At 53.3% G+C, this 57671-nt stretch carries 54 protein-coding genes, 1 other RNA gene and 1 pseudogene; 22 read left to right on the top strand and 34 right to left on the bottom strand.

Translation table 11 applies throughout. From position 1 onward, the window contains the following. Positions 1–51: 51 nt before the first annotated feature. Complete coding sequence (gene trmJ / locus CTZ24_RS13810) at positions 52–795, bottom strand: tRNA (cytosine(32)/uridine(32)-2'-O)-methyltransferase TrmJ (protein ID WP_208723811.1); 744 nt, start codon at positions 793–795, stop codon at positions 52–54. 118 nt (positions 796–913) lie between these two features. On the opposite strand from trmJ, the gene suhB reads away from it, so the two are divergent. Continuing rightward, entirely contained in the window at positions 914–1717 is an 804-nt protein-coding gene (gene suhB, locus CTZ24_RS13805) for an inositol-1-monophosphatase (RefSeq protein WP_208723810.1), read from the top strand. A 53-nt stretch (positions 1718–1770) separates the two neighbouring features. On the opposite strand, the gene CTZ24_RS13800 is transcribed toward suhB, so the two are convergent. Further along, the gene (locus CTZ24_RS13800) at positions 1771–2751 is read right to left on the bottom strand and encodes a nickel/cobalt transporter (protein ID WP_208723809.1); all 981 of its coding nucleotides are present in this window, start codon (positions 2749–2751) and stop codon (positions 1771–1773) included. After that, a complete protein-coding gene (locus CTZ24_RS13795; protein ID WP_208723808.1) occupies positions 2742–3368 on the bottom strand; it encodes a DUF1007 family protein in 627 nt (208 codons plus the stop codon). The genes CTZ24_RS13800 and CTZ24_RS13795 overlap by 10 nt, the downstream gene beginning before the upstream one ends. 157 nt (positions 3369–3525) lie before the next feature. Between CTZ24_RS13795 and csiE the strand changes: the two genes are divergently transcribed. Then, positions 3526–4794 carry a stationary phase inducible protein CsiE gene (csiE, locus tag CTZ24_RS13790; RefSeq protein ID WP_021184358.1) on the top strand — a complete coding sequence of 423 codons (1269 nt, stop codon included), beginning with the start codon at positions 3526–3528 and terminating at the stop codon, positions 4792–4794. On the opposite strand, the gene CTZ24_RS13785 is transcribed toward csiE, so the two are convergent. The 5 genes from CTZ24_RS13785 to CTZ24_RS13765 form a co-directional block, all read right to left on the bottom strand. Continuing rightward, entirely contained in the window at positions 4791–5927 is a 1137-nt protein-coding gene (locus CTZ24_RS13785; RefSeq protein WP_021184359.1) for a 3-phenylpropionate MFS transporter, read from the bottom strand. The two genes, csiE and CTZ24_RS13785, sit on opposite strands and share 4 nt — an antisense overlap. Positions 5928–6028: 101 nt before the next feature. Further along, positions 6029–6793: an SDR family NAD(P)-dependent oxidoreductase gene (locus tag CTZ24_RS13780; RefSeq protein ID WP_208723807.1), complete on the bottom strand. Its 765-nt coding sequence runs from the start codon at positions 6791–6793 to the stop codon at positions 6029–6031. Continuing rightward, positions 6793–7872, bottom strand: coding sequence for a ketopantoate reductase family protein (locus CTZ24_RS13775; protein ID WP_208723806.1), 1080 nt, complete (start codon positions 7870–7872; stop codon positions 6793–6795). Before CTZ24_RS13775 ends, CTZ24_RS13780 begins: the two co-directional genes overlap by 1 nt. A gap of 31 nt (positions 7873–7903) precedes the next feature. Further along, positions 7904–8599: a creatininase family protein gene (locus tag CTZ24_RS13770; protein ID WP_208723805.1), complete on the bottom strand. Its 696-nt coding sequence runs from the start codon at positions 8597–8599 to the stop codon at positions 7904–7906. Next, positions 8586–9581, bottom strand: a complete 996-nt coding sequence (locus tag CTZ24_RS13765; RefSeq protein WP_021184363.1) for a GntR family transcriptional regulator — start codon at positions 9579–9581, stop codon at positions 8586–8588. Before CTZ24_RS13765 ends, CTZ24_RS13770 begins: the two co-directional genes overlap by 14 nt. A gap of 297 nt (positions 9582–9878) precedes the next feature. Here CTZ24_RS13765 and CTZ24_RS13760 point away from each other — a divergent pair, with 297 nt between their 5' ends. From CTZ24_RS13760 to CTZ24_RS13740, 5 genes are all read left to right on the top strand, one after another. After that, complete coding sequence (locus CTZ24_RS13760; protein ID WP_208723804.1) at positions 9879–11471, top strand: ABC transporter substrate-binding protein; 1593 nt, start codon at positions 9879–9881, stop codon at positions 11469–11471. 90 nt (positions 11472–11561) lie between these two features. Beyond that, on the top strand, positions 11562–12500 hold the full coding sequence (locus CTZ24_RS13755) for an ABC transporter permease (RefSeq protein ID WP_208723803.1): 939 nt from the start codon (positions 11562–11564) through the stop codon (positions 12498–12500). After that, the gene (locus CTZ24_RS13750) at positions 12497–13348 is read left to right on the top strand and encodes an ABC transporter permease (RefSeq protein ID WP_021184366.1); all 852 of its coding nucleotides are present in this window, start codon (positions 12497–12499) and stop codon (positions 13346–13348) included. The genes CTZ24_RS13755 and CTZ24_RS13750 overlap by 4 nt, the downstream gene beginning before the upstream one ends. Before the next feature lie 16 nt (positions 13349–13364). Further along, the gene (locus CTZ24_RS13745; protein ID WP_208723802.1) at positions 13365–14369 is read left to right on the top strand and encodes an ABC transporter ATP-binding protein; all 1005 of its coding nucleotides are present in this window, start codon (positions 13365–13367) and stop codon (positions 14367–14369) included. Next, the gene (locus tag CTZ24_RS13740) at positions 14362–15378 is read left to right on the top strand and encodes an ABC transporter ATP-binding protein (protein WP_208723801.1); all 1017 of its coding nucleotides are present in this window, start codon (positions 14362–14364) and stop codon (positions 15376–15378) included. The genes CTZ24_RS13745 and CTZ24_RS13740 overlap by 8 nt, the downstream gene beginning before the upstream one ends. Before the next feature lie 185 nt (positions 15379–15563). On the opposite strand, the gene glyA is transcribed toward CTZ24_RS13740, so the two are convergent. Next, positions 15564–16817 carry a serine hydroxymethyltransferase gene (gene glyA, locus CTZ24_RS13735; protein WP_013510106.1) on the bottom strand — a complete coding sequence of 418 codons (1254 nt, stop codon included), beginning with the start codon at positions 16815–16817 and terminating at the stop codon, positions 15564–15566. Positions 16818–17155: 338 nt separating this feature from the next. Between glyA and hmpA the strand changes: the two genes are divergently transcribed. Then, positions 17156–18340 (top strand): NO-inducible flavohemoprotein, encoded by a 1185-nt coding sequence (gene hmpA, locus CTZ24_RS13730; protein WP_208723800.1) that lies wholly within the window; start codon positions 17156–17158, stop codon positions 18338–18340. A 61-nt stretch (positions 18341–18401) separates the two neighbouring features. On the opposite strand, the gene glnB is transcribed toward hmpA, so the two are convergent. The 4 genes from glnB to CTZ24_RS13710 form a co-directional block, all read right to left on the bottom strand. Continuing rightward, positions 18402–18740, bottom strand: a complete 339-nt coding sequence (gene glnB / locus CTZ24_RS13725) for a nitrogen regulatory protein P-II (protein WP_007886217.1) — start codon at positions 18738–18740, stop codon at positions 18402–18404. Positions 18741–18818: 78 nt separating this feature from the next. Beyond that, complete coding sequence (gene glrR / locus CTZ24_RS13720) at positions 18819–20150, bottom strand: two-component system response regulator GlrR (RefSeq protein WP_021184370.1); 1332 nt, start codon at positions 20148–20150, stop codon at positions 18819–18821. Next, on the bottom strand, positions 20150–20818 hold the full coding sequence (qseG, locus tag CTZ24_RS13715; protein ID WP_208723799.1) for a two-component system QseEF-associated lipoprotein QseG: 669 nt from the start codon (positions 20816–20818) through the stop codon (positions 20150–20152). The genes glrR and qseG overlap by 1 nt, the downstream gene beginning before the upstream one ends. 3 nt (positions 20819–20821) lie before the next feature. Then, positions 20822–22249: a sensor histidine kinase gene (locus tag CTZ24_RS13710; RefSeq protein ID WP_208723798.1), complete on the bottom strand. Its 1428-nt coding sequence runs from the start codon at positions 22247–22249 to the stop codon at positions 20822–20824. A gap of 133 nt (positions 22250–22382) precedes the next feature. Between CTZ24_RS13710 and CTZ24_RS13705 the strand changes: the two genes are divergently transcribed. After that, positions 22383–22601: a hypothetical protein gene (locus CTZ24_RS13705; protein ID WP_152521885.1), complete on the top strand. Its 219-nt coding sequence runs from the start codon at positions 22383–22385 to the stop codon at positions 22599–22601. Between the two features lie 227 nt (positions 22602–22828). Here the strand turns inward: CTZ24_RS13705 and purL are convergent, their stop codons facing one another. Further along, positions 22829–26719: a phosphoribosylformylglycinamidine synthase gene (gene purL / locus CTZ24_RS13700; RefSeq protein WP_208723797.1), complete on the bottom strand. Its 3891-nt coding sequence runs from the start codon at positions 26717–26719 to the stop codon at positions 22829–22831. Between the two features lie 269 nt (positions 26720–26988). On the opposite strand from purL, the gene mltF reads away from it, so the two are divergent. Continuing rightward, the gene (gene mltF, locus CTZ24_RS13695; protein WP_208723796.1) at positions 26989–28449 is read left to right on the top strand and encodes a membrane-bound lytic murein transglycosylase MltF; all 1461 of its coding nucleotides are present in this window, start codon (positions 26989–26991) and stop codon (positions 28447–28449) included. On the opposite strand, the gene tadA is transcribed toward mltF, so the two are convergent. Both tadA and yfhb read right to left on the bottom strand, forming a co-directional pair. Further along, entirely contained in the window at positions 28446–28943 is a 498-nt protein-coding gene (gene tadA / locus CTZ24_RS13690) for a tRNA adenosine(34) deaminase TadA (protein WP_021184375.1), read from the bottom strand. The two genes, mltF and tadA, sit on opposite strands and share 4 nt — an antisense overlap. A gap of 52 nt (positions 28944–28995) precedes the next feature. Further along, a complete protein-coding gene (yfhb, locus tag CTZ24_RS13685; RefSeq protein ID WP_208723795.1) occupies positions 28996–29634 on the bottom strand; it encodes a phosphatidylglycerophosphatase C in 639 nt (212 codons plus the stop codon). A 201-nt stretch (positions 29635–29835) separates the two neighbouring features. On the opposite strand from yfhb, the gene CTZ24_RS13680 reads away from it, so the two are divergent. Next, a complete protein-coding gene (locus tag CTZ24_RS13680) occupies positions 29836–30675 on the top strand; it encodes a MurR/RpiR family transcriptional regulator (RefSeq protein WP_021184377.1) in 840 nt (279 codons plus the stop codon). A gap of 106 nt (positions 30676–30781) precedes the next feature. Here the strand turns inward: CTZ24_RS13680 and CTZ24_RS13675 are convergent, their stop codons facing one another. After that, positions 30782–31642, bottom strand: a complete 861-nt coding sequence (locus CTZ24_RS13675) for a glycosyltransferase family A protein (RefSeq protein WP_208723794.1) — start codon at positions 31640–31642, stop codon at positions 30782–30784. Positions 31643–31916: 274 nt separating this feature from the next. Between CTZ24_RS13675 and CTZ24_RS13670 the strand changes: the two genes are divergently transcribed. Continuing rightward, on the top strand, positions 31917–32165 hold the full coding sequence (locus CTZ24_RS13670; RefSeq protein WP_208723793.1) for a YfhL family 4Fe-4S dicluster ferredoxin: 249 nt from the start codon (positions 31917–31919) through the stop codon (positions 32163–32165). On the opposite strand, the gene acpS is transcribed toward CTZ24_RS13670, so the two are convergent. The 11 genes from acpS to rpoE form a co-directional block, all read right to left on the bottom strand. Then, on the bottom strand, positions 32162–32542 hold the full coding sequence (acpS, locus tag CTZ24_RS13665; RefSeq protein WP_208723792.1) for a holo-ACP synthase: 381 nt from the start codon (positions 32540–32542) through the stop codon (positions 32162–32164). The genes CTZ24_RS13670 and acpS overlap by 4 nt on opposite strands. Further along, positions 32542–33273 (bottom strand): pyridoxine 5'-phosphate synthase, encoded by a 732-nt coding sequence (gene pdxJ, locus CTZ24_RS13660; RefSeq protein WP_021184381.1) that lies wholly within the window; start codon positions 33271–33273, stop codon positions 32542–32544. Before pdxJ ends, acpS begins: the two co-directional genes overlap by 1 nt. Positions 33274–33332: 59 nt before the next feature. After that, entirely contained in the window at positions 33333–34061 is a 729-nt protein-coding gene (recO, locus tag CTZ24_RS13655) for a DNA repair protein RecO (protein WP_208723791.1), read from the bottom strand. Positions 34062–34064: 3 nt separating this feature from the next. Then, on the bottom strand, positions 34065–34970 hold the full coding sequence (gene era / locus CTZ24_RS13650) for a GTPase Era (protein WP_021184383.1): 906 nt from the start codon (positions 34968–34970) through the stop codon (positions 34065–34067). Between the two features lie 45 nt (positions 34971–35015). Then, entirely contained in the window at positions 35016–35696 is a 681-nt protein-coding gene (gene rnc / locus CTZ24_RS13645) for a ribonuclease III (RefSeq protein ID WP_021184384.1), read from the bottom strand. Positions 35697–35805: 109 nt separating this feature from the next. Continuing rightward, on the bottom strand, positions 35806–36777 hold the full coding sequence (lepB, locus tag CTZ24_RS13640; protein WP_021184385.1) for a signal peptidase I: 972 nt from the start codon (positions 36775–36777) through the stop codon (positions 35806–35808). Between the two features lie 9 nt (positions 36778–36786). Further along, positions 36787–38586, bottom strand: coding sequence for a translation elongation factor 4 (gene lepA / locus CTZ24_RS13635; RefSeq protein ID WP_021184386.1), 1800 nt, complete (start codon positions 38584–38586; stop codon positions 36787–36789). A 217-nt stretch (positions 38587–38803) separates the two neighbouring features. Continuing rightward, positions 38804–39268: a SoxR-reducing system protein RseC gene (gene rseC, locus CTZ24_RS13630; RefSeq protein ID WP_208723790.1), complete on the bottom strand. Its 465-nt coding sequence runs from the start codon at positions 39266–39268 to the stop codon at positions 38804–38806. Then, positions 39265–40221, bottom strand: coding sequence for a sigma-E factor regulatory protein RseB (gene rseB, locus CTZ24_RS13625; protein WP_021184388.1), 957 nt, complete (start codon positions 40219–40221; stop codon positions 39265–39267). The genes rseC and rseB overlap by 4 nt, the downstream gene beginning before the upstream one ends. Next, positions 40221–40877: an anti-sigma-E factor RseA gene (rseA, locus tag CTZ24_RS13620; RefSeq protein WP_208723789.1), complete on the bottom strand. Its 657-nt coding sequence runs from the start codon at positions 40875–40877 to the stop codon at positions 40221–40223. The genes rseB and rseA overlap by 1 nt, the downstream gene beginning before the upstream one ends. Before the next feature lie 27 nt (positions 40878–40904). Beyond that, the gene (gene rpoE / locus CTZ24_RS13615) at positions 40905–41483 is read right to left on the bottom strand and encodes an RNA polymerase sigma factor RpoE (RefSeq protein ID WP_010617748.1); all 579 of its coding nucleotides are present in this window, start codon (positions 41481–41483) and stop codon (positions 40905–40907) included. Positions 41484–41927: 444 nt separating this feature from the next. Here rpoE and nadB point away from each other — a divergent pair, with 444 nt between their 5' ends. Further along, positions 41928–43547, top strand: a complete 1620-nt coding sequence (gene nadB / locus CTZ24_RS13610; protein WP_208723788.1) for an L-aspartate oxidase — start codon at positions 41928–41930, stop codon at positions 43545–43547. On the opposite strand, the gene trmN is transcribed toward nadB, so the two are convergent. Beyond that, positions 43532–44281: a tRNA(1)(Val) (adenine(37)-N(6))-methyltransferase TrmN gene (trmN, locus tag CTZ24_RS13605; RefSeq protein WP_208723787.1), complete on the bottom strand. Its 750-nt coding sequence runs from the start codon at positions 44279–44281 to the stop codon at positions 43532–43534. The two genes, nadB and trmN, sit on opposite strands and share 16 nt — an antisense overlap. A gap of 156 nt (positions 44282–44437) precedes the next feature. Between trmN and srmB the strand changes: the two genes are divergently transcribed. Then, positions 44438–45766, top strand: a complete 1329-nt coding sequence (srmB, locus tag CTZ24_RS13600) for an ATP-dependent RNA helicase SrmB (protein WP_021184393.1) — start codon at positions 44438–44440, stop codon at positions 45764–45766. 207 nt (positions 45767–45973) lie between these two features. On the opposite strand, the gene grcA is transcribed toward srmB, so the two are convergent. Further along, on the bottom strand, positions 45974–46357 hold the full coding sequence (gene grcA / locus CTZ24_RS13595; RefSeq protein ID WP_208723786.1) for an autonomous glycyl radical cofactor GrcA: 384 nt from the start codon (positions 46355–46357) through the stop codon (positions 45974–45976). A 267-nt stretch (positions 46358–46624) separates the two neighbouring features. Here grcA and ung point away from each other — a divergent pair, with 267 nt between their 5' ends. After that, a complete protein-coding gene (gene ung, locus CTZ24_RS13590; protein WP_208723785.1) occupies positions 46625–47302 on the top strand; it encodes a uracil-DNA glycosylase in 678 nt (225 codons plus the stop codon). A gap of 46 nt (positions 47303–47348) precedes the next feature. Here the strand turns inward: ung and grpE are convergent, their stop codons facing one another. Continuing rightward, the gene (grpE, locus tag CTZ24_RS13585) at positions 47349–47927 is read right to left on the bottom strand and encodes a nucleotide exchange factor GrpE (RefSeq protein WP_208723784.1); all 579 of its coding nucleotides are present in this window, start codon (positions 47925–47927) and stop codon (positions 47349–47351) included. 122 nt (positions 47928–48049) lie between these two features. Between grpE and nadK the strand changes: the two genes are divergently transcribed. The 3 genes from nadK (at position 48050) to bamE (ending at position 51213) form a co-directional block, all read left to right on the top strand. Then, the gene (gene nadK, locus CTZ24_RS13580) at positions 48050–48928 is read left to right on the top strand and encodes an NAD(+) kinase (protein ID WP_021184397.1); all 879 of its coding nucleotides are present in this window, start codon (positions 48050–48052) and stop codon (positions 48926–48928) included. A gap of 85 nt (positions 48929–49013) precedes the next feature. After that, the gene (recN, locus tag CTZ24_RS13575) at positions 49014–50675 is read left to right on the top strand and encodes a DNA repair protein RecN (RefSeq protein ID WP_208723783.1); all 1662 of its coding nucleotides are present in this window, start codon (positions 49014–49016) and stop codon (positions 50673–50675) included. Positions 50676–50865: 190 nt separating this feature from the next. Beyond that, positions 50866–51213, top strand: a complete 348-nt coding sequence (gene bamE, locus CTZ24_RS13570) for an outer membrane protein assembly factor BamE (protein ID WP_021184399.1) — start codon at positions 50866–50868, stop codon at positions 51211–51213. Between the two features lie 52 nt (positions 51214–51265). On the opposite strand, the gene CTZ24_RS13565 is transcribed toward bamE, so the two are convergent. Both CTZ24_RS13565 and CTZ24_RS13560 read right to left on the bottom strand, forming a co-directional pair. Then, positions 51266–51556, bottom strand: a complete 291-nt coding sequence (locus CTZ24_RS13565; protein ID WP_021184400.1) for an RnfH family protein — start codon at positions 51554–51556, stop codon at positions 51266–51268. Further along, positions 51549–51983, bottom strand: coding sequence for a type II toxin-antitoxin system RatA family toxin (locus CTZ24_RS13560; protein WP_013510141.1), 435 nt, complete (start codon positions 51981–51983; stop codon positions 51549–51551). The genes CTZ24_RS13565 and CTZ24_RS13560 overlap by 8 nt, the downstream gene beginning before the upstream one ends. Positions 51984–52142: 159 nt before the next feature. Here CTZ24_RS13560 and smpB point away from each other — a divergent pair, with 159 nt between their 5' ends. From smpB to CTZ24_RS13540, 4 genes are all read left to right on the top strand, one after another. Continuing rightward, the gene (smpB, locus tag CTZ24_RS13555) at positions 52143–52625 is read left to right on the top strand and encodes an SsrA-binding protein SmpB (protein ID WP_021184401.1); all 483 of its coding nucleotides are present in this window, start codon (positions 52143–52145) and stop codon (positions 52623–52625) included. A 43-nt stretch (positions 52626–52668) separates the two neighbouring features. After that, positions 52669–53049, top strand: a transfer-messenger RNA (tmRNA) gene (gene ssrA, locus CTZ24_RS13550). Between the two features lie 183 nt (positions 53050–53232). Beyond that, a complete protein-coding gene (locus CTZ24_RS13545) occupies positions 53233–54426 on the top strand; it encodes an integrase domain-containing protein (protein WP_208723782.1) in 1194 nt (397 codons plus the stop codon). Between the two features lie 49 nt (positions 54427–54475). Further along, positions 54476–56473, top strand: coding sequence for an AAA family ATPase (locus CTZ24_RS13540; protein WP_208723781.1), 1998 nt, complete (start codon positions 54476–54478; stop codon positions 56471–56473). On the opposite strand, the pseudogene CTZ24_RS13535 reads toward CTZ24_RS13540, so the two are convergent. Then, positions 56462–57580: pseudogene (locus tag CTZ24_RS13535) on the bottom strand (IS3 family transposase). The gene CTZ24_RS13540 and the pseudogene CTZ24_RS13535 sit on opposite strands and share 12 nt — an antisense overlap. Positions 57581–57671 lie beyond the last annotated feature (91 nt).

Here is a 57671-nt window from a genome sequence, read left to right as displayed (position 1 = left end):
GTCAACTATTTAACCAAGTAATTTGCTCAACTATTTAACCAAGCAATTTACTCAACTATTACCCTCACTACCTTTACGTTTTTCAAACGACGCCAGCATGCCACGCAGAATATTCAGCTCATCGCGTTCCGGGCGCGCGCGGGTGTACAAGCGACGCAGTTTGCTCATCACCTGACCGGGATTGCCTTCACGGATAAAGCCGCTGTTCAGCATCATCTGTTCCATATGCTGATAAAAACGCTCCAGATCATCGACCAGCGGATAAGGGGACTCTTCAAACTGTGGCTGCGGCGTAGCTTTTTCCTGCGCATCCAGCCAGGCCATACGCACCTCGTAAGCGATGATCTGTACCGCCATCGCGAGGTTCAGCGAACTGTATTCCGGGTTCGCCTGAATCGCGACGTGATAGTGGCACTTCTGCAACTCTTCATTGGTCAGGCCAACACGCTCACGGCCAAACACCAGCGCGACCGGTGCCTGCTGCCCCTCTTCGACACTTTTGATACCGCATTCACGCGAATCCAGCATCGGCCACGGCAAAGAACGCGAACGTGCGCTGGTGCCAACCACCAGGCTACAACCCGCAATCGCCTCATCGAGGGTGTCCACGATCTGCGCATTGCCGATCACATCGCTGGCACCTGCGGCGAGAGAGATGGCCTGAGAATCAGGTTTGACCAACGGGTTGACCAGATACAGATTGCTCAAACCCATGGTTTTCATGGCACGGGCTACCGAGCCCATGTTGCCGGTGTGGGAGGTTTCCACCAGTACAATTCGGATATTTTGCAGCATAATAGAAGCAGGTAAGAAAATGATGGCGCGATGCTAACATAAAACAGGACATTTACCGAATGCGCTGCTATACTCCGCGCCGTTTTCCCTGTTCTTTAACATCCAGCGAGAGATACCGATGCATCCGATGCTCAACATCGCCGTGCGCGCTGCGCGCAAGGCCGGAAATTTAATTGCAAAGAATTATGAAACCCCGGACGCTGTCGAAGCCAGCCAGAAAGGCAGCAACGACTTCGTTACTAATGTTGACCGTGACGCAGAACGTCTGATTGTCGAAGTGATTCGCAAGTCATACCCGCAACACACCATCATCACCGAAGAAAGCGGTGAGCTGACGGGTGACGATCAGGACATTCAATGGGTAATCGATCCGCTGGATGGCACCACCAACTTTATCAAACGCCTCCCTCACTTCTCCGTTTCTATCGCTGTGCGCATTAAAGGTCGCACCGAAGTTGCGGTGGTTTACGATCCAATGCGTAATGAACTGTTCACCGCTGTACGCGGTCAGGGCACTCAGTTGAACGGCTACCGTCTGCGCGGCAGCACCGCTCGCGATCTGGATGGCACCATTCTGGCGACCGGCTTCCCGTTCAAACTGAAGCAGCACTCTCAGTCTTATATCAATGTGGTGGGCAAACTGTTTACCCAGTGTGCTGACTTCCGTCGTACCGGTTCTGCGGCACTGGACCTGGCTTACGTGGCTGCGGGTCGTGTAGATGGCTATTTCGAAATTGGTCTGAAACCGTGGGATTTCGCTGCCGGTGAACTGCTGGTACGCGAAGCGGGCGGCCTGGTAACTGACTTTACTGGCGGTCATGGCTACCTGATGTCAGGTAACATCGTTGCCGGTAATCCGCGTGTGGTGAAAGCGCTGCTGTCCACCATGCGTGACGAACTGAGCGAAGCGTTGAAGCGTTAATTGCTTTTCCCGTAACGGCGCGATTTATTGCGCCGTTACGTTATGGTCGATGGTTAAAATGGCCGCAGGCCGCTGCTCATCATCGGCTGGGCGCTTTGCCACAGTAACGCCCCCGCGACCAGTAAGACCACGCTGCCGACTAACGCCAGCAATGGCATCAACACTTTCACCCCTTGCGCTGTCGCACTGGCACTGCCCAGTTTCTCCGCCAGTTTACGCGAACGCTGCACCAACAATCCCATCGCCGATACGGTCACCGCCGTGCCCATCGCCATCGCAATCGCCGAGGCCACTCCCCAGAGATACACATCAATCACTTTGGCAAACAGCAACATCATAATGGCCCCCGAGCAAGGACGTAGCCCCATCGAGAACACCACCAGCGCCTGCGTTTTGCCGCTAACGGCTTGTTCCATCTGTGCTGCACTCGGCAAGTGAGCATGGCCACAGCCGCAGTTGTCATCATGCTGATGGTGAGGGCGGATAGCATGGATCTGCATTTTCGGCACCGGTTTTAACGCCGCCCGCAAGGCGCGGATCGCACGCCATCCAACCCAAATTCCCAATGCCATCACCAGCAGGTAACTGCCCTTCTCCAGCCAGTAGCTACCCAGATGCAGGGTGCGCGATGAGGTTTGTAGCACCACCAGCATCACCGTCACCAGACCGATCGCCACGCCCCCCTGCAACAATGCCGCCAGCAACGTCAGCCTCATACTGGTTTTCAGGCGCGCCGGATGGGTCGCGAGGAAGGTACTGATCACCACTTTACCGTGACCGGGGCCCAGGGCATGCAGCACACCATAAGCCAGACTAAACAGCATCAGGGTCACCCCCGCCTGGTGGGGTTGCTCCGCCACCTGTTGTAGCAGTTGCGTCATCTCGCGATTTAAGACTTTTTGCCACAGCACGCTTTGTAGCAGGATTTGCGGCCAGAATTGCCACACCATGCCAGCCGCCAGCAGCAGCACCAACGCCAGCAACCATAGCGGCCATAAACGGCGGGACCCGGAAGGCAGGGAAATTAATGACATGTCAGCGTTACCGTCTGCGCGAACTGCTGCCCCAGATCCATATCCTCTGGCGGCGCATCGGCTTTATCCAGCGACAACGCGTATTGTTTCAGCGAGTCATCCGGTTTTGGTGTGTGTAAATCCAGCTGGCAGCGCGATTTCAGCGCGTCCGGCAGAGTGAGCGCCAGAGCGTTGTCGTAATACATATCGACAAAGTAGCTCGGATCAAAGGTGAGAATGCGGTACTGCGTGTTACTCAGAGATTGCGGTTCGCCCAGAGGCAAAATGAACTCCAGCACCGCTTTGTTACCGTTGCGCGATAGCTGGTACTCCTTTGGCAGATTGAGGAATTTCACCCGATTTTTCCCCTGCCACACTTCGGTGAAATAGTGCTGACCCAACACATTGGCCATCACCTGCGCCGCCAGTTTTTTCCACACCACGCTGCCCGGCTCGGCTTTACCGGCATCGTACAGCAGATCGGCAGAGGTGATCTCGTCCATGGTCCAGACCATTTTGAAGCCGGTAAGATGGTCATTGTCGGTCAGAAGCTCGGTTTTCATATCAATAAAACTGTGTGGATGTGACCAGGCCATGTGACTGACCAACAGCATCAGGGTAAAAAGCGCAATTTTCATAACGTTATAAAGTAACAATTAAAAGGTTCAGATTCCAGTGGTCCAGAAAAACTGTGACCCGCTTTAAAGCTCTGAATAAAAGTCACGACAAAGTGCAGGGTTACCGCGCGGAGTTGGCTATTCTTAGCTCAAAAATGACCTACTGGAATGACTATTGATGAGTTCTGCAACCTCCTCTGCACCACTCTTCAGCCGTTCCCAACGTCGCTGCCATCTGCTACTGCTGCTGTTTCTGCCCGCTCCCGCGCTGACGCTTGAAAAGCTCTGCCAGTTAAATGGCGTGGACCCTGTTGTCGCCCGACAGGATATCGCGGATGTCAGTGACGAGATACAGCGTTATCATCAACTGGAACTACACCAGATGGTCGATGGTAGCTTTCGCGTACATGGAACGGAGTTGGACAGGCGTTTATGCCTGCTCCATTGGTTGCGACGCGCTCTGCGCCTGTCGCAGGATTTTGTTTGTGAACACTTCGCCCCGGTGCTGCGTCAACGCCTTAAGGTGCTCAAAATCGAAAAAGCGCTGTGGGATGAAACCAACTTACAGGCGCTGATCCAGCATTGTAGCCTGCGACTCAACCGGAACTTTAGTCAGCGCGATCGGTTATTTCTGCAAATCTACATGAAGTATGCCCTGTGCCAGCGGCAGATGGCGCTGTTCAACGATGCGCAGCGTGCCTGGCTGGCCGAAAAGGCAGAGCGCGAGGCCGCCGATGATGTGATTCATCACTGGCAAAAACGTTGCCACCTCGCGCCCGATGCCAGCGAGGCCGACTTCTGGACGCTACTGTTTAGCCTGATTCACGCGCCGGATGGCACGCAGTTGCAGCATCCGCAGGCGCAAATCCTGATGCAGGCCGTGGAAGCGTTAATCATCCGCTTTGAAAAACTGGCGCTGACGCAAATCAGTAATCAGGAAGAGTTGAAGCAGCAACTGTTTACCCATCTGGCGCAAGCGCTGGACCGCAGCCATTTTGCCATCGGTATTGATAACAGCGTGGCGCTGGATGTCGCCCGGCTCTATCCACGCTTGCTGCGCACCACCCGCGCCGCGCTCGATGACTTTGCGGCGCAATTTGCCACGCGTTTCAGTGCGGAAGAAGTGAGCCTGGTGGCGGTGTTGTTCGGTGCCTGGTTGATGCAGGAGAGCGCCTTGCAGGAGAAACAGGTGCTGCTGCTGACTGGCGAGGATGCCAGCCTGGAGCAACTGCTGGAACAGCAAATCCGTGAGCTGACGCTGCTGCCAATTAACATCACCTATCAGGATATGCTGCAATTCAGGCAGGAAGGTGCGCCGCGTGATATTGCGCTGGTGATTACCCCTTATGCGACCTCGCTGCCGCTGTTTTCACCGCCATTGATTCACGCCGAGCTGCCGCTGAGCGAACATCAGCAGCAGCGTATTCGCCAGTTACTCGAGTCTTAAGCAGAACGGGGGCGCAGGAACAAGGCAGGCAACGCCACCAGCGCCATCACCCAAAACAGATGCCCCTGCAAAGGGGTAAACAGCACGCCACAAATCATGGTCATCACCGCAATGCCGCCGCCCATCGCCAGCGCCGAATACAGCGACTGTAAACGGATCACCTCTGCGCCCTTACGCGCCGCAATAAAGCGCATCGCCGCCAGATGGCAAACGGTGAAGCTGCCGCAGTGCAGAATCTGCGCCACAATCAGCAGTGGCAATGCGGTGCTGGCCCCAAGTAACGTCCAGCGTACCAGCGCACACACGCAGGAAAGCAGCAGCAGGTCGCGCGCCGTCCAGCGGCGAAATAGCCGGTTGCTGAGGGCAAAGACCACAATTTCCGCCACCACTCCGAGTGACCAGAGATACCCCACGGTGCTGGCTGAATAGCCAGACTCCTGCCACCAGATAGCACTGAAGCTGTAATAAGCGGCGTGTGCGCCCTGCATCAGGGTGACACACAACATAAAGCGCCAGACGGCATTTTCCCGCAGCAGGTTACGCCAGGCAGACCAGCCACCACTCGCCCCCTGGCGTGCATCGCCCTGCGGTTGCGTTTTGGGTGGCAACATCATGCCGGACAGCATCGCCAGCACCCCGACCGAGAGCAGCACCAGAATCGCCTGCGAGGAGTACTCACTGACCAGCATTCCGGTCAACGCCGAGCTAATCACAAACGCCAGCGATCCCCATAAACGCACCGGCCCATAGGCGAGGCCAATTTGCTGTGTCCAGGTGGCGGCCAGCGCATCACTCAGTGGCACCAGCGGAGAAAAAAACAGGTTAAAGCCAATCATCACCAACAGCAGCCATAGCCACTGGCCACCGAGCCAAAATCCCAGCGCGAACAGGCAGGTCATCAGCGCCAGCAGGCGTAGCGCGCGAATCAAATGGGAAGGGGTTTTCACCTGAGAAGCAATTAACAAGCTGCCGACAAAACGTGCCACCATGCCGCAACCAATCATCAGACCGATTTTTTCCGCATCCAATCCTAAACCTTTGAGCCATACGCTCCAGAAAGGTAAGTAGATGCCGTAACAGAAAAAGTAGGTGAAGTAGCTCAGTCCAAGCCACTTAGCCGATCCGATGGTCATACAAACTCCGCAGGGTAATTATTAACGTTATTATTTTGCGCGGTACTTTGTCAGAGCCGTGGGAAAAAGGAAATAATGAGTTTTAGTTTTTATGTAATGAACTATCGGCCACCATCGACGCTGAGAACTTGCCCGGTGACCCAGTTAGCCCAGTCGGAGGCGAAATACAGCACCGCATGGGCAATATCCTCGGCCACGCCGAGTCGTCGCAGGGCAATATTGTCCACCAGCCGCTGCTGGCCCGCGCTGCCCATTGCCTCCCACTGCTTCTCGGTGGAGGGATTGCTGCGAATAAATCCGGGTGCCACGTTATTGACGGTGATGTTCCACGGCCCCAACTCGTGCGCCAACTGACGTGTCAGGCCAATCTGTCCCGCCTTGGCACTGGCATAGGCCTGGATACCGGTAAGGCTGACGTCCAGCCCGGCCCGGCTGGAGATATTGATGATGCGACCAAATTGCCGCGCCTTCATCCCCGCCACTGCCGCCTGGGACATTAAAAACACCCCATTCAGATTCACATCAACTATCGCCTGCCACTGTGTGAAGGTGACGGTTTCGAGCGGTTGACCTGATTGCCCCACCACCCCGCCCGCGTTGTTGACCAGCGTATCGACCTGAAGCCGGTGCGACGCCAGCGTGCAAAACAGCGCGTTAACTGCCTCGGGTGAGCTGATGTCGACGGTAAACGCCAGCGTCCCCTCGCCGCATAACGCTGCCGTCTCCTCAACCTGCGCCTGCTGGATGTCACAGGCGATGACCTGTGCCCCGCGTGCGGCGAAGGCCAGACAAATCGCGCGGCCAAATCCCTGCGCGGCGCCGGTCACCAGCACCGTGCGCCGGGAATAATCAAAAGGGTCTTGCATCAGGATGCTCCCGTTTCGTTACTTTCCAGCAAGGCCAGGGTTGCCTGAGTTTGCGGCAGCATCCCCTGCTCCACTTCGTGAATCAGTTGCACCAGACGCGAGGTTAATGGCATCGGTACATTAACGCTCAGACCAATCGCGATAGCCGGAGCGATCTGCGCGTCAATCTCGGTCTGGCGTTTGCGCACCGCCAAATCACGCCAGATACCTGAGTGAGATTTCGCTGAACGGCGGTTATGCGCCACCATATCGTCAAAGGATTGTCGGGTGTGGTCAGGGCTGGCATCAGGCAGAAACGCCGCAGGATCAAAGCCATCAAACCCTTGCAAAACGATTTGCTGCGCATGGGCCACGCTGCCGATTTCCTGTGCCAGCCGTGTCAACACGGGTCGGAAACGTGGCATCGCAAGGACATCGGCAATGCTGTCATTGGTTAATGCCGTGGCGAACAACAGCGCACCGTAGATCATCTTCGCCCACAGAAATCCCCAAATGTTTGGTGTGAGGATCGCCGCAGCGTCCACGTTCAGCAGCAGCCTGTAGAGCATTTCAGTCCGTGGGCGGGTGATGCCGTCTAACTCACCAATTACCACTGCGCCGCGACCACCGTGGTGGATCACGCCGGGTTCCAGGAAGTCTGCGCCAAAATTCAGGAAAGCGCCGACGGTACGATCAACGCCGATGCTATCGGCGATAACCCGCTCGTTGAGGCCGTTTTGTAGCGATACCACAAAACCTTCGGGCGCGAGGTGCGGTGCAATTTGTTGGATAGCGCCAGCGGTATGGTGAGATTTTACCGCCAGCAGCACGCAGCGATAGTGACCGGTAAGTTGCTCAGGCAAAAATGCCTGCGCCCGCACCACTTTTTCACCGAGGGGACCGGTAATGCGCATCCCCTGAAGATTAATCGCGGCAACATGCTCTGCCACATTATCGACAAAAATCACCGTCTGACCGGCAGCGATAAACGCAGCACCGATCACGCCACCAATCGCCCCCGCCCCCCAAATAACCAGAGGATCCTGGGATTGCGGTACTGCGGGGGAAATTGCGGTTTCTGGCTGAGTGACAACTGACATCCGTACCTCCGGGCAAGTCGCGCATCACCGGCTAGAGCGCGTCAATAATCTCGCGAATTTCCGCCAGTGCGGTTTGCCAGATAGCGAGCATCTCCTCATCGGCGCGCTGATAATAGCCGCCGTAGTTGCCGTCACCGAGATACGCTTTGGCACGCGTTGGGTCCAGTTTCCGCAGCGCCACCAAATCCACCATCGGTTTTTGCTGCTGCGGCTGGGTCACGCCCGGCAAACGCGTCCAGGGGAAGTTTTCCATCCAGGAGGCGTGTGACGCGACCGGATCGATAGACATCACTTTTTCCCAGGTTTTCGACGCATTCCACCAGTTATGCAACTGAACCGTCACCCCCGGATTGGTCACCATCCATTCACTGATGATGTTCTGCGCCGGTGCGTTACCACCGTGCCCGTTGATAAACAAAATGCGGCGAAACCCCTGCCGTTTCAGGTTATTAAGTATGTCATTCAACATGCACACATAGGTTTGCATGCTCAGACTGATGGTGCCGGGATAGTCGCTAAACGCCGGCGTCATACCGAACGGCATCACCGGGAAGACAGGGATGCCGTAAGGCTCTGCGGCCTCTGCGGCGACTCTCTCAGCCAAAATTGAATCCACTGACAGGCTGAGTAGCGCGTGCTGCTCAGTACTGCCGAGCGGCACAATCACCCGGTCGTCGGTGGTGAGATAGTGGGCTAACTGCTGCCAGTTCATTTCACTGATTTTCATTACGGTCCCCGGTGTTGGACGCGTGTAAAATATCCTGTTGCAGCAACGGCACAACCACCCGTTGAATCTCTCCTGCATCAGGAACATGGCGGTACTCAAAAGAACGTTGGTGCTCTCCCAACCGGGCGGTGAGTTCCTGAACGCCGGTGGCATACACCAGGGCATCGGTCTCTTTTAATAATTCACCCAGACGAGGATCATCGCTTTGCACCACGGTGACCTGGGTTACATGAGGCGCAAAGCGCGCCACGCCAGACGTCATCAACGCGGTAAATTCCGGGAAAATCGACACCACCAGCGTGCGCGTCAGTGGATCGAGCGAAGCCAACGCACGGCGAGTAGCTTCGGACGGAATAAAACTGATATTCAGCAACGGCAGCCCCGGAATCAGTTGGCTGACCTCACGCCGACGATGGGCAAAGGTCAGCAACAGATCGGCACTGGCAACACGTTGACGGAGTAACAGGTCGTTTTTTATATCGGTGAGCGTGGTCGCTTCTACCTGCGCGATTTCACCCAGCGTTTCGCCGATGCAGTGTGCATAATCCCGCGCCGCATCGATAAAGTTGCCAATAAAAAATACCGTCTTCTTCCTGAGCTGGCGTTGTCGTTCCGCAAACCGACTGCTGACCAACGCCCCCAGTTCTGCCGCGTTTAAACCGAGCAACATTCCGCTGTTGATAAATGCATCAAGATGCTGATGCAACTCGTCAAGGGCGAGTTCTGACGATCCCACCGCAAGCGCCGCATCGGCGATAAAGGTACCGGCGCCTGGCTTGCTGTACACCAACTCGGCCGCTTTGAGTTCGCGATATACCTGCGCCACGGTCATCGGCGCAACGCCTACCTGTTCGGCCATGTCGCGCACCGAGGGTAGCTGTTCGCCAGGTTTCAACGCGCCAAACGTAATGGCGTATTCAATTATCCCGCGCAACTGCGCTCCCAACGGGATTGAAGAGTCACGATCGAGGTGGAATTCCATAACCTGCCTGGTCAGTGTACTAGACTGTTAATACAATTATGCTGTTTTTTACATCAATTCAAGTCATCAGGCAAAAAAATCATGACGAAATAACTTACTGTTATAACCAATTCTTATTTTTTGCATTTTTTTTGCGCTGATTATTGACAGTTTGTGAGCAATACATCAATTATCGTACCAGTTAACTAGAACACAATCATTACCGCCATTTTTGCCGGCTCCGCTCTCCGCAGTTTTCGGGGGGCATTTGAGGGCCTGACAAACATTTTTCTGACTTACAAACAGAGGGGCAAGGTCATGAAAGTTATGCCTAAATTAACGTTAATCGCCTTACTGGCAGCGGGTGCATTCAGTACCCTGGCGGCTCAGGCGGCGGAGGTAGTACAGCGCGGCGGTACCCTGATCTATGGTCGCTACGCTGACAGTAATTTCCTCGAACCTATCCTGAACGAAAGCAATAACGATATCTGGATTCTCTCTAACCTCTACGACACCCTGCTGCTGCCGACTAACGATGGCAAAGGCATTCGACCGGGCCTGGCTACCGCGTGGAAGCTGTCGGAGGACGGTAAAAGCCTGACCCTGACTCTGCGTCCTGACACCAAATTTTCTGATGGTTCACCGATCACCGCTGAAGACGTGAAATGGTCACTGGAGCGAGCAGCCAAACCGGGTAATGGCGTGTGGCAATTTCTGGTGAGCGCCATCGCTAACGTCACCATCAGCGATCCGCACACTGTGGTGATCCATCTGTCGCATACCGATCCCGCCATTCTCACCGCGCTGACAGTGTTCAACACCGCGATCATGCCGGAGAAATTGTTCGAAGCGGAACCCGGCGCGACTGACCACGACAAAGCCGCGGCATTTGCCGAGCATCCGGTGGGTTCCGGTCCGTTTATCCTCAAGTCATGGCAACATAACTCCACCATGACGCTGGTACGCAACCCGTACTATTGGGAGAAAGGCGCTGACGGCAAAGCGCTGCCCTACCTCGACAGCATCAAGTTCGAAATCATCCCCGACGATGCGACACGCATCCTGAAGCTGCAATCCGGTGAACTGGACGGTGCCGAGTTTATCCCTTACTCACGCGTTAAAGAGTTGCAGGGAAATCCGGCAATAAATATGGCGTTGTTCCCCTCCACCCGCGTGGAAGTCGCCAGCGTGAACGCGCGCCCGGAGATAGATGGCAAGCCGAACCCACTGGCGAATCCCAAAGTACGTGAAGCGCTGAACTACGCCACCGACAAAGAAGGCATCATCCAACTGGTGACCTTTGGACTCGGCAAACCGATGACCTCGTTTATGTCGACCTCCACGCCACTCAACTCGGGCACCAAGCCGTTGTGGCCCGTGGATGTTGAGAAAGCGCAGGCGCTGATGAAAGAAGCCGGTTACCCGGATGGCTTTAGCACCAGCATGAATATTCTGGCGGGTAATGAAGACAGCCTGAGCATCGCGACCGGCCTGCAACAGATGTGGGCGCAGATTGGCGTCAAGCTGACCATTAACCAGATGGATAACGCCACGCTGAACGCCAACTATCGTAAGGGGAATTTCAGCACCCGTATTGGCCCGTGGACCGATGACATCGCTGACCCCAACGAGATCACCTCCTACTACGCGTATTCGAAGAATATTCAGGCACTGCATTCCGGCTGGAAGAGTGATGAATTAGACACGCTGTTTGAAGCTTCGCAGCAGGAAACTAATCCAGCGAAACGTGCCGAAGAATACAAACGCATCCAGGATATCTACAACAGCACCGGCCCCACCATCCCGCTGTATGAAAGCTCCTATCCGGTGGCGCTGAAGAAAAATGTCGAAGGATTTGTCCAGATCCCGTTGGGGAATAACATCTTCACTGAAACCTGGCTGAAGAAATAATTCGCCTTTATTACATCGAGTGAAATCCAGGCATCTGGCGCTGTACCCGCGTGGGCTACAGCGCCTGTACGCTGGATTTGGGAGCACGCGTTGACCGAACTGAATTATATTTTCAAACGCATTCTGCTGATTATTCCGACGCTGCTGGTGATTTTGGTGGTCACCTTCACCATCGTGCGTCTGCTGCCTGGCGATCCTGCCAGCGCGATGATTGGCGACCGCGCAACGGACGCCGACGTCACGCGTATCAATAGAGAGCTGGGATTAAGTCAACCGCTGCCGGTACAGTTCGTCTTCTTTGTACGCCAGGTCGCCAGCGGTAACCTTGGCAACTCCTATGCCATGCACGCCCCGGTGACCACGGTCATTGCCGAGCGTTTGCCCGTGACCTTGCTGTTGACCGGCATGGCCGCGCTGTTTGCGCTGCTTATGGCCATTCCGCTGGCCTTTATCTCTGCCCTCAAACGCAACAGCGCCACCGATATCACCATTCGCGGCGCGTCACAGGTGACGTTGTCGATGCCCTCGTTTTATATCGGATTGGTGCTGCTGACGGTATTCGCCGCCCAGTTGCACTGGTTCCCGGTCGGTGGCTACGGCGATAGCTGGGGACAACGCCTCTGGCATCTGTTTCTTCCGGCAATGACGCTGGCGGTCAGCATCACTTCGGTACTGATTGGTAGCCTGCGCAACTCGATCATCGCGGTACTGGACGCGGAATATGTCACCTTTGCGCGTGCCAAAGGTCTTAGCAATCGCGTGGTGTTGCTGCGGCATGTGTTACGCAATTCGCTGATCCCGATGCTCAGCCTGTTTGCGCTGAATATCGGCACCACCATTGGCAGCGCGGTGATCACCGAAACTGTCTTCGCCGTGCCCGGCATTGCGCGCCTGATGGTTGATAGCATTTTCAGCCGCGACTACCCGATGATTCAGGGGCTGGTCATCGTGCTGTCGGTGCTGGTGTCGTTGATTTTCCTGCTGACCGATATCGTGCAGGTCATGATTGATCCGAGGAGAGCGCGATGAGTGAATTGATTGCCCGACGCTCCCTCACGCGTCATTGGCGAAAGCATCTGCCGTGGCCGTCGCTGCTGGGTTGCGCCATTCTCGCTCTCAGCCTGCTGATGGCGTTCTTTCCGCATCTGGTTGCCACCGCCGATCCGCTGAAATTTGATTACCGCGCGATCCTGAAGGGGCCGAGCCTGCAACATATTTTTGGTACCGATAACTTTGGCCGCGATATCTTTTCACGCGTGGTCTTCGCGTACCGTATCGACCTGCAAATCGCGTTTTTCACCACGCTGTTTCCGATGGTGTTTGGCACCCTGGTCGGACTGTTGGTGGGTTATTTCGGCGGCGTTGCCGAAATGCTGTTTCAGCGCATCGTGGATGCGGTGGTCACCTTCCCGCTGCTGGTTTTGGTGATCGCCATTGTCGCGATTCTGGGTCCGGGCCTGAACAGCATGTATATCGCCGTTGGCATTATTTATTGGGTGTTTTACGCCAAACTTATCGCCGGTGAAGTCAGTATCCAGAAACGCCTTGAATACGTCGCCGCAGGCAAAGTGATGGGCTACAGCACGCCAAGGATTATCTTCCGCCATGTGCTACCAAACGTGATCACCACCACGCTGGTGTACTGGATGACGGATATGGCACTGGCTATTCTGCTCGGTTCCAGCCTCGGTTATCTTGGCCTCGGTGCGCAGCCACCGACAGCCGAATGGGGGGTATTGATCGCCTCCGGCAAGAATTTCATGGACACCGCCTGGTGGATAACCATCTTCCCCGGTATCGCCATCGTGCTGACCGGGCTGGGATTTAGCCTGTTTGGTGACCTGCTATCGGACTGGCTGCGCCCCGGCAGCCGTTAAAAAATGAGAGCGAATTATGCCCGGTAAAACATCCCCTTTGCTGGAGGTGAATCAACTCAATACCCTGATTCATACTTCTCGCGGTAGTCTGCGGGCCATTCAGGAGGTGAGCTTTAACCTTCTGCCGGGGGAAATTCTCGGGTTAGTGGGTGAATCCGGTTCCGGCAAAAGCGTTACGCTGCGCTCGCTGCTGCGTCTGATGCCAACCAGCGCGGAGGTTTCCGGCTCCGTCAAATGGCAGGGACGTGAAATCTCAACCATGAAAGCTGCCGAGCTGCGCAACATTCGTGGGGGGGAGATTGCCATGATTTTCCAGGAACCGATGATTGCCTTGAACCCGGTGCTCACCGTCTGGCGGCAGATTGAGGAAAGCCTGCGCGCGCACACCGATTTAAAGCGCAGGCAGCGGCGTCAGCGGGCCATTGCGCTTTTGACGCAGGTTGGGATCCCTGCCCCGGAACTCCGGCTTGACGATTATCCGCACCAGTTTTCCGGTGGGATGCGCCAGCGCGTAATGATCGCCATCGCGCTGGCAGGGAATCCACGTCTGCTGCTGGCCGATGAACCGACCACCGCACTGGATGTCACCATTCAGGAGCAAATCCTCAACCTATTGTTTAATCTGCGCGATCAGCTCGATATGGGGATTATTTTTGTCACCCACGACCTTGGCGTAGTCGCCCAGCTATGCGATCGCGTGGCGGTGATGTACGCGGGACGGATCGTCGAAACCGCTCCGGTAGAGGAGATCTTCCGTCAGCCCCGCCATCCATATACTCAGGGGTTGATCGCCTCCGTGCCGCAAAATGGTGGTGAACGCCAACCGCTGCTGTCGATTGAGGGCACGCCCCCTTCCCTGCTCGATCTGCCAGCGGGATGCAGCTTCAGCCCACGTTGTCGTTATAAAACTGACGTTTGTCTCAGGCAACTGCCTGCGTCTGAGGTGATAAATCCACATCATCAGGTTGCCTGTCATCATCACGCGAACCTGAGGTTGCCGGAAGGGGTTGGAAATGAGTGAAGTGATCGCGCAGCGAGCGCTACCGATTGTCAGCGTCGAGGAAGCGATTGTGCACTTTCCGGTGGCACAGTCGATCTTCGAAAAAATTCAGGGCAAGCCACGTAAGTTTGTCCAGGCACTAAACGGTGTCCGGCTGGATCTGCTGCCGGGAGAAACGCTCGGCGTGGTGGGTGAGTCGGGCTGCGGCAAGTCAACGCTGGCAAGAACAATGGTCGGACTGCTGCAAACCAATGAAGGTAAAATCTACTTCAATGGTAAAGACATCGCCACGCTGCGCGGCAAAGCGCGGCGTAGTTTTAACCGTCAGGTGCAGATGATTTTTCAGGATCCCTACAGTTCGCTGAACCCGCGCATGACTGTAGGGCAGGTACTGACCGAGGCGCTGTCGGTACACAACATGTGTCCCAAAGAGCAGATTCCCGCCCGCATTCGTGAATTGATGACGCTGGTTCGTCTTCCGCTCGACGCTATCGACAAACTGCCACATGAATTTTCCGGTGGGCAACGTCAACGCATTGGTATCAGCCGCGCGCTGGCTGTGGAGCCGCAGGTGTTGATCGCCGATGAGCTGGTGTCGGCGCTGGATGTTTCGGTGCAGGCGCAGGTGGTTAACCTGCTGCTGGATTTGCAGCAAAAACTCAATCTGACGGTGTTATTCGTCGCCCATGATCTGCGGCTGGTCAGGCATATTTCTCACCGGGTGGCGGTGATGTATCTCGGTGAGGTGGTGGAAGTCGCCGATACGGAAACGCTTTTCAATACGCCGTTGCATCCTTACACCCAGGCCCTGCTGCGTGCCGCACCGAGCATGGATCCCTGCAATCGCGGTAAAAACGTTAGTCTGATGGGTGAACTACCCAGCCCACTTTCCCCACCATCGGGCTGTCGCTTTCATACCCGCTGTCCTTATGTTACTGAACGCTGTCGCATAGAACGCCCCGTGCTGGCGACCAAAGCGGAGGGGCAGCGCGTGGCCTGCCATCTGGCACCGGTTGAATCCGGGGCATAAGAAAGTTCACAGTCGATGGAAGCCAGCGTAGTTGTATTCATTTGTAGCGGCGAGATTTATCGCGCTGTCTTCTGTGATGTTAACCTGCGCGATAAATCGCGCCGCGACCACTGATGTTATTCACAAGGCATAAAAAAAAGGATGGCTTAACGCCATCCTTTCTATCGCTTCGAACTCAGGCCTTATCAGGCATAAACCGGCAGACGTGCGCAGATATCCAGCACTTTCTGTTTGGTACGTTCGATGGTGGCTTCGTCGTTGATGTTGTCCAGCACGTCAGCAATCCAGCCAGCCAGTTCACGCACTTCCGCTTCTTTAAAGCCACGACGGGTTACCGCTGGGGTACCGATACGGATACCAGAGGTCACAAACGGGCTTTTCGGATCGTTCGGCACGCTGTTTTTGTTGACGGTGATGTTGGCACGGCCAAGCGCGGCATCCGCTTCTTTACCGGTCAGGTTTTTGCTCACCAGGTCAATCAGGAACAGGTGGTTGTAGGTGCCACCAGAAACGATGTTGTAACCGCGCTCCAGCAGCACTTCCACCATCGCTTTGGCGTTTTTGGCTACTTGCTGCTGGTAAGTTTTGAACTCAGGCTCCATCGCTTCTTTGAACGCAACCGCTTTACCGGCGATAACGTGCATCAGCGGGCCACCCTGACCACCCGGGAACACCGCGGAGTTCAGTTTTTTGTACAGCTCTTCGTCACCGTTTTTCGCCAGGATCAGGCCGCCACGCGGACCCGCCAGGGTTTTATGGGTAGTTGAGGTTACGATGTGTGCATGCGGAACCGGGTTCGGATAGACGTCAGCAGCGATCAGGCCAGCAACGTGAGCCATGTCCACGAACAGCCAGGCGTCCACGCTGTCGGCGATTTCACGCATTTTTGCCCAGTCAACCACGCCAGAGTATGCCGAGAAACCGCCAACGATCATTTTCGGCTTATGGGTTTTCGCCAGTTCAGCCAGTTCGTTGTAGTCGATTTTACCGGTTTCATCGATGCCGTATGGCACCACGTTATACAGTTTACCGGACAGGTTAACCGGAGAACCGTGAGTCAGGTGACCACCGTGCGCCAGGTTCATACCCAGAATGGTATCGCCCGGTTGCAGCAACGCGGTGTACACCGCAAAGTTAGCTTGAGAACCGGAGTGCGGCTGTACGTTAGCGTAATCTGCGCCAAACAGCGCTTTGGCGCGATCGATAGCCAGCTGTTCAACGATATCTACGTATTCACATCCGCCGTAGTAGCGTTTGCCCGGATACCCTTCCGCGTATTTATTGGTGAGCTGTGAACCTTGCGCCTGCATAACGCGTGGGCTGGTGTAGTTTTCAGAAGCAATCAGTTCAATGTGCTCTTCCTGACGCACTTTCTCTTGCTCCATCGCCTGCCACAACTCGGCATCATAATCGGCAATGTTCATATCACGCTTTAACATCCGCATCTCCTGACTCAGCTAACTTTTTTAACGGCAGTTTAAGCCCCGCTAAGGGGCGAAGGCCAACAGTGTAAACCGTTTTGGCAGGTGACGGTAGCCGCAATCCTTTCTTTTTACGCAAACGATTGGCAAGGCGCTGGAACGGGTTTTTTACGCATTTTTGCAACCCTGTGAATCACGATATTTCCTCAGCATGAAGCGGAAAAAATTTCAGGTTTGCGAGGCGGATTCCAGAGCAGGCGAAAGATCCCGCAACGATCAGGGGGATTTACAACCCCTGCGCCTGGATTATAAGATGCATTTAAAATACATCTTTTAAATTGCCATGAGGATTCACCATGCTCGACGCGCAAACCATCGCTACCGTTAAATCGACCCTGCCCGCCATTGCCCAATTAGGCCCCCAGCTCACCGGCCATTTCTATCAGCGAATGCTGACGCAGCACCCGGAACTCAAAGACGTGTTCAACATGAACAACCAGCGCAGCGGTAATCAGCGTGAAGCGCTGTTCAATGCCATCTGCGCTTACGGCGCCAATCTGGAGAACCTTGCGGTGTTGTTGCCCGCGGTCGAAAAAATCGCCCAGAAACATGTCAGCCTGAATATTCAGCCGGAGCAGTACGCTATCGTGGGTGAGAATCTGCTGGCGACCATTCAGGAACTGCTGAACCCCGGCGAGGAAGTCTTACAGGCCTGGGGTAAAGCCTATGGGGTATTGGCTGAGGTGTTTATCCAGCGTGAAGAAACCCTTTATCGCACGTCAGAGGCGAAAATCGGCGGCTGGCGTGGCGCGCGTGATTTCCGCATCCGCGCCATTCAGCAGCAAAGCAGCGTGATTAAAAGTTTCGAACTGGCCCCCGTCGATGGCGAGGCAGTGGCAGATTTCTTGCCTGGTCAGTATCTGGCGATCAGTCTGCGCCCGGACAGCACAGGAAATCTGCAACACCGCCAGTACTCCTTGACGCATCAACCAAATGGTCAGTGCTACCGCATTGCGGTGAAACGTGAAGATCTGGGCACGGTGTCCGGCTGGCTGCACGATCGGGCAAAAGTCGGTGATGTGGTGCAGTGCGCGGCACCGGCGGGTGATTTCTTCCTGCAAGTGACACCGACCACACCCGTCACGCTGATCTCGGCGGGTGTCGGTCAAACGCCAATGTTGGCAATGCTCGCCACGTTGGCTGCACAGACGCATCCGGCGGCAGTTAACTGGCTGCATGCGGCGGAAGATGGCAAACAACATGCGTTTGTTGAAGAAGTCAAAGCGTTGGGCAGCCGCCTGCCGCATTTTGCCAGCCATATCTGGTATCGCCAGCCCGCTGCCGAAGAGACGGGGCGTTACGATGCGGCGGGATTGATGGATTTAGGCTCCGCTTCTGCCGCTCTGGGCGAGGCAGACCGTCAGTTCTGGCTGTGTGGCCCGCTGGCGTTTATGCAGTTTGTCGCTCGCCAGTTGCTGGATGCCGGCATCGATGCGGATCGTATTCATTACGAGGTATTTGGCCCGCATAAGGTTTTGTAAATCCTGCAATAAAAAAGCCCGCAACGCGGAACGTTGCGGGCTTTTCAGCAATTCGAGGGGCTTAGATCGCCTCTTCATCCTCTTCGCCGGTACGGATACGCACCACACGCGCAACATCAAAGACAAAGATTTTACCGTCGCCGATCTTGCCGGTCTGCGCGGTTTTCATGATGGTTTCAACGCAGGTATCAACGATATCGTCGCCCACCACCATTTCGATTTTTACTTTCGGCAGAAAGTCGACCATATACTCAGCACCGCGATACAGCTCGGTGTGACCTTTCTGACGACCAAAACCTTTCACTTCGCTGACCGTCATCCCGGTGATGCCAACTTCGGCTAACGCCTCACGTACATCATCGAGTTTGAATGGTTTGATAATTGCATCGATCTTTTTCATGACAGATCCTTTTTTCACTCCCTCCGTGGCCGGACGGGTAACAGATAGTATAAGTGTTTCTGCCGCAGCCGCAGCAAGCTACTCTTTAAAATCGCTGGCGTCCAGTTCATGGCGCGACAGCAGCTTATAGAATTCAGTGCGGTTGCGTCCAGCCAGACGCGCCGCATTGGTCACATTTCCTTTGGTCATTTGTAGCAGCTTGCGCAGATAATTCAGCTCAAACTGGTTACGCGCTTCGACAAAGGTCGGCAGTGCCGTATTTTCACCCGCCAGCGCCTGCTCCACCAGCGCATCGCCAATCACCGGCGAGGTACTCAACGCCACGCATTGCTCGATCACGTTCACCAACTGACGCACATTGCCAGGCCAGCTGGCACCCACCAGGCGTTTCATGGCATCCACCGAGAAACTGCGCACAAAAGGTTTATGGCGATCGGCAGCCTGGCGCAGCAGATGATTCGCCAGCAGCGGAATATCCTCGGCACGTTCGTGCAACGCCGGGATCTTCAGATTCACCACGTTGAGGCGATAGTAAAGATCTTCGCGGAAACTCTTCTTTTCCATCGCTTTGGGCAGATCACGATGGGTGGCGGAAATGATCCGCACATTGATACTGACATCATTGTTGCTACCGAGCGGGCGCACTTTACGTTCCTGCAACACGCGCAGCAGCTTAACCTGCAATGCCTGCGGCATATCACCAATTTCATCAAGGAACAGCGTACCGCCTTCCGCCGCCTGAAATAAGCCTTCACGCGCGCTCACCGCCCCGGTAAATGCGCCTTTGGCGTGGCCAAATAGCTCCGATTCCAGCAATTGTTCCGGCAATGCCCCGCAGTTGATGGCGATAAAGGGTTTGCTGGCACGCGGGCTGGCGGCATGAATCGCCTGCGCCAGCACCTCTTTACCCGTACCGCTCTGGCCGTTGATCAAAATGCTGACGTCAGATTGCGCCACCATATGTGCCTGCTCCAACAGTCGCAACATCAACGGGTTACGTGTCACGATCGCTTCCCGCCAACTGTCATCGCTGGCCGGGGCGCGTTGTGCCAGCGCCTCATCAATGGCTTTATACAGCGCGTCACGATCCACCGGTTTGGTGAGGAAACTGAATACCCCCTGCTGGGTGGCTGAGACGGCTTCCGGGATCGATCCATGCGCGGTCAGGATGATGACGGGCAACCCCGCATGACGCTTCTGAATTTCGCCAAACAGCGCCAGACCATCCATCTCATCCATCCGCAGATCGCTAATAACCAGATCGACCTTCTCTTTTTGCAGATGGCGTAACGCCTCCGGGCCGGAGGCCGCAGTCGCTACCTGATAGCCTTCACTGCTCAAACGCATTCCCAACAGCTTGAGTAAACCAGGATCGTCATCCACCAGCAATAATCGTGCGGCCTGTTTCATTAGGGCTGCTCCTCATTGGTACTGCTGCTGTGTGCACTGTCGCTGCTGTCGGGTGTCTTACGCGAGGACAACTGGCGCTCGATATCAGTCAGACGCTCCAGCTTGTGTTGCGTGTCATCCAGCGATTTACGCAGCGTGCGTTGCTGCTGACGCAGGCTATCCAGTTCAGCGTCGCTGCTCTGTTGCAGACGCGTATAGCGGCCTCGCGCCTCGCTCAGTTCAAGCTGCGCGGCCTGATTGCTGCGCCACAATTGAATCAGTGGACGAACGGCAGCAGGAAACGCGGTGCTATAGCTATCCAGCGTCTCCACATAATCACGGCGCTCCTGAGGCGTCACGTTGCCATTCGCCAGCAATACGCCCTGCTTAAAGGCGCGTGACCAACTTTGCACCGGCCAGCGGCGCGCCTCCGCTCGGGCTTCCGCCGGGGAGAGTCGCTCAGCACAATCAATCGCCCGTTGCCAATACAAAGGGTTATTCATCGCGGCAAGATAATCGATTTGCCAGATGTTGCCACAATCGGTTGCCAGATAGTCCGGCAGCCGCACCTGCGGCTCCGGCAGCGTTGCATCTTCACGCAGGGCGCTGTTGTTGGTCGGTGCATGGCAGCCCGCCAGGCCAAAGACCATCAAGCCAGCTGCGAGTAAGTTACTGAGGGATAATTTCATTGATCAGGCATTCCCGGCGGTGGTAGTCAAAATAATACGAAAACAGACATCCGCATCCTTGCGCGTCACCAATTGCAAATCACCCTGCATCCTGCGCAGGCAATCTTTAGCAATGCTTAAGCCCAGCCCGCTGCCTTTAACCGGCCCTTTGCGCTGCTGGCTGCCCTGATAAAAAGGCTCGAAAATCATCGCCTGCTCCTCAGCCGGAATGGGTGTGCCGGTGTTTGCCACCTCAATCCACACCTCATCGCCCTTCTGTTGGCTGTGCAGCCAGATGTTACCGGATTCGCTACCGTAGTTCACGGCGTTCGAATACAGGTTATCGATCACCCGTTGCAACAGGGTGGTTTCCGCCAGGCAATGGTTCACCTGCAAATCAACGTGGGTATTCATCTGCCGGGCATGGGCGGGCAATGAATGTGCCTTCACCACGGTATCGATGATGCTATCCAGCGCCACCGTTTCCAGCGCCATTGGGCCATCCGCCAGTTTGCGGTTGTAGTCCAGCAATTGCTCAATCAGGCGTTGCAGATGACGACTGCTGGTATCGAGGATCGCCACCACTTCCTGCTGCTCACTGTTCAATGGACCGGCCACCTGATCGGCCAGCAGCTCCGTACCCTCACGCAGGCTGGCAAGCGGTGTTTTCAGCTCATGTGACAGGTGGCGTAGAAACTCATGCCGCTGCGTCTCCAGCCAGCTAAGGCGTTCGCTTAACCATACGATCCGTTGGCCGAGGGAGCGGATTTCTCGCGGGCCACCAAAGCTGACACTGTCGCCCAGCGCTTTCCCTTCGCCCAGCCGGTTGATCATACGTTCGACGCGCTTGACCGGACCAATAATCATCCCGGTAAACAGCAGCACCAATGCCAGACTGATCAGAAACAATATCAGTGCCTGCCAGCCAAAAAACTGACCGCGATCGGCAATTTCTCGCTGCAATTGCAGACCACGGGAAAAGACCACTTCGCGTGTGGCCTGGACCATCTGCGCATTAGTATCGGAGAAACGTTCCAACGCCGCCGCAGCGGGGGCTGCCGGATTGCCATTAGTGCATTGCAGCGTTTCCAGCTGTGGCAGTGTCGCGGATAAGACCCTGAACGCGGGTAACTCCGGCAGGCTGGCCGCGTGGCTACTCAGCATCTGGTCGTAGCGCACCCGCTGCGACTGGTACAAATGGGCCAGGGTCTCGTCACCCAGCACACAATATTGCCGATAGCTGCGTTCGAGTTCGATGGCCGTACGTGCCATCGCTTCGCTTCGGCGCACATCGGTAAAGGTGTTGCGATTGGTATCCGCCGCCTGATTACTCAGCGCCGAAAGGCTTTCCCATGCCTGCCAGGCCAGCACCAACAAGGGCAGCAGCACCAGCAGGAACGCCATCAACACCAGTTGACGCAACGATCGGGGAAACAGACGCCATCTCTTCACAACAGATTTCCTTAAAATTTGACTGAGGAATGCTAGCGGAGTCTGACAGCGGAAGAAAGTACAGATAAGAAAACGGCAGGCGCGATGCCTGCCGTTAAGCGCGACGCCGAATGCCTCGCGCAGGAATAAGGTGGTGCCTAACTCAACGTTACGTCCGATGCTTGATAACGTTGCAAAGCAAGCGATTATCGGTTGGGTGGACGGCAGGCACCGTTTGGTGCGTCATTCAGTTTTTATGAGCTCAACCGCAATGCGGGGCAATCATAAGCAGGAGAATGAGCAACGCAAAGATTATAGCAAGTATCGTGCCAAAAATAAAATAGTGTTTATTATCAGACAAATGCCCGAGTGAATGTTCGACTGGCGGGAAATTTTTACCGTCCGGTCCGGTAAAGTGTCGCTAATTAGCAACGGGTTTCAGGGGCAAAAATTACCACTAATAATATCAATGAGTTAAATGTCACCTTTTGACGACATGATAACCGTAGCGGTGTCGCCATTTTCCGACATTCAATAAAAAAGGGCGCCCTGATGGACGCCCCTGATGCGCGATAAATTGCGCTGCTACAAGCGGTGCGGTTAACCCAACTGCTTACGTGCGTTGCGGAAAATACGCATCCACGGGCTGTCCTCGCCCCACTCTGCCGGGTGCCAGGAATTGCTCACGGTACGGAATACGCGCTCCGGATGCGGCATCATAATGGTGACGCGACCGCTTTCGTTGGTCACGGCGGTGATACCGTTCGGCGAGCCATTCGGGTTGGCCGGATAGGTTTCCGTCACCTTACCGAAGTTGTCGACGAAGCGCAGCGCCACCAGACCTTTGCTTTCCAGCGCGGCCAGATGGGCACCATCACGCACTTCAACAAAACCTTCACCGTGCGACACGGCGATCGGCATACGCGAACCGGCCATACCATCCAGCAGCAGCGACGGGCTGGCAGCAACTTCCACCAGGCTGAAGCGCGCTTCAAAACGTTCTGACTGGTTACGTACAAAGCGTGGCCACAGTTCGCTGCCCGGCACCAGCTCGCGCAGGTTGGACATCATCTGGCAACCGTTACACACGCCCAGCGCCAGCGTCTGTGGACGATGGAAGAAGTTTTCAAACTCATCGCGCACGCGGCTGTTGAACAGAATCGATTTCGCCCAGCCTTCACCGGCACCCAGTACGTCACCGTAGGAGAAGCCGCCACAAGCCACCAGCGCGTGAAACTCTTCCAGACCGCGACGGCCCGCCAGCAGATCGCTCATATGGACGTCAACGGCGGTGAAACCAGCACGATGGAACGCGGCTGCCATTTCAACGTGCGAGTTCACACCCTGCTCACGCAGCACGGCGACGCGTGGGCGTGCACCGGTGGCGATCATCGGTGCTGCCACATCTTCTTCTGGTTTGAAGGTCAGATGGACGTTCAGGCCCGGATCGTTGTCGTTTTTCTTCGCGTCGTGTTCCTGATCGGCACAGGCGGGGTTATCACGCAGGCGTTGCATCTGCCAGGTAGTTTCTGCCCACCAGGTACGCAGCGTGGTACGGCTTTCGCTGTACACCGCGTGCTCACCAGAACGGATAACAAAGCGATCGCCCGGCAGCGCCTGACCAATCACATGTACGTTGGCCGCCAGACCGTGGTCAGCGAAGGTCTTCAGCACTGCATCGCGATCGGCTGCATTGATCTGAACCACCGCACCCAACTCTTCGGTAAACAGCGCGGCCAGCGCATCGCTGCCCAGTGCGGCGATATCCGCCTCAACACCGCAGTGGCCGGTAAACGCCATCTCAGCCAGCGTCACCAGCAGACCGCCGTCGGAACGGTCATGGTAGGCCAGCAGTTTCTGCTGTGCCACCAGCGCCTGAATGGCGTTGAAGAAGCCAGCCAGTTGCTGTGCATCGCGCACGTCGGCCGGTTTGTCGCCCAGTTGACGATAAACCTGTGACAGCGCAGTCGCGCCCAGGGTGTTGGCACCGTTGCCGAGGTCCACCAGTAACAGCAGGTTGTCTTTGTCTGCCTGTAGCTGCGGGGTGACAGTACGACGCACGTCTTCAACGCGGGCAAACGCGGTGATCACCAGCGACAGCGGTGAAGTCATTTCGCGTTGTTCATTGCCTTGCTGCCAGCGAGTTTTCATCGACATGGAGTCTTTACCCACCGGGATGGTGATACCCAGCGCCGGGCAAAGTTCTTCACCCACCGCTTTCACCGCTTCATACAGACCGGCATCTTCACCCGGATGACCAGCAGCCGACATCCAGTTCGCAGAGAGCTTAACGCGCTTCAGCGAACCGATTGCCGTGGCCGCCAGGTTAGTCAGCGCTTCACCCACCGCCAGACGGCCCGAAGCTGCGAAGTCGAGCAACGCCACTGGCGCGCGTTCGCCCAGGGCGAAAGCTTCACCGTAGTAACTGTCGAGGCTGGCCGTCGTCACTGCACAGTTAGCAACCGGGATCTGCCACGGACCAACCATCTGGTCACGCGCCACCATACCGGTCACGGTACGGTCGCCAATGGTGACAAGGAAGGTTTTCTCGGCCACGGTCGGCAGGTGCAGCACGCGGTTTACCGCATCGGCAATCGTGATGCCGTCACGCTGCAACGCTTCGCCTTGTGCCTGCTGACGGACTACGTCACGCGTCATCTTCGGCGTTTTACCCAGCAGCACGTCGAGCGGCATGTCGATCGGTTTGTTATCGAAATGGCTGTCGGCGAGGCTCAGATGCTGTTCTTCAGTGGCTTCACCAATCACCGCGTAAGGTGCGCGCTCGCGTTTGCACAGTTCATCAAACAGCGGCAATTTGTCCGGCGCAACCGCCAGCACATAACGTTCCTGCGATTCGTTACACCACACTTCCAGCGGGCTCATGCCTGGCTCATCGCTCAGCACATCACACAGATTGAAGCGTCCACCACGGCCACCGTCGCTCACCAGCTCTGGCATGGCGTTAGACAGACCGCCCGCGCCAACGTCGTGGATAAACAGAATCGGGTTAGCTTCACCCAACTGCCAGCAGCGGTCGATCACTTCCTGGCAGCGACGTTCCATTTCCGGGTTGTCACGCTGAACGGAAGCGAAGTCGAGGTCGGCATCAGACTGGCCAGAAGCCATCGACGATGCCGCACCACCACCCAGACCGATGTTCATCGCCGGGCCACCCAATACAATCAGCTTGGCACCAACAACGATCTCGCCTTTCTGGACATGGTCGGCACGGATATTACCAATACCGCCCGCCAGCATGATGGGCTTGTGGTAGCCACGCAGCTCTTCACCGTTGTGGCTGTTAACGCGTTCTTCATACGTACGGAAGTAGCCGTTCAGAGCCGGACGACCGAATTCGTTGTTAAATGCTGCGCCACCCAACGGGCCTTCGGTCATGATATCCAGCGCGGTGACGATACGGTCTGGTTTACCGAAATCTTCTTCCCACGGCTGTTCAAAGCCCGGAATACGCAGGTTGGAAACGGAGAAGCCCACCAGGCCCGCTTTTGGCTTCGCGCCACGACCGGTTGCACCTTCGTCACGGATTTCGCCACCGGAACCGGTCGCGGCACCCGGCCACGGCGAAATCGCCGTCGGGTGGTTATGGGTTTCTACTTTCATCAGGATATGGGCTTCTTCCTGATGGAAGTTGTATTCACCTTTTTCAGCATCGGCGTAGTAGCGGCCGACTTCAGAACCTTCCATCACCGCTGCGTTGTCTTTATAAGCAGACAGCACATGATCCGGGGTTTGTTCGAAGGTGTTTTTGATCATTTTAAACAGCGACTTCGGCTGTTTTTCACCGTCGATAATCCAGTCGGCGTTGAAAATTTTGTGACGGCAATGCTCTGAGTTCGCCTGCGCGAACATATAGAGTTCAATGTCGTTCGGGTTGCGGCCCAGTTTAGTGAAGGCATCCAGCAGATAGTCGATTTCGTCATCGGCCAGTGCCAGCCCCAGCGTCGTGTTGGCCTGCTCCAGCGCCTGACGACCACCACCCAGCACATCCACGCTTTTCAGCGGTTGCGGTTCATGGTGCACAAACAGCTGCTGCGCATCGTTGAGATCGCCATACACCGTCTCCATCATGCGGTCATGCAGCAGGCTGGCGAGGGTTTGCCACTGTGCTTCGGTCAGTTCAGGTGCCTGTACGTAGAACGCCATACCGCGCTCCAGACGGAGCACCTGCGGCAGATCGCAGTTGTGCGCGATATCGGTCGCTTTGGAAGACCAGGGTGAAATGGTGCCTGGACGCGGCGTCACCAGCAACAGACGCCCTTGTGGCGCATGCTCGGCGAGAGACGGACCGTATTTCAGCAGACGTTGCAGGCGGGCTTTTTCATCCGCACTCAGCGGCGCGCTGACATCGGCAAAATGGACGTACTCGGCGTAAATATCACTCACCGGCAGATGAGCGTCCTGAAAGCGGGTCAGCAGTTTGTTTACACGAAATGCCGACAGGGCGGGCGAACCACGCAGAATTTCCATCATTAAAGATCTCTCGTCTTCGAAGCGCCGGGCGACGCTTCATTGGGCGCAACAGGGAAAACGGGGCGTATTATAGAGAAACGGCACCGGTTACGAAACCGTTTGCGCAGAATTTATGAGTCTTAGTATTTGCCTGAAAATTGCGCAAATCTTGCTATATAAGTTGCTCCGACTCACTTTGTTGCGCAAAATGCCCTTCGCTCTGGGAGTTCAAAGAAGATCAATACTGCCTATTAAAGACAGAGGCCTTAGAGCCAGCGAGAGACAACTATTTGAAACGCCTGAAATTAAACTATCTGTTCATCGGTCTGATCACCGTGCTGCTTGCGCTGGCACTGTGGCCTTCGATCCCCTGGTACGGGGGTGGTAAAGACGCGATATCGCAGATCAAATCACGGGGAGTGCTGCGCATCAGTACCGTTAACTCCCCGCTGACATACTACACCGTCAATAATGCACCAGCCGGTATGGACTACGAGCTGGCGAAACGCTTCGCCGATTATCTGGGCGTCAAACTTGAGGTAACGGTACGTCCGAACCTCGGTGACCTGTTTGACGATCTCGATGATGGTAAAGCGGATTTGCTGGCGGCGGGCCTGATCTACAACAACGATCGCATCGCCCGTTATCAGACCGGACCGAGTTACTATTCGGTATCGCAACAGCTGGTGTACCGCATTGATAAGCCGAGACCTAAAAATTTCGGTGACCTGAAAGGCCGGCTGGTTGTGCAGTCCGGATCGGCGTACCTGTCAACTTTGCGTTCCGCTAAAGCTGACCATTATCCCGATCTCGATTGGTCAATTGCTGCCGATCAGGGGCAAAAAGCGCTGCTGGAAGCCGTGGCGGATGGCAAGCTGGATTACACCGTGGGGGATTCTGTCACGATCGGCCTGCTGCAACGCATCCATCCCCAGCTGGCGGTCGCCTTTGATATCACCGACGAAGAACCGGTCACCTGGTATCTGCCACGCGATGAGCAGGATGACAGCCTGAACGCGGCGATGCTCGACTTCTATAGCCAGATGGGTGAAGAAGGCACGATGGCGCGACTGGAAGAGAAGTACCTCGGTCACGTCGGCACCTTTGATTATGTCGATACCCGCACCTTCCTGCGTGCCATCGACAACACGTTGCCGGATATTAAGCCGTTATTTGAAAAGTATGCTTCCAGCATCGACTGGCGCTTACTGGCAGCTATCTCTTATCAGGAGTCGCACTGGAATCCGCAGGCAACCTCGCCTACCGGCGTACGCGGTATGATGATGCTGACGCGCAATACCGCCGATAGCCTCGACGTTGCCGATCGGCTTGACCCCGAGCAAAGCATTCGTGGCGGCAGCGAATATCTGCAACGAATGATTGAAAAGGTCCCCACGACCATCCCGGACGATGAACGTATCTGGTTTGCGCTGGCTGCCTATAACATGGGTTACGCTCATATGCTGGATGCACGTAAGCTGACCGCCAAACAAGGCGGCAACCCGGACAGTTGGGCTGACGTGAAGTTGCGTTTACCGATGCTGAGCCAGAAACGTTACTACGCCCAGACCACCTACGGCTATGCGCGCGGCCATGAGGCGTACAATTACGTCGAGAATATCCGTAAGTATCAGATAAGCCTTGAGGGTTACTTACAGGAACAGGAGAAGCGGCTGGCACAACAATCCGCTATGGAAGCAGAACTGGGGGCCGGTTACCCGGCAGTCGAACCCAAAATTGCGATGAATTAACCGGCGTCGCGCTGCGCCTGGCGCAGTGCTTTCTTTTGCTCGCGGCGCATGCGGAAAAAGTCACTCAGCATCGCTGCGCACTCCTCCGCCAACACACCAGAATCGATCTGAATCTGGTGGTTCATCCCGGGATGACCAATCACATCCAGCAGTGAACCCGCAGCACCGGTTTTTTCATCTTTTGCGCCATAGACCAGCCGGGTAATCCGGCTGTGTACCATCGCCCCGGCACACATTACGCAGGGTTCAAGCGTGACGTATAAGGTAGTATCCAGCAGGCGATAGTTTTCCAGCACTTTGCCGCCCTGACGTAGCGCCATGATTTCCGCATGTGCCGTAGGATCATGCTGACCAATAGGTCGGTTCCAGCCTTCACCAATCACCGTATCGCCCTGCACCAGAACCGCGCCAACCGGCACTTCACCCTGCTCCCACGCCAGCCGTGCGAGACGCAACGCGTGACGCATCCAGTATTCATCTGTCTGTGGGTTCACCGGGCAGCTCCTGCGGGTTGTAAAGGCGGCGCATTATAACGGAAACGATGGGTTATTCCAGTTGTTGCAGGTTACCCTGCGGGGTGACACGCCAGCGGTGCTGACAAAAGAACAACAGCGGGTTGTCCTGTTTGCTGTCGCTGTAGCCACTGTATAACTGGAGAGGTGTACCGATTTTCTCCTCCAGCTGCGCCACTTTTTCATGCCCCAGACAACGCATCGCCAGCACCCGTCCACCACGGCCTGGTTTCATCTGACTGGCAATCAGCTGCACACGCGGCAGAAATGACGAATCGAAATAGACCTGCTCCACCAGCGATTGGGGGGAGCCGGTGATTAACCAGACATCCGCATCATCGCTACTGAGATAATCAGTCAGGCGTTGCTGTACCACCGGAAATGCGGTGACGCGCTGACGAAACCAATCGGCAAACTCGGCTTCGCGCTGCAACAGACGCTTTTCACTGTGGCCAAAGGTGATCGCCCATAATAACAAGCTCATCGGCCAACGTGCGGCACGGCCTTTCCACAGCAATCCTGCGCCGATCACCGGCAACAATGGCAGCACCAGCAAAAGATTCAGCGGCTGATGTCTCAGCAGATAACGCATAAACGTACCGAACATATCCTGCTGATGTAGCGTGCCGTCGAGATCAAAAAACACCACGCGTCGTTGCGTACCCTTTGTCAACCTACTCTCCTGGTATTCTGCCGCATGTGCCTTACAGTGTAGCCAGCATCCGCGGTCGGGGGTGAAAAGTGTCATTTTTAATTCCAATGACTACAATGCCAGCTGAATAGTTTATTCTCTTGGTCGGTAGTCTGTCATGCGACATTCCTGGTCGCCGGGATCAGACTAAAAACGCCTTACGTTCTGAATTAAGGATCGGACATGAGTTCATTGCTGCGGATTCGTCAGCTTTATCCGCGCCTGGCGCTTAACGAGCGTCGTTTGGCGGATTTTTTATTGTCGCAGCCAGATCGCGCACGGCATCTGAGTTCGCAAAAACTGGCGGAAGAATCCGGCGTCAGCCAGTCCAGCGTGGTCAAGTTTGCCCAGAAACTGGGCTATAAAGGTTTTCCGGCATTAAAGCTGGCCCTGAGTGAGTCGCTGGCCGATCGTGATGCCATCACCGTGCACAACCATATTCTCAGCGATGACCCACTGAAAGTGGTGGGTGAAAAACTGTTGGCGGAGAAAATCTCGGCGATACGCGCCACGCTGGATATTAACAGTGAAGAGATGCTGCTTCAGACATTGCAGTTGCTGAAAAATGCCAATCGCATTCTGCTGGTGGGAATTGGTGCATCCGGTTTGGTCGCCAAAGATTTTTCGTGGAAGTTGATGAAAATTGGCATCAACGCGGTGGCCGAGCAGGATATGCATGCGTTGCTTGCCAGTGTGCAGGCGATGACTGCCGGGGATGTGTTGCTCGCCATCTCGTACACCGGTGAACGGCGCGAAATCAACCTGGCAGCGCAGGAAGCGGCCCAGACCGGCGCGGATGTGCTGGCATTTACCGGCTTTACCCCCAATACCTTGCAGCAGTGCGCTACCCATTGTCTGTATACCGTTGCGGAGGAACAAAGTACGCGTAGTGCGGCAATTTCCTCAACCAGCGCCCAACTCGCCCTGACCGACCTGTTGTTTATGGCGTTGGTGCAGAACGACCCGGAACGCGCCTCCAGCCATATTCGTCATAGCGAAGAATTGGTGAAAAAACTGGTGTAAACCGTGCCGGATATGTAGCGGCGCAATTTATCGCGCTTTTGATTCTGACGTTGTGGTCAGAAAGCGCGATAAATCGCGCCGCTACGAGTAAGGTGCTCGATTATTTCTATCGCGCTGCGTACGCGCATAACCAACGCCACCACCATAAGGGACGCCAATATTTTCTTATTTTTGGTGCCGTGATTGACTGTCGGCAATGGCTTTTCACTTTAACCCAGTTAAAATTAAGAAACAGCCGACTGTGACCAAATTCCTTGCCGAAAGTGTCACACTCCTGCTTCTTGCGTAAATCGATGGGCGTATTAACCGATAAATCGCGTTCTAAACTGTGGTAGGTTTTTGCTCTATCCAGAGAGCGTTCATAACACCAAATATCCTTTGGCATATAACGTTGTTGCGAACCCTGATATTTCTGGTATTTCACAAATCGATAATCTTCTGCGCCATAGTGACCACAATATTCTTCATCATAACCATAAAAGCGTAAGAAGCGGGCGCGGCTCATAAAAAAAAGATTGGCATGGCCTTTATAGTAAGTCCCATCTGCACGCTTGCGACACAGTTTGTAGAAACGTCGTCCCGGGTTTGCCATGTTCGCCAGAGAAGTCAGAGTGGCTGCCGGAAAAGCGTGGTCGAGATCCGATAATAAGATTTTATCAGATTTGGCATAGGCCACCCCCAGATTACGCGCCCCACCCTGATTCCATTTAATATCAGTCGTAATACGCAACCAGGTGAAATTAATATTCAGCTCAGGAATATCGTAGGCAATTGGTGAGCCGTCATCTACAATAATAAACTCAACCCGATCCAATAACCCATCTGGATAGGTCTCATACTCTTTCAACAGCGATAAGACGGAATCGATAGATTCCTGATTGCAATAAAAGTGAGTTATATAACTTAAATCAATATGGGACTTATCACCAGCGTGACGCTGCCTGATTAATTCAGTCGAGGCATCCATTTTCAATCCATCTAACTCATCCTTGATGCCACAGATGCTAACTCAAAACACCCATTATGCTTTCATTAGTAAACATGAAAAAACATTGAGATTATTCGCCTGATAAAAACTTACCGTAAAATTCATCACATTATCACTGAAATTAAATAGATGTCAGCGTTTTGCGCTAGCGCAAAACTGATGAAGAAAAAACGGACTTCAGATTGGGGCAAAGATTAAATTATGGTAAGGTGCGCGGCTTATTACTACCGATTAACCAGAAATTCAACAGATCATGGCTTTACTGATTACCCAGCGTTGTATCAACTGTGACATGTGCGAACCGGAGTGCCCTAACCAGGCCATCAGCCTCGGGGATGCCATTTACCAGATCGATAGCGACCGCTGCACCGAATGTGTCGGTCATTATGATGTACCAACGTGCCTGAGCGTGTGCCCCATTGATAACACCATCATTCCCGATCCACAGCACCCCGAAAGCCGCGAGGCGCTGTGGGAGAAATTTGTGGAGCTACACCACTAATTCTCGATAATCACCGTGGCACAGGCGTAATGGCGCTCATCCGCCAGCGTGACGTGCACATGCTGCACCCCGAGTTGACAGGCAATGTCAGCGGCATGCTGGAAAAAACGCAGCCCCGGTTTGCCCATCGCATCGTTATAAACCTCAAACTGATTGAACGCCAGACCACCACGGATGCCGGTGCCAAACGCTTTGGCTGCGGCTTCTTTCACCGCAAAACGCTTCGCCAGAAAACGCACTGGCTGCTGATGCGTTTGATATTGCTGCCACTCGGCTTCGCTCAGCACACGACGCGCCAGTCGGTCGCCGGAACGTTCAATCACCCCGGCAATGCGCTCGATTTCAACAATATCGGTGCCCAGTCCGAGAATAGCCATTAACGACGCGCTTCCCGCATCAGTAACTTCATCTCTTTGACCGCCTCAGCCAGACCACTCATCACCGCGCGACCAATAATGGCATGACCGATATTCAGTTCATGCATTTCCGGCAGCGCCGCAATCGGCAGCACGTTATGGTAGGTCAGACCGTGCCCGGCATTCACTTTCAGGCCGAGACTGGCTGCAAAGGTGGCTGCTTTACGAATACGCTCCAGCTCCGCATCGCGTGCCAGACCTTCGGGTGCTTCCGCATACGCACCGGTGTGAATTTCAATGTAAGGTGCACCGCTCGCCACGGCGGCTTCGATTTGGCGGTGATCGGCATCGATAAACAATGACACCAGAATCCCCGCCTCGCTCAGCTGTTTAACCGCAGCATTGATTTTGTCCTGCTGACCCGCCACATCAAGACCGCCTTCAGTGGTCACTTCCTGACGTTTTTCCGGCACCAGGCAGCAGAAGTGTGGTTTGATGTCACAGGCAATGCCAACCATCTCATCGGTCACCGCCATTTCCAGATTCATACGCGTCTGGATGGTATCGCGCAGAATACGGACGTCACGATCGGTGATATGACGGCGATCTTCACGCAGATGTACGGTAATACCATCCGCACCCGCCTGTTCAGAAATAAATGCAGCCTGCACCGGATCGGGATAATTCGTGCCACGCGCGTTACGTACGGTGGCGATGTGGTCAATGTTGACCCCTAACAGCAACTCAGCCATGACAATCCTTAACCAGGGTTAGTGAGTTTACAGTGTACCGCGTAGCAACAGGACTGGCATCATTCGCTCGACGCATCCGGCTTCTTTTTCGGTACAAACTGGCGAAAAAGTTCCTGACTCTTAAGCGGTTTGCCACCCAGATAGGGCTTCAGCGCCATTCGGGTAAAGCGTTTGGCAGCACGCAGGCTATCGGTATCAGGGAACTCGCGTGACCACAGCGCCCGCAACTGGCGACCGGTAAAACTACGCTGATTGACCACCAGGCTGGCAATGAAACCTTTCTCTTCACGGTAGCTGTAGGTCATACCATCATCCACCGCTTCGCCACTGCCCGCGCAGTGCAGGAAATCAACGCCGTATCCCAGATGTCCGAGCAGCGCCAGTTCGAAACGACGCAAGGCTGGCTCCGGCGTGCCGCTGACGGCGGCAAGCGCCTGGATGCAATTCAGGTAATCGAAGAAGAGGTCAGAGAAAGGGATTTCCTGCTCCAGCACCCGCGACAGCAGTTCATTGACGTACAGACCGCAGTAGAGCGTGATGCCACTCAGGGGGAGTGCCAGCGATACCGCTTCAGCGTTGCGCAGCGTTTTGACTTCGCCGCGCCCGCCCCAGCGTACCAGCAAGGGGGTAAAAGGTTGTAACGCCCCCTTGAGTTGTGAACGACGTGAACGTGCGCCTTTGGCAAGGACACGCACACGCCCTTCGCTTTCGCTAAACAGATCGAGCAGCAGGCTGGTTTCGCTGTAGGGGCGACTATGCAGCACAAAGGCGCGTTGCCAGCCTTCCATCGGTTAGAGGTCGTCTACATAACCCAGACTGCGCAGCGCACGTTCGTCATCCGCCCAGCCAGATTTCACCTTCACCCACAGTTCGAGGTGAACCTTGGCCTCGAACATCTCTTCCATATCTCTACGCGCTTCGATACCAATGGTTTTGATTTTGGCACCTTTGTTGCCAATCACCATTTTCTTCTGACCATCGCGTTCGACCAGAATCAGGCCGCTGATATCATAGCCACCGCGTTCGTTAGTCTCGAACTTTTCAATCTCAACGGTAACGGAATACGGCAGCTCTGCACCGAGGAAACGCATCAGTTTTTCACGGATGATCTCGGACGCCATAAAGCGCTGCGAACGGTCGGTGATGTACTCTTCCGGGAAGTGATGTTCCGCTTTGGGCAGACGCTTGCGCACGATGGCCGCAATGGTATCAACGTTTTTACCCGTCTCAGCCGAGATTGGGACGATATCCGTGAAGTTCATCTGCTGACCGAGGAACTGGAGATGTGGCAGCAGGATGCTTTTATCCTGGATGTTATCCACCTTGTTCACCGCCAGTACCACCGGCACTTTGCCGTCACGCAGCTTGTTCAGCACCATTTCGTCATCTGGCGTCCAGCGTGTGCCATCAACCACGAAAATTACCAGTTCAACATCACCGATGGAGCTGCTGGCAGCACGGTTCATCAGGCGGTTAATCGCCCGCTTCTCTTCCATGTGCAATCCGGGCGTGTCCACATAGATAGCCTGGTATGGCCCTTCAGTATGGATACCCATGATGCGGTGACGCGTGGTTTGCGGCTTGCGCGAGGTGATCGACACCTTTTGCCCCAGCAACTGGTTCAGCAAGGTGGATTTGCCGACGTTGGGTCGGCCAACAATCGCGACAAAGCCGCAATAAGTTTCGTGTTCGCTCATTCGAGTCCTGACTTAATCAGCACCGGTCAGGGTGCTGCGATGTGACTATTCAAGGCCGAGTTTAATCAACGCCTGTTCGGCGGCGGCCTGTTCTGCTTTACGGCGGCTGGAACCTACGCCCACCACCGGCTCAGCCATGCCACTCACCTGACAGTGAATGGTAAATTCCTGGTCGTGGGCTTCACCACGCACCTGCACTACCAGATATGAAGGCAGCGGCAGATGGCGTCCCTGCAAAAACTCTTGCAGGCGCGTTTTTGGATCTTTTTGTTTATCGCCCGGACTGATCTGTTCCAGCCGCGTTTGATACCAGTCGAGAATTAGCTTTTCGACGGTCTGAATATTGCTGTCGAGGAAAATGCCGCCAATCAGCGCTTCCACCGTATCAGCAAGAATCGATTCGCGACGGAAGCCGCCGCTTTTCAGTTCACCTGGCCCCAGACGTAAACACTCGCCAAGATCAAACTCACGCGCCATTTCTGCCAACGTATTTCCACGTACCAGTGTCGCACGCATACGGCTCATGTCGCCCTCATCAACCCGCGGAAAGCGGTGATACAGCGCATTAGCAATGACATAGCTGAGAATTGAATCGCCAAGAAATTCAAGACGCTCGTTGTGTTTACTGCTGGCGCTGCGGTGAGTCAGAGCCTGTTGCAACAATTCCGGATGAGTAAAAGTGTAGCCCAGTTTGCGCTGCAACTTGTTAATGAGGATGGGGTTCATGCGATTCCAGTTCTTTTGTGCTTCTGTCACTCTGCATACGAAACAGGGCTGAGGTTCCAACACGTTCCGTTTCGTGTGCAGTGGCTCCCCACAGGGAGCCAACCGTTTATCAGTGAATACCGCCAATGCGACTTAAGCGCACGCCGGTAGGCCACTGTCCTTCTTGTTTCTCAAAGCTCATCCAGATAGCGACCGCTTTACCGACCAGGTTGCGCTCGGGTACAAAGCCCCAGTAGCGGCTGTCGGCGCTGTTATCACGGTTATCGCCCATCATGAAATATTGCCCCTGCGGCACAATCCAGGTCGACTGAGGCTGGCCTGGCTGCTGGTAATACATGCTCGCCTGACTCTGTGCTTCGTTAACCAACAGGATATCGTGCGTTACGCTGCCCAACGTCTCTTTACGTGTACCAAGACGTAAGCCACCGCGCATCGTTTCGCCCTGCGGTACCTGGAAGAAACCATTACCGGTTTCGTTGCCATCAAAACCGCTGAAGGTCTGAATAAAGCTGCTTGGCTCGATATTGGTATAGGTGATTGGCAGCGCAGTGTCACATTTTCCGTTGCCACAACCCGGATTCACCGTCAGGGTTTTGCTGTATGGATCGTAAACCACTTTGTCGCCCGGCAGACCAATTACCCGTTTGATGTAATCCATGCTCGGATCCTTCGGGTATTTGAATACCGCGATGTCGCCGCGCTGTGGATGACCGGTCGGGATCAGCGTCGTTTGGGTGATTGGATCTTTCAGGCCGTAGGCAAATTTCTCCACCAGGATAAAGTCACCGATCAGCAGAGTCGGCATCATCGAACCAGATGGGATCTGGAATGGCTCATAAACGAATGACCGAACGATAAATACCACTGCCAGCACCGGGAAAACCGACGCTGCGGTTTCCACCCAACCGGGTTGCGGAGAGACTTTCGCCAGCGTTTTGCTGTCCAGCGTATTACCTGCCTGCGCCTGTGCGGCAACCTGCTTCGCACGACGCGCCGGTGCCCACTTAAAACGATCAATACACCAGATAACACCCGTTACCAGCGTCGCGATCGCCAGAATCAGGGCGAACATATTAGCCATTGAGGTTCCTTATTTGCTGTCTTTACCGACATGCAGAATGGCAAGGAATGCTTCCTGCGGCAGTTCAACGTTACCGACCTGCTTCATTCGCTTCTTACCTTCCTTCTGCTTCTGCAACAGTTTTTTCTTACGGCTAACGTCACCGCCATAGCATTTCGCCAGAACGTTTTTACGCAGCTGCTTGACTGTTGAGCGAGCGATAATGTGGTTGCCGATTGCTGCCTGAATCGCGATATCGAACTGCTGGCGTGGGATCAGATCTTTCATCTTTTCCACCAGCTCACGGCCACGATATTGCGAGTTATCACGGTGAGTAATCAGCGCCAGCGCATCGACACGTTCTGAGTTGATCAGCACGTCGACACGCACCATGTCAGAGGCCTGGAAACGTTTGAAGTTATAATCCAGTGAAGCATAGCCGCGCGACGTTGATTTCAGACGGTCAAAGAAGTCGAGAACCACTTCCGCCATCGGGATTTCGTAAGTCAGCGCAACCTGGTTACCGTGGTAAACCATATTTGTCTGAACACCACGTTTCTCGATACAGAGCGTAATGACGTTGCCGAGGAACTCCTGCGGCAGCAGCATATGACACTCGGCGATCGGTTCACGCAGTTCTTCAATATTATTCAGCGGCGGCAGCTTAGACGGGCTGTCAACATACACCACTTCGCCATCTGTGGTTTCCACTTCATACACCACGGTCGGTGCGGTGGTGATCAGATCGAGATCGTATTCACGCTCCAGACGTTCCTGGATGATCTCCATATGCAGCAGGCCAAGGAAGCCACAGCGGAAGCCAAAGCCCAACGCCGTGGAGCTTTCTGGCTCATAGAACAGTGACGCATCGTTCAGGCTCAGTTTGCCCAGCGCATCGCGGAAAGCTTCATAATCATCAGAGCTGACCGGGAACAGACCGGCATAGACCTGCGGCTTCACTTTTTTAAAGCCTGGCAGCGCTTTATCCGCCGGGTTACGTTGCAGCGTCAGGGTATCGCCCACCGGTGCGCCAAGGATGTCTTTGATTGCACAAACCAGCCAACCTACCTCGCCACATTTCAGCTCGGTACGATCAACCTGTTTCGGGGTGAAAATCCCCAGACGATCGGCGTTATACACCTGACCGGTGCTGATCACTTTAACTTTATCGCCTTTGCGCAGGGTGCCGTTCTTAATACGAATCAGTGACACAACGCCAAGATAGTTATCGAACCATGAGTCGATAATCAGCGCCTGCAATGGGCCTTCTGGATCGCCTTCCGGCGGCGGAATATCGCGCACCAGGCGTTCCAGCACATCCGGAACACCCACGCCGGTCTTCGCTGAACAGCGTACGGCGTCAGTCGCATCAATACCGACGATATCTTCAATCTCTTCCGCCACGCGCTCCGGGTCGGCCGCAGGCAGGTCGATCTTGTTCAATACCGGTACCACTTCCAGATCCATTTCCATGGCGGTATAGCAGTTCGCCAGCGTCTGTGCTTCTACGCCCTGGCCTGCATCGACCACCAGTAACGCCCCTTCACAGGCCGCCAGAGAGCGGGATACTTCATAAGAGAAGTCAACGTGTCCGGGAGTATCGATAAAATTGAGCTGGTAAGTTTCACCGTTCAGCGCTTTGTAATCGAGCGTTACACTCTGCGCCTTAATGGTAATGCCGCGTTCACGCTCCAGATCCATTGAATCCAGAACCTGCGCCGCCATCTCACGATCGCTCAGGCCACCACAAATTTGAATCAAACGGTCTGACAGCGTCGATTTGCCGTGGTCGATATGAGCGATGATGGAGAAATTTCGTATGTGCTTCATTTATATGAATATCTTCACGTAGAATATCAGTTGAATACTTGAGCACAGACATATTCAGGAAATGGAGTTTTACCTGGAAACCTGTCAGCCTCATTAATGACGACGCATATTACACTGTTAACGCCTTGCGTTAAAGAATGGAACTGCGGGGAATCGCAACAGATTTCAGCGGCTAAACGCCGTGAAAAAGGCCGCGTTCGACGCGGCCCGGCAAGTATCAAACTTCAGTTTCAACCCGCATGGCATCAGGAGGCAAAGCAATATTGAGGATTACCGGCTGAAAAGCCTCACGCTCACCAAACACCGATGAAACGCCTTTTGCCACAATAAAGCCACCCACTCCACCCAACAGCGCGCCACAGGCGGAAGCCAGATCGCTATGGAACAGCATCTGAAACAGACCTGCGACCAAAAACAGGCCAAACAGCGGCGTCATATAAACCAACAGTGCTGAGCCTAACAAACTGCTTTCGCGAATCCCCAATTCGATACGCTGACCTGGCTGCAACGGTTCGGGACTGACGATCTCCATCACATGCGCATTTTTCGGCCCCAGCTTATTCAGCATATGGCTGCCGCAACCTTTACGCGCCGAGCAACTGTTGCAGGAGGTTTTCGCTTCGGTATGTAGCGTCGCGATACCCTCTTTCCACGCCACCACAGTGGCCCATTCTCTCATCATTTTGCTGATCCCGAATCAATGCTGTCCGCAATACGTTTTGCTGTGGTCGGTGGAATCTCACCCACCACGGTAATCTCGTTATTATTGCGCACTTCAGTCTGCACCGTACGACGCCCAGTGCGCAATGTCTGCGCCACGCTGTTTTTATCTGCGGGAGTAATGTTAATCGCAAAACTAAACAGGCCATCGCTGTAGAGACGGGATTCAACGGTTTTATTCAGCGCCGGGATATCTCGGCGACTCTGAGAGATGAGGGTCATTCCTGCCGGAAGCCATGTTGGCTGCCAGTTGAGCTGCACTTTATCGCCCGCCGGTAATGATAATGTTGGCGGCAGATTTGCTTTCTCCAGCCCCTGCATCAGATTACGCACACCTTCATCAACGGCAAAACTGATAACCCGGAACTGTTCCAGCGTCTCGCCATCACGATCCAGCAGGTCAATGCGTAACGGCAGCTTGGTATCAACATCCAGCCACACCACATAGCTGTAGCGCGAACCGTCGCGTGAGACGATGCGTACCACCTCACACAACTGATCAGCGATGCGTGACCGACCAACGGGAATGAAATCGTAGGCATCGCTCAGGCGTGAGAAGTCGGCAAACATCAACGGCGGCAGGGCATCCACAATATGGTTGCCGGGCAAGGAGAACGGATCAAGGCCGGGTTCAAAGTAGCTGATATCGTTACCACGCTGAATCACCTCACGACGTGGCCCGTCCATCTGCAACAATTGAGCAAAGATACGATTGTCGATAACCGCATGGCGATAACGCAAGGACTCTATGCCAAGCCGGGAGACATTGATGTAAGCGAATTCATAATTGAGGGACTGGCTTGCTTGCTCCATCTGCTGTAACAACGCCCCGGACGCAGAAGTCTGCGCCGGGGCGGTAGATGTATAAAGCAGGCTGCCTGCCAGCAGGCTAACGGCACACCAAAGCTGCTTCATTACTGCTGCTGAATTCCTAACGACTGATTACCGGGAACATTCGCTTGCGCCTGTTGCGGATCGTTCTTCTCAAACTGAACCTGATCGGCATGCAGACGACGTTGCAGCTCATAATCTTGCAGCATCGCGTTGATACGACGACGCTGTTCCTGCACCTGCTGGTTTGAACTGTTGGTATCAAACGCATCAGACGGCACACCCAGACTAACCGGTGAAGCCTTGCCCATCATCGGCAGCGTATTAAACACTGGCGAATCAGACGATTCGGTTGCGTTGCTACCCGCAGGCTGATTGTAGTGCTGAACACCGACAATCACCGCCAACGATACACAGGCTGCTACGCCAACCTGCGCCAGCTGCGCAGTCCAGGAACCGGACTTACGCCAGAACGGCATTTTCTTCCAGCGCACCGGTTCGGGTTGTGCTTCCGGAATCATCGAAGTCACTTTACGCACCGGTTCATTTTCGATGGCTGCCGCCACGCGCGCGGAGATATCAAAATGCAGCACTTCACCCACATCGCCCCGCAGGGTGTCGCGGATTAGATGGTAGCTTTCCCAGCTTTTTTGCAGATTCACATCCCTTGATAACGACGCCAGCAGCTCGTTATCTAAAGTTTCACCATCCATTAAAGCGGAAAGTTTTTCTTTCTGCATGCTTTGGTACCCTTCCAGTAGCCGTTATCACTGACGTTGGATAAGCGGTTGAACTTTGTTATCAATAGCCTCTCGCGCACGGAAGATACGAGAACGTACTGTACCGACCGGGCAATCCATGATGGCGGCAATCTCTTCGTAGCTTAACCCATCCAGTTCTCTGAGGGTGATTGCCATACGAAGATCCTCAGGAAGCGCCTCAATGGTACGAAAAACAATTTGTTTCAGTTCGTCAGACAACATTAAGTTCTCAGGGTTCGAAATTTCTTTTAATGCACCCGCACTTTCGAAGTTTTCCGCATCAATTGCGTCAACATCACTCGACGGCGGACGGCGCCCCTGAGCCACCAGATAATTTTTTGCTGTGTTCACCGCAATACGGTACAGCCATGTGTAAAATGCGCTGTCGCCACGGAATGATTCCAGTGCGCGATACGCTTTGATAAAAGACTCCTGTACCACATCTGGCACATCGCCCGATGGGACATAACGTGAAACCAGGCTCGCCACTTTATGCTGGTATCGAATCACCAGTAAGTTAAATGACTTTTGATCTCCCTTCTGAACCCGTTCAACGAGAACCTGATCCGTTAACTGCTCGCTCATCCGAGGTAATGTCTCCCCAAACTCTTTTTTTATGCGTAAATGAACTGCCAGCACATCTCATTGTTCTGAGCAAGCATGCGCTTAGAGTCATATTCTGGCATGAAGTTCACCACGACCTGAAAATTTTCCGTATAGGAACCCAGACGCTGTTGTTGTTGATTGTCTTTCAGTGTAGCGATTTGCCGCGCTGGCAGCCTCATTTCCGGCACCGATAATCGCTGGCAGAGTAACCTATGACGCCACGATTTTCATCTTTATTACCTGAATTTTCAGTAAGTTTGGTATAAAAAACACGTAAAGGTTATTTTCAGACATAACTTACTGAAATCGCGCAATTATCGCCGGAAAACGCCGAATTCCTCGACAAAGCCTGTTTAAAATACTTCACAGAGTTGGCATCCGGGCTTATGCTCTGAACACCTTTTGTTTAGTAAATTAAACATCATGACTTCCCAATCCGATTATCAGTGCGACGTACTTATCGTCGGCAGCGGCGCTGCTGGCCTGTCACTGGCGCTGCGCCTGGCGCCGCATTATCAGGTTACGGTCCTGAGTAAAGCGCAGGTGAATGAAGGTTCAACGCTCTACGCACAAGGCGGCATCGCAGCGGTGTTCGATGAAACCGACAGCATTGAATCGCATGTGGAGGATACGCTGATTGCCGGAGCGGGGTTATGCGATCGTGCTACCGTCAATTTTATCGCCAGTAACGCACGCGACTGCGTGCAATGGTTAATTGATAACGGCGTAGCCTTCGACAAAGAACCGCAAGCTGATGGTGAAGCTCGCTACCACCTGACACGCGAGGGAGGCCACAGCCATCGTCGCATTTTGCACAGCGCTGACGCCACCGGTCGCGCGGTGGAAACCACGCTGGTTAGCCAGGCCCTCAGTCATCCCAACATCCGCATTCTTGAACGTACCAATGCTGTTGACCTGATTCTTTCCGATAAAATCGGCGTACCCGGACCTCGTCGGGTTGTTGGGGCCTGGATCTGGAACCGTAACCGTGAGCAGGTTGAAACCTGCCGGGCGCGCGCGGTGATCCTCGCAACCGGCGGGGCCGCCAAAGTGTATCAATACACCACCAACCCGGATGTCGCATCCGGCGATGGCATTGCTATGGCCTGGCGTGCGGGTTGTCGGGTAGCGAATCTGGAATTCAATCAATTCCACCCCACCTGTCTGTTCCATCCACAGGCACAAAATTTCCTGTTAACTGAAGCATTACGAGGCGAAGGGGCATGGCTACTGCGCCCGGATGGCACGCGCTTTATGCCTGACTTTGATCCCCGTGCCGAACTGGCACCGCGCGATATCGTAGCGCGAGCCATTGACCATGAGATGAAACGTCTTGGCGTGGACTGTATGTATCTCGACATCAGCCATCAGCCGGCCAGTTTCATTCGCGCGCATTTCCCGATGATCTATGAAAAATTGCTGACTTTCGGCCTCGATTTGACCAAAGAGCCGATCCCGATCGTTCCGGCTGCTCACTATACCTGCGGCGGTGTGATGGTTGATCAGCAAGGGCGTACTGATATCGATGGCCTGTATGCGATTGGTGAGGTGAGCTATACCGGCCTGCATGGTGCCAATCGCATGGCTTCGAATTCGTTGCTGGAATGCCTGGTCTATGGCTGGTCAGCCGCCGAAGATGTGATCCGCCGGCTACCCGGTACAGAACAGGTTAATCACCTGCCTGCCTGGGATGAAAGCCGCGTGGATGACGCCGATGAGCGCGTGGTGATTCAACATAACTGGCACGAGTTGCGGCTGTTTATGTGGGATTACATGGGCATTGTGCGCACCACCAAACGGCTGGAGCGCGCATTACGTCGTATCAACTTACTCCAACAGGAGATAGACGAGTACTACGCGAATTTTCGCCTGTCCAACAACCTGCTGGAGTTACGTAATCTGGTGCAGGTTGCTGAATTGATGGTGCGTTGTGCGCTGGAGCGTAAAGAAAGTCGAGGCCTGCACTATACGCCGGACTATCCGGATTTGCTGCCGGATGCGGTTCCTACGGTATTGGCTCCGCCTCACTACATGAACAGGTAGAAATCACGCGTCAGGCTGCACCAGTCTTCCGAGTATTGGGTGTTTTCATCGCGTATCGCCAACCGCTCTATCAGTTGTTCTCCCATGCAGGGGGAAAAACCCAATAGCACGCGATGAGGCGGGCGTTGAGCATACTCGGCAACGTCATAACGAAAACGCAGATGCCAGCCATCTTGCTGCGCCTGTTCAATCATACTTTGGCCCAGTGATTCTGGCAGCACCACGCAAAAGAAGCCTTCTTCTTCTATTAACTGGGCGGCACAGCGCAACAAAGTATGATGATCCAGGGTGTCGGTCGAACGCGCGGTCGCACGCTGCGGCGTGGCACAGGCCACACCGGGAGCAAAATAAGGTGGGTTGCTAACGATCAGGGAATAGCGCTGTTCACAAGCATCGGCCCATTGCACGATATCTGCCTGATGGGTTGTTACCCGCGATGGCCAGGGGGAGGCCAGCACATTCTCCTGCGCCTGTTGTGCTGCATCAGCATCCAGCTCAACTGCATCTATCTGCACATCATCCGGCGTTCGCTGCGCAATCATTAAGGCTATCAGGCCGCTACCGCTACCAATATCCAGCACGCGTCGCACACCCGCCACCGGTGCCCATGCGCCTAACAAAATACCGTCGGTGCCAACTTTCATTGCACAGCGATCGTGGGCAATAAAAAATCGCTTAAACGTAAAACCATTTTTTTGTAACTGAGGCCGCGGATGCGGCGTCGTTTCTGTCATTCTCTGCAACCACTCAACAAATCCTGCCCAATGGCAGAGCTTCAGTGTAACGTGACAGAGCAGGGAAAACATCTCCTGGCATGGCGAGTTGGCACACAAACAGATGAAGATTATGTTTGTTCTGTCTATAATCAGCGCCCCAAACTGAGGTAGACCATGACCGTAACCACATTCTCCGAACTCGAACTCGACGAAAGCCTGCTGGATGCCCTGCAGGAAAAAGGCTTCACGCGCCCAACAGCCATCCAGGCTGAGGCCATCCCTGCCGCTCTGGAGGGCCGTGACGTACTGGGTTCAGCGCCGACCGGAACGGGGAAAACCGCAGCCTATCTGCTGCCGGCTATGCAGCACCTGATCGATTTTCCACGTAAAAAATCAGGCCCGCCGCGCATTTTAATTTTAACGCCCACGCGTGAACTGGCGATGCAGGTTGCCGACCACGCGCGTGAGTTAGCGAAACACACGCATCTGGATATCGCCACCATCACCGGCGGCGTTGCCTATATGAACCACGCTGAGGTATTCAGCGAAAATCAGGACATCGTAGTCGCAACCACTGGTCGTCTGCTGCAATACATCAAAGAAGAGAACTTTGATTGCCGTGCAGTAGAAACGCTAATCCTGGACGAAGCTGATCGCATGCTGGACATGGGCTTTGCCCAGGATATTGAAACTATCGCGGGTGAAACCCGCTGGCGTAAACAGACGATGCTGTTCTCCGCCACACTGGAAGGCGACAGCATTAAAGATTTTGCTGAGCGTCTGCTGAACGACCCGGTATCGGTTGATGCCGATCCCAGCCAGCGTGAGCGTAAGAAAATTCAGCAATGGTATTACCGTGCCGACGATGTTGAGCATAAAACTAAATTGCTGGTGCACCTGCTGAAGCAGCCGGAAGTGACGCGCTCGATTGTGTTTGTACGTAAGCGTGAACGCCTGCATGAGTTGGTGACCTGGCTGCATGAAGCTGGCATTCGCTGTAGCTATCTCGAAGGCGAAATGGTGCAGGCTAAGCGTAACGAAGCGCTGAAGCGTCTGAATGATGGTCGCGTTAACGTGCTGGTAGCGACCGACGTTGCTGCACGCGGGATTGATATCGAAGACGTCAGCCATGTCTTCAACTACGACATGCCGCGTACTGCGGATACCTATCTGCACCGTATCGGACGCACCGCACGCGCCGGACGCAAAGGAACCGCGCTGTCACTGGTTGAAGCGCATGACCATGTGTTGCTGGGTAAGATCAGCCGCTATATTAATGAGCCGTTGAAACCTCGTACCATCGATGAGCTGCGCCCAGAATCGCGCGCACCAAGCGCAAAAGTCACCGGTAAACCGTCGAAAAAAGTGCTTGCGAAGCGTCAGGAGCAGAAAGAGAAAGAAGCCGAGAAACCGCGTGTGAAGAAACGTCACCGCGATACTAAAAATATCGGTAAACGCCGCAAACCGAGCGGCTCCGGGACATCGGGACAGAGTGCGGAATAAATCAGCACTCTGACGAAAATGCCGCCTCATTTGAGGCGGTTTTTTTATTTTTGACTGCCCAAAACAGACACTTCACTCTACTTCTTTACTCAGGCTCGATGAACTAAGCCATCTGACTCGCTGACCAAAATGAAAAGGCCGCACCGGTATGCACCAGCACGGCCTTTATTACTGTGTGTCTTTTCGTCAGTGGTACAAAAAGCCGAATTACAGGCTTTCGGTGAAAGTGCGGGTGATCACATCACGTTGTTGTTCTGGTGTCAGGGCATTAAAACGCACCGCATAGCCTGATACGCGAATGGTCAGCTGCGGGTAATTCTCCGGATGTTTCACGGCATCTTCCAGAGTTTCACGGCGCAGGACGTTAACGTTCAGATGCTGACCACCTTCAATACGCACCACCGGTTTTTGCTCCAGCGGAATTTCGCGGTAAGCGATTTCACCCAAATCGCTGATAGCAACAACCTGATCTTCTGCAAAATCGCCTTTTGCACACAGGCAGCGCGCTTCGGATTTTTCATCATCCAGCAACCAGAAAGAGTTCAGCAGTTGCGGGTTATTGGTTTTAGTAATTTGAATACCGGTAATCATAGATGGCCTCCTGAGCCTGGCGCTGCCGCAGGCGAACAGCGTGGTTATCGAAATTTTGTGATGCTCAGGTATAGCACTGCAACAATCCAGCCGTTTTGACCTGCATCAATTTCATCCAGCCAGATTCTCGGCCTCGACACCTAATAAATTGATTTGAAATAATTTTCTCGTTTAAATTTTTTTTGTAAATTCTCAAATTTTTTTAACCTTCTGCTCCCTGCCAGGACGGGTTAAGCTAAGCGCAATTTTTTTGGCAGGGAGTCAATAATGAGCGAGAAGCTGACCTGGCACGATGTGCTGGCTGAAGAGAAACAGAAACCTTATTTTGTTGAGACGCTGAAAGCGGTCGCCAACGAGCGTGCTGCGGGCGTCACTGTCTATCCGCCGCAAAAAGATGTCTTTAACGCCTTTCGACTGACCGAATTGGGTGATGTTAAAGTCGTGATATTGGGCCAGGATCCTTACCACGGCCCTAATCAGGCGCACGGACTGGCTTTTTCAGTGCTGCCCGGCGTCGCCATTCCCCCTTCGTTGTTGAACATGTACAAAGAGCTGGAACAGGATATTCCCGGCTTTATACGCCCACAGCACGGCTTTCTGGAAAGCTGGGCAAAACAAGGGGTGATGTTATTAAATACCGTGCTAACGGTGCAGGCGGGTCAGGCGCACTCCCATGCCCGCTTTGGTTGGGAGACCTTTACCGACAATGTCATTAGCGCTATCAATCAGCATCGTGAAGGGGTGATTTTTCTTCTGTGGGGGTCACATGCGCAGAAGAAAGGAAGCATCATCGATCGTCAGCGCCATCATGTGTTGAAAGCACCGCATCCCTCGCCACTCTCCGCGCATCGCGGTTTTTTCGGCAGCAAGCACTTTTCACAAGCCAATGCATTGCTCAGCCAGGCAGGACAAACACCCATCGACTGGACACCAGTGTTACCGTAAAACAAAAACGGCCGCGTCAGGCGGCCGTTAACTATTGTGCGAGAAATCAGCTTTTCGCTTTTGCCACAGCAACCATTGCCGGGCGCAGCAGGCGACCGTTCAGGGTGTAGCCTCGCTGCATCACCATCATGACGTGATTCGGTGCAACCTCTTCAGATTCCATCATCGACATCGCCTGATGTACATCCGGGTTGAATGGTACGTTGGTTTCACCTACCACTTCGACACCAAATTTACGCACCGCACCCAGCAGTGATTTCAGCGTCAGTTCGATGCCTTCAATCATTGATGCCAGCTCAGAATTCTCTTTGTCTGCCACTTCCAGCGCACGCTCCAGGCTATCAATCACCGGCAGCAGCTCGTTGGCAAATTTTTCCAGCGCAAATTTGTGCGCTTTTTCCACATCCATTTCAGTACGACGACGGATATTTTCAATCTCCGCCTGCGCACGCAGTTGCGCATCACGCACGCCAGACTGCGACTGAGCCAATTCAGCCTCCAGTTGCGCAATACGTTCATCACGCGGATCCACCTCAGTTGCTGTCTCTGCGTCCGCGTGCTGTTGATCCTGTTGAATTTCGTCTGAGACTTGCTCGTTTGGGGTGTTCTGTTCTTTACTACTCATGAATTTCTCCGCGTTTTGCACATTCATCTCGCTGTTCGCTTATTATGGGGATCAGTTTGACGGTTTCAAGAGAACCCATCACATTGCCTGGCCGTTTTGGCTTATGAGGAACACCAGCTCAAATGAATAAACACTTTAACTGCATTGGGATTGTTGGCCATCCGCGTCATCCTACTGCGTTAACCACCCATGAAATGCTCTGGCGCTGGCTGACGGCAAAAGGCTATGAGGTGATTGTCGAGCAGCAAATTGCACGCGAACTTTCGCTAAAAGATGTACAGACCGGTTCACTGGCGGAAATTGGCCAACGCGCCGATCTGGCCGTTGTTGTCGGTGGCGATGGTAATATGCTTGGCGCTGCACGCGTGCTGGCGCGTTATGACATCAAAGTGATTGGCATTAACCGCGGAAATCTCGGTTTTTTGACCGACCTTGATCCTGACAACGCGCAACAGCAGTTGGACGATGTCCTGGAAGGTGACTATTTCATCGAAAGCCGTTTTCTACTGGAGGCGCAGGTATGCAAAGAAGATTGCTCCCCGCGTATTGGCAGTGCCATCAACGAAGTGGTGCTGCATCCGGGAAAAGTGGCACATATGATCGAATTTGAAGTTTATATCGATGAAGTATTTGCCTTTTCACAACGTTCCGATGGCCTGATCATTTCAACCCCCACGGGTTCAACAGCCTATTCGCTCTCCGCTGGCGGCCCGATTCTTACGCCTTCGCTGGAAGCGATTGTCCTGGTGCCAATGTTTCCACATACCTTGTCGGCACGTCCTTTAGTGATCAACAGCAGTAGCACCATCCGCCTGCGTTTCTCTTCCTTACGCAGCGACCTGGAGATCAGTTGCGACAGCCAAATTGCGCTACCGATTCAAGAAGGGGAGGACGTATTGATTCGGCGCAGTGCCAATCACCTCAATCTAATCCACCCAAAAAATTACAATTACTTCAACACATTAAGCTCAAAACTCGGCTGGTCAAAAAAATTGTTCTGAAAATCACCCATCACCACTTTACTGGATAAAAAACCAGTTTATACTGTATGAAAAACCATATCTGTTTTTCTATACAGGTGAATGTATGCTGGCACAACTGACCATCAGTAATTTTGCTATCGTTCGTGAACTGGAAATCGATTTTCATCGTGGCATGACGGCGATCACCGGTGAAACCGGCGCAGGAAAATCTATCGCTATTGATGCACTTGGTCTGTGCCTCGGTGGCCGTGCTGAAGCAGATATGGTACGCCAGGGGGCGAGTCGCGCAGATATTTGCGCGCGCTTTCAACTGAAAGCCTCCCCTTCGGCTCAACGCTGGCTGGCAGAAAACCAGTTGGACGATGGCAATGAATGTTTATTACGCCGTGTGATCAGTGCCGATGGCCGTTCTCGTGGTTTTATTAATGGCACGTCGGTCCCTCTCTCTCAACTGCGCGAACTCGGCCAACTTCTCATCCAGATTCATGGTCAGCATGCTCACCAGTTGCTGCTCAAACCCGAGCACCAAAAGCATCTGCTGGATGCCTACGCCGCACACGACGATGCGCTGGCTCAGATGCGTGTCCATTATCAGCACTGGCACCAGAGTTGCCGCGCCCTGGCTCAACATCAACAGTTATCACAGGAACGTGAAGCACGGCGCGAACTGTTGCAGTACCAGTTGAAAGAACTCAATGAATTTGCGCCTCAGCCCGGCGAGTTCGAGCAAATTGATGAAGAATATAAACGTCTGGCTAACAGCGGGCAGTTGCTTTCCACCAGCCAACAGGCCTTGCAAATTTTGGCCGACAGTGACGACACCAACATGCAAAGCCTGCTTTATAGCGCACGCCAGATGTTGAGCGAGTTGGTCAGCCTGGATGATAAAGTCAGCGGTGTGTTTAACCTGCTCGAAGAAGCCGCGATTCAATTGAGTGAAGCCAGTGATGAACTGCGCCACTATTGCGATCGTCTGGATCTCGACCCCAATCGCCTGCACGAACTGGAACAACGCCTGTCCCGGCAGATTGCTTTGGCACGCAAGCACCACGTTACACCCGAAGCGTTGCCTGTACTCTATCAACAACTGTTGGATGAATCAGAGCAACTCTCGCAGCAGGAAAGCGATCAGGAAACGTTGCAGGCTGCCGTTGGCGCTCATCACCAGGCAGCCCTGGCAAGTGCCGAAATGCTGCATCAGCAACGTGAAGGGGCAGCCCGCGAGCTGACGCATTTAATTACCCAAAGTATGCGTACGCTGGCGATGCCACACGGTGAATTCGCCATTGTTCTGGAGTTTAACCCGGATCAACTGACCGCCGAGGGCGCCAGCCGGATCGATTTTCGCGTCACAACTAACCCAGGACAACCGTTGCAACCGCTGGGTAAAGTGGCCTCAGGGGGCGAATTGTCACGTATCGCGCTGGCTATTCAGGTCATCACCGCGCAGAAAATGGAAACCCCGGCGATGATTTTCGACGAAGTGGATGTCGGCATTAGCGGCCCTACCGCTGCGGTTGTCGGCCAGATGTTGCGCCAGTTGGGTGAATCAACCCAAGTGATGTGTGTAACGCATCTGCCACAAGTGGCTGGTTGCGGCCACCAACATTTCTTCGTCAGTAAAGAGACTGATGGCGCGATGACCGAAACGCACATGCAGCCGCTGGATAAACGGGCACGTTTGCAAGAACTGGCGCGTTTGCTGGGCGGTAGTGAAGTTACACGCAACACGCTGGCAAACGCGAAAGAACTTTTAGCAGCCTGATACCGCACTTTTTTCCGGCCCGGTGGTCATATGCTTGCTCTGTAGAGGTTTCAAATAGCGAAAAGGTTTATTATCATCGGCAACTTATGTCGCCAGAGTAATAAAGCCTGCCGCAGGCAGAGTTCAGAATTTGATGGCAAAAAAAACAGCCTGATGAAAAGGCGTTTGGCCCCAGAAAAGGAATGTATAGATGCGCTGTAAAATGCTGACTGCCGCGGCAGTGGTAATGTTGATGATGACCGCCGGATGTTCCACTCTTGAGCGTGTTGTGTACCGCCCGGATATCAATCAGGGGAACTATCTGGTCGCCAACGATGTGGCTAAAATTCACACTGGCATGACGCAGCAGCAGGTGGCGTATACCCTCGGAACACCGATGATGCGCGATCCTTTTGGCAGCAATGTCTGGTACTACATCTTCCGTGAAGAGCCGGGTCATGAGCGCGTAAGACAGCAAACTCTGACGCTGACATTTGACAGCAACGGCGTGCTGACCAACATCGACAACAAACCACGTCTCACGGGTAGTGAAGGCTGATGAGTTGCAACAAAAAAGGCGCCTGAGCGCCTTTTTTGCTTCTGCGATTTCGCTATTTCTTTTCAGCAGCTCGTTCTGCCCGCTGGCGTCGCATCTCTTTAGGGTCGGCAATCAATGGACGATAGATTTCTACCCGATCACCATCCTGTAACAGATCATCCAACTTCACCGGACGACTGTAGACGCCGACTTTATTGCTTTTCAGATCGATATCTTTGCGCAATGACAACAGCCCCGAGGCCTTAATCGCCTCTTCAACCGTTGCCCCTTCTGCCAGCGTCACCGTGCGCAGATACTGTTTTTCTGGTAGCGCGTAAACCACCTCAACCGATATATCAGGCACGATAAACCTCTTTGGCGCGCTGGGTAAAAGCCTGCACCATGCTGTTGGCCAGCTCTTTAAATACGCGACCAAACGCCATTTCTACCAACATATTGGTGAATTCAAAATCCAGACTCAGTTCAACCTTACAGGCATCATCGCCCAGCGAGACAAATCGCCATCCGCCGCTCAGCTTGCGAAAGGGACCATCGACCAACTGCATATGAATGCTTTGGTTGCTGGTTAAGGTATTACGCGTCGTGAAGGTTTTACTGATGCCTGCTTTGGAGACATCAACAGCAGCAGTCATCTGGTTTCCGCTGTTATCCAGCACCCGACTGCCGGTGCAGCCCGGTAGAAATTCTGGATATGAATCCACATCATTCACGAGCTGGTACATCTGTTCAGCGCTATAGGGGACCAGCGCGGAACGACTAATCTGGGCCATAATGGTTCCTGTTCATCACAAAACCGTTAAATAATATCATTTTCGGCTATCAAACAAAAATTCACGGGTATGCCAGCTGTGCTAAAATAACCCGTTTTTTACCGCCCCGCAGGACAGGGGATGCGTCCACAGACTGAGTGATGTAGACTACGCCGCACTATGACAAAGAAAAAAGCCCACAAACCTGGTTCAGCCACTGTTGCCCTCAATAAACGCGCTCGCCATGAATACTTCATTGAAGAAGAGTTCGAAGCGGGATTGTCGTTACAAGGATGGGAAGTCAAATCTCTCCGCGCCGGCAAAGCCAACATCAGCGACAGCTACATTTTGCTGCGCGATGGCGAAGCTTATCTGTTTGGCGCAACTTTTCAGCCGCTGGCGGTGGCCTCAACGCATGTGGTATGCGACCCAACCCGGAACCGCAAACTGCTGCTGAAGCAGCGTGAACTCGATTCGCTGTATGGCCGCGTCAACCGTGAAGGTTATACCGTGGTCGCGTTGTCGATTTACTGGAAAAATGCCTGGGCCAAACTGAAGATTGGTGTGGCACGCGGTAAGAAAGAACATGATAAGCGCGATGACATCAAAGAGCGCGAGTGGAAGCTGGATAAAGCGCGAATCATGAAAAATTCCAACCGCTAAGGGATGGAATCAGCAGAATTTTTTGCTATAATCGTTAGTTCCTGGGGCTGATTCTGGATTCGACGGGATTGTGAACCCTTAGGTGCATGCCGAGGTGCGGTAGGCCTCGTAAAAAAGCCGCAAAAAAATAGTCGCAAACGACGAAAACTTCGCACCTGCTGCTCTCGCAGCTTAATCAGCCTAAGAAACTGAAGGTGTCCTCTCTCCCTAGCCTCCGCTCTTAGGACGGGGATCAAGAGAGGTCAAACCCAAAAGAGATCGCGTGGATGCCCTGCCTGGGGTTGAAGCGTTAAATCCAATCAGGCTAGTTTGTTAGTGGCGTGTCCATCCGCAGCTGACAGGCGAATGTAAAGATTGGACTAAGCATGTAGTGCCGACGGTGTAGTAATTTCGGACGCGGGTTCAACTCCCGCCAGCTCCACCACATTATGTACCGGACACGTCCGGGTAAGTCCTGAAAGCCCGCTTGGAACCAGCCTCGCGGGCTTTTTTACGTCTGTATTAGTCCGTAGAGATCCAGCCAAATCCAGTGACAATTGGTATACGTATTGGTATACGGTAAGATATATGCCAATAACGTATACCAATTCACGCAGGAAAGCCCCGCATGGCAAGGACTACGCGCCCTCTCACCAACACCGAAGTTCTTCGTTCCAAAGCTATTGACAAAGATCTGACGCTGCATGATGGCGACGGGCTTTTTATGGTGGTGAAAACCACAGGAAAGAAGCTTTGGCGTTTCCGCTATCAAAGACCAGCGACTAAGCAGCGCACCATGATGGGCCTCGGTGCTTTCCCTGCTCTATCGCTGGCAGATGCCAGACGCCTGCGCGCTGATTACCTCTCCTTACTCGCTAACGGCATTGACCCGCAGACGCAGGCCGAACAGGTCACAGAACAGCAACAGATAGCATTAGACAGCATTTTCTCAACCGTGGCCGCTAACTGGTTTAGTTTGAAACAGGCCAGTGTTACGGCGGATTACGCTAAGGATATTTGGCGTTCTCTTGAGAAGGATGTTTTTCCTGCCATTGGTGAGATTCCCGTGCAGGAAATAAAAGCTCGCAAGCTTGTTGAAGCATTGGAGCCGATTAAGGCCCGTGGTGCTCTGGAAACGGTTCGGCGCTTGGTACAGCGTATTAATGAGATTATGATTTACGCTGTTAACACGGGTTTGATTGATGCTAATCCTGCTTCTGGGATCGGTATGGCTTTTGAAAAGCCCAAAAAGCAAAATATGCCAACACTGCGACCGGAAGAATTACCGAAGCTCATGCGTTCTTTGGTAATGTCTAACCTATCTGTATCAACTCGTTGCTTAATTGAATGGCAACTTCTAACACTTGTGCGTCCTTCTGAAGCTTCTGGTACACGATGGGCAGAGATAGATTTTGAAGAAAAACTTTGGATAATTCCAGCCGAACGGATGAAAGCTAAGCGCGAACATGTTGTTCCATTATCACCGCAAGCGTTAGAAATATTGGAGATGATGAAGCCCATCAGTGCTCAGCGCGAACACGTATTTCCAAGCAGAAATGATCCTAAACAAGCGATGAATAGCCAGACGGCTAACGCAGCATTAAAGCGCATAGGATATGGTGGTAAATTGGTGGCTCATGGTTTACGTTCAATCGCGAGCACAGCAATGAATGAGAAGGGTTTTAATTCCGACGTGATCGAATCAGCCTTGGCTCATTCAGATAGGAATGAAGTAAGACGCGCGTATAACCGCACTACATACATTGAACAACGAAAGTTAATCATGGATTGGTGGGGACAATATGCTCAAAACAAGGAATAATTACGGCAAACCTTCATTAGTTAACTAATTATCAGCATAAGGAATTACTATGATTTTAACTAAAGTTGAACTGGGTCCATTTCGTTCTATAAACACGTCACAGGCTTGTAGTATTGATGCACGTACAACGGTTCTTGTTGGTATGAACGAAGCCGGGAAAACTGTATTCTTGCAAGGTATACATAAAGCTAGTGATGCTTTGGGAGTTGAGCAGTTTAATGTAATAGAGGATTATCCGAGAAAAGATCTTACTCGTTACAATAAAATTCATCAGACCAACCCTGATAATGCCATCAAGCTTACATACAAACCTGAAGAGGATGAAATAAACAGAATTAATAGAACGTATGGTACAAATCTTGAATTCGGTTTTACCTACTCTATATCTACAAATTATGACAATAAAAGAAGCATAGCAATTTCTGTAGATGAAGGCCCTGTAATATCTAAAGTTATAAACACTGGTAACTTTACGTCTGATACAATAAATGCCATTAAAGAGAGTAAGAGCATCAGACAAATCGTTGAAAAGCTTGAATCATTAGATTTAAATGAAAGCGAACAGAAAACACTTCAATTACTTCAAGCTAGAATAAAAAAATCGAATTGGGATAGTGTCGTTCAGTACGAGGTATTTAAAGACCTTGATGACTCTATACCTAAAACATTATATTTCAGTGAATACGATATCCTTCCAGGAAAGTTAAACATAAAAGACCTATTGCGTAGGCATAAACTTTCAGAAACAGACCCAGCACAATTAACTCCTAAACATAAATCTATATTAGCCCTACTGAGGATGGCTGATGTCAATATTGAAGATCTTTCTGACATTGATGGTTATGAGTCTCTTAAAGCCAAAATAGAAGGTGTTTCCAATAGCTTAACGGATCAGATAATGACCTTCTGGAAACAAAATGAGAATATTGAAGTCGTCGTTGACATTCAGAGCGATTCTAAAGATGAGGCCCCCTATAATGATGGGGCTAATATCTATCTTAGGATAAAAAATAGCAGACATAGGGTTACAACACCTTTTGATAAAAGAAGTCGTGGGTTTATATGGTTTTTTAGTTTCTTAGTTTGGTTTGATAGTGTTCAGTATCAGGTCGATGCAGAAGAGGAAGACAGAAAGTTAATCTTACTCCTCGATGAACCGGCCTTAGCTCTACATGCTTTAGCTCAATCTGACTTTTTAAAATATATTGACCATTTATCAGAAAACCATCAGGTACTTTATACTACTCATTCTCCGTTTATGGTTCATTCTGATCGGCTTAATCAAGTTCGCATGGTCGAAGATAAGGATAAGATCGGAACAATAATAACTGATAATCTCTCTAGCTCAGATCCTAAAACTATATTCCCTCTTCAGGCTGCATTAGGATGGGATATTGCACAAAATCTATTCATATCAAAAAGAAATCTTTTAGTTGAAGGCCCATCCGAACTTATCTATTTAAAACACATGTCTGCCATACTCGAAGAAAAAGGTAGAGTAAGCCTCGATGAAAGTATCACCATAGTTCCAACCGGAGGACTGGACAAAATAATCACTTTCATTGCATTACTTGGAGCAAATGATCTTAGCCTTGCCGTGCTCCATGATTATGAGGGAAAAACCAATCAGAAGTTGGATGAACTGATAAGAAATAAAATTATTCACCCCAAGGCAATAAAGCATACATCAATGTATATTGAAAAAAACGATCAGCCAAGTGACATTGAAGATTTAATATCAACCAAGTTATATATTGACTATTTCAATAAAACATTTGAAAAGCATCTGCAAGATAAAATAAAAATAACTGATTTACCCGCCGGTTCAAGGATAGTTGAGAGGTTAAATAGATATTTAAAAGATAATGACATTCTGTTGCGTCCTTCAGGTGGATTTAATCATTATCTTGTAGCATCTACTTTTGGAGCAAACCCGCCTAAAACTATCGATGAGAAGACCATAATCCATTTTGAGAATCTTTTTAAAGACATTAATGGTGGATTTGACCCTATATATCCAGACGCCTTTTCTCTCTTACGGTTGTGATAACTTTCTGCGTATATATTCCCGCGGCGAGCGATATCCCAGCGCGCTGTGCGGGTGATGTTCGTTGTAATGACTGAACGCCTCCGCCAGGTTCATCACCGCTACCTGGCTGTCCGGTTTTGGCATCACACTGATGTAATCCCGCTTTATCGTTTTCACGAAGCTTTCTGCTATGCCATTGCTTTCCGGGCTACGAACTGCGGTCGTACATGGCTCAAGCCCCAGCATCCGGGCGAACGCCCGCGTTTCCCAACATGACGTCCTGTACCGTTTCTTTGTCATAGCCACCAGTGCTCGCTGCCCAGTCGATGACCTCCCGGTCGCAGCAGTCCTGTGCGAAAGTTACCCGCAGCTTTTCACCATTGTCGCAACGGAACTCGAAGCCATCTGAACACCAGCGCCGGTTGCTCTCCGTGACCGACACGCGACCTTTATGTGCACGCTTACGCTGAGGATCAGCAGGTTTGCGCTCCAGCAGCAGGTGATGAGTACGCATAATCCGGTACACGCGTTTTGCGTTCACAACAGGAAGCGCGTCACGCTCTGACTGTCGCCGCAACAGCGCCCATACCCGGCGATAACCATATGTGGGCAGTTCGGCGACCAGGGTATGTATCCGGGATAACACCGCAGTATCGTCAAAACTGGCATACAGCCTGCGATCCTGCCAGTCAGGCGAACGGTGGACCCTGAGACTCAGTTGCGCACGCGACACGCCAATACTGCGGCTGACATCGCTTATTCGTCGTCCTCTGGCAACAAGGGCGCATGCGCAATCCATTTTTTTGTCCGGCCGAACTCCACGGCCTCTTTGAGTATTTCGGCTTCCATCGTTTTTTTGCCCAGAAGACGCTGAAGTTCGCGGATTTGCTTATTGGCAGCAGCAAGCTCGGAAGCGGGAACGACTTCTCCGCCTGAGGTCACGGCGGTCAGTGAGCCGTCTTCATATTGCCTGCGCCACTTGAAGATCTGATTAGCATTGATACCGTGCAGTCGTGCGACGTGAGACACGGTCATGCCCGGTTCCATAGTCTGCTGAATAATGGCAATTTTTTCCTGCGGAGTACGACGCCGACGTCGCTCAGGTCCTGATAACACTTCAACCATCTTATTATTCTGACTGGTGTTAAACATAGTTCCAAGACTACCTCTTATTTTAAGAGAGGCGAAGTGTCTGGTGATCTAAGGGGCTAATCTA

The sequence above is a fragment of the Pantoea phytobeneficialis genome (assembly GCF_009728735.1).
Classification (GTDB): domain Bacteria; phylum Pseudomonadota; class Gammaproteobacteria; order Enterobacterales; family Enterobacteriaceae; genus Pantoea; species Pantoea phytobeneficialis.
The sequence above is the reverse complement of the archived record's forward strand: the minus strand, read 5'-3'. Positions and strand labels throughout refer to the sequence as shown.

Coding starts and splice junctions, on each gene's coding strand:
- trmJ (WP_208723811.1), bottom strand. CDS start 795: ATGCTGCAAAATATCCGAATTGTACTGGTGGAAACCTCCCACACCGGC.
- suhB (WP_208723810.1), top strand. CDS start 914: ATGCATCCGATGCTCAACATCGCCGTGCGCGCTGCGCGCAAGGCCGGA.
- CTZ24_RS13800 (WP_208723809.1), bottom strand. CDS start 2,751: ATGTCATTAATTTCCCTGCCTTCCGGGTCCCGCCGTTTATGGCCGCTA.
- CTZ24_RS13795 (WP_208723808.1), bottom strand. CDS start 3,368: ATGAAAATTGCGCTTTTTACCCTGATGCTGTTGGTCAGTCACATGGCC.
- csiE (WP_021184358.1), top strand. CDS start 3,526: ATGAGTTCTGCAACCTCCTCTGCACCACTCTTCAGCCGTTCCCAACGT.
- CTZ24_RS13785 (WP_021184359.1), bottom strand. CDS start 5,927: ATGACCATCGGATCGGCTAAGTGGCTTGGACTGAGCTACTTCACCTAC.
- CTZ24_RS13780 (WP_208723807.1), bottom strand. CDS start 6,793: ATGCAAGACCCTTTTGATTATTCCCGGCGCACGGTGCTGGTGACCGGC.
- CTZ24_RS13775 (WP_208723806.1), bottom strand. CDS start 7,872: ATGTCAGTTGTCACTCAGCCAGAAACCGCAATTTCCCCCGCAGTACCG.
- CTZ24_RS13770 (WP_208723805.1), bottom strand. CDS start 8,599: ATGAAAATCAGTGAAATGAACTGGCAGCAGTTAGCCCACTATCTCACC.
- CTZ24_RS13765 (WP_021184363.1), bottom strand. CDS start 9,581: ATGGAATTCCACCTCGATCGTGACTCTTCAATCCCGTTGGGAGCGCAG.
- CTZ24_RS13760 (WP_208723804.1), top strand. CDS start 9,879: ATGAAAGTTATGCCTAAATTAACGTTAATCGCCTTACTGGCAGCGGGT.
- CTZ24_RS13750 (WP_021184366.1), top strand. CDS start 12,497: ATGAGTGAATTGATTGCCCGACGCTCCCTCACGCGTCATTGGCGAAAG.
- CTZ24_RS13745 (WP_208723802.1), top strand. CDS start 13,365: ATGCCCGGTAAAACATCCCCTTTGCTGGAGGTGAATCAACTCAATACC.
- CTZ24_RS13740 (WP_208723801.1), top strand. CDS start 14,362: ATGAGTGAAGTGATCGCGCAGCGAGCGCTACCGATTGTCAGCGTCGAG.
- glyA (WP_013510106.1), bottom strand. CDS start 16,817: ATGTTAAAGCGTGATATGAACATTGCCGATTATGATGCCGAGTTGTGG.
- hmpA (WP_208723800.1), top strand. CDS start 17,156: ATGCTCGACGCGCAAACCATCGCTACCGTTAAATCGACCCTGCCCGCC.
- glnB (WP_007886217.1), bottom strand. CDS start 18,740: ATGAAAAAGATCGATGCAATTATCAAACCATTCAAACTCGATGATGTA.
- glrR (WP_021184370.1), bottom strand. CDS start 20,150: ATGAAACAGGCCGCACGATTATTGCTGGTGGATGACGATCCTGGTTTA.
- qseG (WP_208723799.1), bottom strand. CDS start 20,818: ATGAAATTATCCCTCAGTAACTTACTCGCAGCTGGCTTGATGGTCTTT.
- purL (WP_208723797.1), bottom strand. CDS start 26,719: ATGATGGAAATTCTGCGTGGTTCGCCCGCCCTGTCGGCATTTCGTGTA.
- CTZ24_RS13680 (WP_021184377.1), top strand. CDS start 29,836: ATGAGTTCATTGCTGCGGATTCGTCAGCTTTATCCGCGCCTGGCGCTT.
- CTZ24_RS13675 (WP_208723794.1), bottom strand. CDS start 31,642: ATGGATGCCTCGACTGAATTAATCAGGCAGCGTCACGCTGGTGATAAG.
- CTZ24_RS13670 (WP_208723793.1), top strand. CDS start 31,917: ATGGCTTTACTGATTACCCAGCGTTGTATCAACTGTGACATGTGCGAA.
- acpS (WP_208723792.1), bottom strand. CDS start 32,542: ATGGCTATTCTCGGACTGGGCACCGATATTGTTGAAATCGAGCGCATT.
- pdxJ (WP_021184381.1), bottom strand. CDS start 33,273: ATGGCTGAGTTGCTGTTAGGGGTCAACATTGACCACATCGCCACCGTA.
- recO (WP_208723791.1), bottom strand. CDS start 34,061: ATGGAAGGCTGGCAACGCGCCTTTGTGCTGCATAGTCGCCCCTACAGC.
- era (WP_021184383.1), bottom strand. CDS start 34,970: ATGAGCGAACACGAAACTTATTGCGGCTTTGTCGCGATTGTTGGCCGA.
- rnc (WP_021184384.1), bottom strand. CDS start 35,696: ATGAACCCCATCCTCATTAACAAGTTGCAGCGCAAACTGGGCTACACT.
- lepB (WP_021184385.1), bottom strand. CDS start 36,777: ATGGCTAATATGTTCGCCCTGATTCTGGCGATCGCGACGCTGGTAACG.
- lepA (WP_021184386.1), bottom strand. CDS start 38,586: ATGAAGCACATACGAAATTTCTCCATCATCGCTCATATCGACCACGGC.
- rseC (WP_208723790.1), bottom strand. CDS start 39,268: ATGATGAGAGAATGGGCCACTGTGGTGGCGTGGAAAGAGGGTATCGCG.
- rseB (WP_021184388.1), bottom strand. CDS start 40,221: ATGAAGCAGCTTTGGTGTGCCGTTAGCCTGCTGGCAGGCAGCCTGCTT.
- rseA (WP_208723789.1), bottom strand. CDS start 40,877: ATGCAGAAAGAAAAACTTTCCGCTTTAATGGATGGTGAAACTTTAGAT.
- rpoE (WP_010617748.1), bottom strand. CDS start 41,483: ATGAGCGAGCAGTTAACGGATCAGGTTCTCGTTGAACGGGTTCAGAAG.
- nadB (WP_208723788.1), top strand. CDS start 41,928: ATGACTTCCCAATCCGATTATCAGTGCGACGTACTTATCGTCGGCAGC.
- trmN (WP_208723787.1), bottom strand. CDS start 44,281: ATGACAGAAACGACGCCGCATCCGCGGCCTCAGTTACAAAAAAATGGT.
- srmB (WP_021184393.1), top strand. CDS start 44,438: ATGACCGTAACCACATTCTCCGAACTCGAACTCGACGAAAGCCTGCTG.
- grcA (WP_208723786.1), bottom strand. CDS start 46,357: ATGATTACCGGTATTCAAATTACTAAAACCAATAACCCGCAACTGCTG.
- ung (WP_208723785.1), top strand. CDS start 46,625: ATGAGCGAGAAGCTGACCTGGCACGATGTGCTGGCTGAAGAGAAACAG.
- grpE (WP_208723784.1), bottom strand. CDS start 47,927: ATGAGTAGTAAAGAACAGAACACCCCAAACGAGCAAGTCTCAGACGAA.
- nadK (WP_021184397.1), top strand. CDS start 48,050: ATGAATAAACACTTTAACTGCATTGGGATTGTTGGCCATCCGCGTCAT.
- recN (WP_208723783.1), top strand. CDS start 49,014: ATGCTGGCACAACTGACCATCAGTAATTTTGCTATCGTTCGTGAACTG.
- bamE (WP_021184399.1), top strand. CDS start 50,866: ATGCGCTGTAAAATGCTGACTGCCGCGGCAGTGGTAATGTTGATGATG.
- CTZ24_RS13560 (WP_013510141.1), bottom strand. CDS start 51,983: ATGGCCCAGATTAGTCGTTCCGCGCTGGTCCCCTATAGCGCTGAACAG.
- smpB (WP_021184401.1), top strand. CDS start 52,143: ATGACAAAGAAAAAAGCCCACAAACCTGGTTCAGCCACTGTTGCCCTC.
- CTZ24_RS13545 (WP_208723782.1), top strand. CDS start 53,233: ATGGCAAGGACTACGCGCCCTCTCACCAACACCGAAGTTCTTCGTTCC.
- CTZ24_RS13540 (WP_208723781.1), top strand. CDS start 54,476: ATGATTTTAACTAAAGTTGAACTGGGTCCATTTCGTTCTATAAACACG.